This is a genomic window from Kitasatospora sp. NPDC088391 (genome assembly GCF_044753345.1).
Classification (GTDB): Bacteria; Actinomycetota; Actinomycetes; order Streptomycetales; family Streptomycetaceae; genus Kitasatospora.
In genome coordinates this window covers 1-56,767 of the sequence record NZ_JBIVNB010000009.1, presented here as the reverse complement: position 1 = coordinate 56,767, position 56,767 = coordinate 1, and the positions used below count along the sequence as shown (strand labels likewise).

At 73.3% G+C, this 56,767-nt stretch carries 45 protein-coding genes and 5 pseudogenes; 33 read left to right on the top strand and 17 right to left on the bottom strand.

All coding sequences use genetic code 11. The features are described from left to right. Positions 1–254 precede the first annotated feature (254 nt). The 3 genes and pseudogenes from ACIQBJ_RS25100 to ACIQBJ_RS25090 form a co-directional block, all read right to left on the bottom strand. Complete coding sequence (locus tag ACIQBJ_RS25100; RefSeq protein WP_400714745.1) at positions 255–926, bottom strand: DUF3800 domain-containing protein; 672 nt, start codon at positions 924–926, stop codon at positions 255–257. A gap of 982 nt (positions 927–1,908) precedes the next feature. Then, positions 1,909–2,454, bottom strand: a pseudogene (locus ACIQBJ_RS25095) (DUF6192 family protein); the annotation flags it as partial. Between the two features lie 12 nt (positions 2,455–2,466). After that, complete coding sequence (locus ACIQBJ_RS25090) at positions 2,467–2,835, bottom strand: hypothetical protein (RefSeq protein ID WP_400714742.1); 369 nt, start codon at positions 2,833–2,835, stop codon at positions 2,467–2,469. Positions 2,836–3,204: 369 nt separating this feature from the next. Between ACIQBJ_RS25090 and ACIQBJ_RS25085 the strand changes: the two genes are divergently transcribed. Then, a complete protein-coding gene (locus ACIQBJ_RS25085; protein WP_400714739.1) occupies positions 3,205–4,287 on the top strand; it encodes a hypothetical protein in 1,083 nt (360 codons plus the stop codon). 118 nt (positions 4,288–4,405) lie between these two features. Continuing rightward, entirely contained in the window at positions 4,406–8,059 is a 3,654-nt protein-coding gene (locus ACIQBJ_RS25080; RefSeq protein ID WP_400714736.1) for an NACHT domain-containing protein, read from the top strand. A gap of 19 nt (positions 8,060–8,078) precedes the next feature. Here the strand turns inward: ACIQBJ_RS25080 and ACIQBJ_RS25075 are convergent, their stop codons facing one another. Further along, the gene (locus tag ACIQBJ_RS25075; protein ID WP_400714733.1) at positions 8,079–9,524 is read right to left on the bottom strand and encodes a DUF2690 domain-containing protein; all 1,446 of its coding nucleotides are present in this window, start codon (positions 9,522–9,524) and stop codon (positions 8,079–8,081) included. A gap of 414 nt (positions 9,525–9,938) precedes the next feature. Between ACIQBJ_RS25075 and ACIQBJ_RS25070 the strand changes: the two genes are divergently transcribed. From ACIQBJ_RS25070 to ACIQBJ_RS25060, 3 genes are all read left to right on the top strand, one after another. Next, the gene (locus tag ACIQBJ_RS25070; protein WP_400714730.1) at positions 9,939–10,349 is read left to right on the top strand and encodes a hypothetical protein; all 411 of its coding nucleotides are present in this window, start codon (positions 9,939–9,941) and stop codon (positions 10,347–10,349) included. A 50-nt stretch (positions 10,350–10,399) separates the two neighbouring features. Next, complete coding sequence (locus ACIQBJ_RS25065; protein ID WP_400714726.1) at positions 10,400–11,341, top strand: peptidoglycan-binding protein; 942 nt, start codon at positions 10,400–10,402, stop codon at positions 11,339–11,341. 214 nt (positions 11,342–11,555) lie between these two features. Then, the gene (locus ACIQBJ_RS25060) at positions 11,556–11,867 is read left to right on the top strand and encodes a hypothetical protein (protein ID WP_400714723.1); all 312 of its coding nucleotides are present in this window, start codon (positions 11,556–11,558) and stop codon (positions 11,865–11,867) included. Between the two features lie 465 nt (positions 11,868–12,332). On the opposite strand, the gene ACIQBJ_RS25055 is transcribed toward ACIQBJ_RS25060, so the two are convergent. Continuing rightward, the gene (locus ACIQBJ_RS25055; protein WP_400714720.1) at positions 12,333–12,938 is read right to left on the bottom strand and encodes a hypothetical protein; all 606 of its coding nucleotides are present in this window, start codon (positions 12,936–12,938) and stop codon (positions 12,333–12,335) included. Between the two features lie 130 nt (positions 12,939–13,068). Between ACIQBJ_RS25055 and ACIQBJ_RS25050 the strand changes: the two genes are divergently transcribed. From ACIQBJ_RS25050 to ACIQBJ_RS25030, 5 genes and pseudogenes are all read left to right on the top strand, one after another. Beyond that, a complete protein-coding gene (locus tag ACIQBJ_RS25050; RefSeq protein ID WP_400714717.1) occupies positions 13,069–13,341 on the top strand; it encodes a hypothetical protein in 273 nt (90 codons plus the stop codon). Positions 13,342–13,434: 93 nt separating this feature from the next. Beyond that, on the top strand, positions 13,435–13,752 hold the full coding sequence (locus ACIQBJ_RS25045) for a histidine kinase dimerization/phosphoacceptor domain-containing protein (protein WP_400715306.1): 318 nt from the start codon (positions 13,435–13,437) through the stop codon (positions 13,750–13,752). A 42-nt stretch (positions 13,753–13,794) separates the two neighbouring features. Continuing rightward, the gene (locus tag ACIQBJ_RS25040) at positions 13,795–14,115 is read left to right on the top strand and encodes an ATP-binding protein (protein ID WP_400714714.1); all 321 of its coding nucleotides are present in this window, start codon (positions 13,795–13,797) and stop codon (positions 14,113–14,115) included. Beyond that, positions 14,112–14,647: pseudogene (locus ACIQBJ_RS25035) on the top strand (response regulator). Before ACIQBJ_RS25040 ends, ACIQBJ_RS25035 begins: the two are co-directional and overlap by 4 nt. 144 nt (positions 14,648–14,791) lie before the next feature. Next, complete coding sequence (locus tag ACIQBJ_RS25030) at positions 14,792–16,921, top strand: tetratricopeptide repeat protein (protein WP_400714711.1); 2,130 nt, start codon at positions 14,792–14,794, stop codon at positions 16,919–16,921. Here the strand turns inward: ACIQBJ_RS25030 and ACIQBJ_RS25025 are convergent. Continuing rightward, the gene (locus ACIQBJ_RS25025) at positions 16,905–18,662 is read right to left on the bottom strand and encodes a hypothetical protein (RefSeq protein WP_400714708.1); all 1,758 of its coding nucleotides are present in this window, start codon (positions 18,660–18,662) and stop codon (positions 16,905–16,907) included. The genes ACIQBJ_RS25030 and ACIQBJ_RS25025 overlap by 17 nt on opposite strands. A gap of 170 nt (positions 18,663–18,832) precedes the next feature. On the opposite strand from ACIQBJ_RS25025, the pseudogene ACIQBJ_RS25020 reads away from it, so the two are divergent. Beyond that, positions 18,833–19,285 (top strand): annotated as a pseudogene (locus tag ACIQBJ_RS25020) (transposase); the annotation flags it as partial. 2 nt (positions 19,286–19,287) lie between these two features. Then, positions 19,288–19,917, top strand: a complete 630-nt coding sequence (locus ACIQBJ_RS25015) for a transposase (RefSeq protein ID WP_400714705.1) — start codon at positions 19,288–19,290, stop codon at positions 19,915–19,917. A 59-nt stretch (positions 19,918–19,976) separates the two neighbouring features. Here ACIQBJ_RS25015 and ACIQBJ_RS25010 read toward each other — a convergent pair whose 3' ends face one another. From ACIQBJ_RS25010 to ACIQBJ_RS25000, 3 genes and pseudogenes are all read right to left on the bottom strand, one after another. Then, the gene (locus tag ACIQBJ_RS25010) at positions 19,977–21,038 is read right to left on the bottom strand and encodes a serine hydrolase domain-containing protein (RefSeq protein ID WP_400714702.1); all 1,062 of its coding nucleotides are present in this window, start codon (positions 21,036–21,038) and stop codon (positions 19,977–19,979) included. 85 nt (positions 21,039–21,123) lie between these two features. After that, positions 21,124–21,465 (bottom strand): annotated as a pseudogene (locus ACIQBJ_RS25005) (glycosyltransferase); the annotation flags it as partial. Between the two features lie 69 nt (positions 21,466–21,534). Beyond that, positions 21,535–21,843 (bottom strand): hypothetical protein, encoded by a 309-nt coding sequence (locus ACIQBJ_RS25000; protein WP_400714699.1) that lies wholly within the window; start codon positions 21,841–21,843, stop codon positions 21,535–21,537. A gap of 17 nt (positions 21,844–21,860) precedes the next feature. On the opposite strand from ACIQBJ_RS25000, the gene ACIQBJ_RS24995 reads away from it, so the two are divergent. The 8 genes from ACIQBJ_RS24995 (at position 21,861) to ACIQBJ_RS24960 (ending at position 33,574) form a co-directional block, all read left to right on the top strand. Next, a complete protein-coding gene (locus tag ACIQBJ_RS24995) occupies positions 21,861–22,403 on the top strand; it encodes a hypothetical protein (RefSeq protein WP_400714696.1) in 543 nt (180 codons plus the stop codon). A gap of 183 nt (positions 22,404–22,586) precedes the next feature. Continuing rightward, positions 22,587–25,820, top strand: coding sequence for a DEAD/DEAH box helicase (locus ACIQBJ_RS24990; protein ID WP_400714693.1), 3,234 nt, complete (start codon positions 22,587–22,589; stop codon positions 25,818–25,820). 99 nt (positions 25,821–25,919) lie between these two features. Further along, positions 25,920–28,670, top strand: coding sequence for a hypothetical protein (locus ACIQBJ_RS24985; protein ID WP_400714690.1), 2,751 nt, complete (start codon positions 25,920–25,922; stop codon positions 28,668–28,670). Between the two features lie 456 nt (positions 28,671–29,126). Then, positions 29,127–29,318, top strand: coding sequence for a response regulator transcription factor (locus tag ACIQBJ_RS24980; protein WP_400715304.1), 192 nt, complete (start codon positions 29,127–29,129; stop codon positions 29,316–29,318). Positions 29,319–29,469: 151 nt separating this feature from the next. Next, positions 29,470–30,501, top strand: a complete 1,032-nt coding sequence (locus ACIQBJ_RS24975) for a D-alanyl-D-alanine carboxypeptidase family protein (protein WP_400714687.1) — start codon at positions 29,470–29,472, stop codon at positions 30,499–30,501. Continuing rightward, positions 30,498–31,484 (top strand): endonuclease/exonuclease/phosphatase family protein, encoded by a 987-nt coding sequence (locus ACIQBJ_RS24970; protein WP_400714684.1) that lies wholly within the window; start codon positions 30,498–30,500, stop codon positions 31,482–31,484. Before ACIQBJ_RS24975 ends, ACIQBJ_RS24970 begins: the two co-directional genes overlap by 4 nt. 110 nt (positions 31,485–31,594) lie before the next feature. Next, complete coding sequence (gene cseB / locus ACIQBJ_RS24965; RefSeq protein WP_400714680.1) at positions 31,595–32,326, top strand: two-component system response regulator CseB; 732 nt, start codon at positions 31,595–31,597, stop codon at positions 32,324–32,326. Between the two features lie 3 nt (positions 32,327–32,329). Further along, complete coding sequence (locus ACIQBJ_RS24960) at positions 32,330–33,574, top strand: sensor histidine kinase (RefSeq protein WP_400714677.1); 1,245 nt, start codon at positions 32,330–32,332, stop codon at positions 33,572–33,574. Positions 33,575–33,648: 74 nt separating this feature from the next. Here the strand turns inward: ACIQBJ_RS24960 and ACIQBJ_RS24955 are convergent, their stop codons facing one another. From ACIQBJ_RS24955 to ACIQBJ_RS24945, 3 genes are all read right to left on the bottom strand, one after another. Next, positions 33,649–35,037: an alpha/beta hydrolase gene (locus tag ACIQBJ_RS24955; RefSeq protein ID WP_400714674.1), complete on the bottom strand. Its 1,389-nt coding sequence runs from the start codon at positions 35,035–35,037 to the stop codon at positions 33,649–33,651. A gap of 377 nt (positions 35,038–35,414) precedes the next feature. Continuing rightward, positions 35,415–37,037, bottom strand: coding sequence for an MFS transporter (locus ACIQBJ_RS24950; protein WP_400714672.1), 1,623 nt, complete (start codon positions 37,035–37,037; stop codon positions 35,415–35,417). Between the two features lie 328 nt (positions 37,038–37,365). Further along, complete coding sequence (locus tag ACIQBJ_RS24945) at positions 37,366–37,821, bottom strand: carboxymuconolactone decarboxylase family protein (RefSeq protein WP_400714669.1); 456 nt, start codon at positions 37,819–37,821, stop codon at positions 37,366–37,368. 212 nt (positions 37,822–38,033) lie between these two features. Here ACIQBJ_RS24945 and ACIQBJ_RS24940 point away from each other — a divergent pair, with 212 nt between their 5' ends. The 3 genes from ACIQBJ_RS24940 (at position 38,034) to ACIQBJ_RS24930 (ending at position 42,526) form a co-directional block, all read left to right on the top strand. Then, positions 38,034–38,888, top strand: coding sequence for a helix-turn-helix transcriptional regulator (locus ACIQBJ_RS24940; RefSeq protein ID WP_400714666.1), 855 nt, complete (start codon positions 38,034–38,036; stop codon positions 38,886–38,888). Positions 38,889–38,958: 70 nt separating this feature from the next. Continuing rightward, positions 38,959–41,523 (top strand): beta-ketoacyl synthase N-terminal-like domain-containing protein, encoded by a 2,565-nt coding sequence (locus ACIQBJ_RS24935; protein ID WP_400714663.1) that lies wholly within the window; start codon positions 38,959–38,961, stop codon positions 41,521–41,523. Between the two features lie 37 nt (positions 41,524–41,560). Next, entirely contained in the window at positions 41,561–42,526 is a 966-nt protein-coding gene (locus tag ACIQBJ_RS24930; protein WP_400714660.1) for an ACP S-malonyltransferase, read from the top strand. 188 nt (positions 42,527–42,714) lie between these two features. On the opposite strand, the gene ACIQBJ_RS24925 is transcribed toward ACIQBJ_RS24930, so the two are convergent. Both ACIQBJ_RS24925 and fabG read right to left on the bottom strand, forming a co-directional pair. Further along, positions 42,715–43,410 (bottom strand): HAD family hydrolase, encoded by a 696-nt coding sequence (locus tag ACIQBJ_RS24925; RefSeq protein WP_400714657.1) that lies wholly within the window; start codon positions 43,408–43,410, stop codon positions 42,715–42,717. Positions 43,411–43,453: 43 nt separating this feature from the next. Continuing rightward, positions 43,454–44,158 carry a 3-oxoacyl-ACP reductase FabG gene (gene fabG, locus ACIQBJ_RS24920; RefSeq protein ID WP_400714654.1) on the bottom strand — a complete coding sequence of 235 codons (705 nt, stop codon included), beginning with the start codon at positions 44,156–44,158 and terminating at the stop codon, positions 43,454–43,456. 126 nt (positions 44,159–44,284) lie between these two features. On the opposite strand from fabG, the gene ACIQBJ_RS24915 reads away from it, so the two are divergent. The 6 genes from ACIQBJ_RS24915 (at position 44,285) to ACIQBJ_RS24890 (ending at position 50,095) form a co-directional block, all read left to right on the top strand. Continuing rightward, positions 44,285–45,277 carry a ScbA/BarX family gamma-butyrolactone biosynthesis protein gene (locus ACIQBJ_RS24915; protein ID WP_400714651.1) on the top strand — a complete coding sequence of 331 codons (993 nt, stop codon included), beginning with the start codon at positions 44,285–44,287 and terminating at the stop codon, positions 45,275–45,277. Positions 45,278–45,304: 27 nt separating this feature from the next. Beyond that, the gene (locus tag ACIQBJ_RS24910) at positions 45,305–46,339 is read left to right on the top strand and encodes a ketoacyl-ACP synthase III family protein (RefSeq protein ID WP_400714648.1); all 1,035 of its coding nucleotides are present in this window, start codon (positions 45,305–45,307) and stop codon (positions 46,337–46,339) included. Positions 46,340–46,458: 119 nt separating this feature from the next. Continuing rightward, positions 46,459–47,463, top strand: a complete 1,005-nt coding sequence (locus ACIQBJ_RS24905; RefSeq protein ID WP_400714645.1) for a beta-ketoacyl-ACP synthase III — start codon at positions 46,459–46,461, stop codon at positions 47,461–47,463. Positions 47,464–47,544: 81 nt separating this feature from the next. Beyond that, entirely contained in the window at positions 47,545–47,784 is a 240-nt protein-coding gene (locus tag ACIQBJ_RS24900) for an acyl carrier protein (RefSeq protein ID WP_400714642.1), read from the top strand. Further along, positions 47,784–49,019 carry a beta-ketoacyl-[acyl-carrier-protein] synthase family protein gene (locus tag ACIQBJ_RS24895; RefSeq protein ID WP_400714639.1) on the top strand — a complete coding sequence of 412 codons (1,236 nt, stop codon included), beginning with the start codon at positions 47,784–47,786 and terminating at the stop codon, positions 49,017–49,019. The genes ACIQBJ_RS24900 and ACIQBJ_RS24895 overlap by 1 nt, the downstream gene beginning before the upstream one ends. Before the next feature lie 125 nt (positions 49,020–49,144). Beyond that, positions 49,145–50,095 carry an aldo/keto reductase gene (locus ACIQBJ_RS24890; RefSeq protein ID WP_400714636.1) on the top strand — a complete coding sequence of 317 codons (951 nt, stop codon included), beginning with the start codon at positions 49,145–49,147 and terminating at the stop codon, positions 50,093–50,095. Between the two features lie 76 nt (positions 50,096–50,171). Here ACIQBJ_RS24890 and ACIQBJ_RS24885 read toward each other — a convergent pair whose 3' ends face one another. Together ACIQBJ_RS24885 and ACIQBJ_RS24880 are read right to left on the bottom strand one after the other, a co-directional pair. Continuing rightward, positions 50,172–51,773, bottom strand: a complete 1,602-nt coding sequence (locus tag ACIQBJ_RS24885; protein ID WP_400714633.1) for an FAD-dependent monooxygenase — start codon at positions 51,771–51,773, stop codon at positions 50,172–50,174. 23 nt (positions 51,774–51,796) lie between these two features. Further along, positions 51,797–53,449: an MFS transporter gene (locus ACIQBJ_RS24880; RefSeq protein WP_400714630.1), complete on the bottom strand. Its 1,653-nt coding sequence runs from the start codon at positions 53,447–53,449 to the stop codon at positions 51,797–51,799. Positions 53,450–53,685: 236 nt separating this feature from the next. Here ACIQBJ_RS24880 and ACIQBJ_RS24875 point away from each other — a divergent pair, with 236 nt between their 5' ends. After that, positions 53,686–54,987, top strand: a complete 1,302-nt coding sequence (locus ACIQBJ_RS24875) for an acetyl-CoA carboxylase biotin carboxylase subunit family protein (RefSeq protein WP_400714627.1) — start codon at positions 53,686–53,688, stop codon at positions 54,985–54,987. Positions 54,988–55,056: 69 nt separating this feature from the next. After that, positions 55,057–55,302 carry a hypothetical protein gene (locus ACIQBJ_RS24870; RefSeq protein ID WP_400714624.1) on the top strand — a complete coding sequence of 82 codons (246 nt, stop codon included), beginning with the start codon at positions 55,057–55,059 and terminating at the stop codon, positions 55,300–55,302. A gap of 125 nt (positions 55,303–55,427) precedes the next feature. On the opposite strand, the gene ACIQBJ_RS24865 is transcribed toward ACIQBJ_RS24870, so the two are convergent. Continuing rightward, positions 55,428–55,874: a MarR family winged helix-turn-helix transcriptional regulator gene (locus ACIQBJ_RS24865; RefSeq protein WP_400714621.1), complete on the bottom strand. Its 447-nt coding sequence runs from the start codon at positions 55,872–55,874 to the stop codon at positions 55,428–55,430. Between the two features lie 318 nt (positions 55,875–56,192). On the opposite strand from ACIQBJ_RS24865, the gene ACIQBJ_RS24860 reads away from it, so the two are divergent. Next, positions 56,193–56,462 carry a hypothetical protein gene (locus ACIQBJ_RS24860; protein WP_400714618.1) on the top strand — a complete coding sequence of 90 codons (270 nt, stop codon included), beginning with the start codon at positions 56,193–56,195 and terminating at the stop codon, positions 56,460–56,462. A 61-nt stretch (positions 56,463–56,523) separates the two neighbouring features. Next, positions 56,524–56,767 (top strand): annotated as a pseudogene (locus tag ACIQBJ_RS24855) (hypothetical protein); the annotation flags it as partial.

Here is a 56,767-nt window from a genome sequence, read left to right as displayed (position 1 = left end):
AAGGAGAGGAAGCCTCCAAATCAGCCTCAAGAAGCAACCATCTGGCTCACGGAGAAGGGACAGCACCTATCCTGACCTGCTGTTTTTCTGTTGAACTTGATAGCAGGAGACCTTGCTGTACGCATGTTGCTCTGTTACTCTGACTGAGCCGGACCGCTCCCTGTGTTCACAGGAACAGTGGTTAGGCTGATCGACAACAGGCCCGCGGCTAACGCCGGGGCCTGTTTTGTTTGACTCGACGCCGCCCCGATCATCTACGGGCAGCGACACTCCAACTCCATCTCATGGAGGTAGTCGCGGTACCAGTCCCACATGAACTCCCGGTTCGGCTTCCTGCGAGTGCTCTGATAGGCAACATGGGCTACCAGGTCAGCCATCTGCACCAGCTGGCTGGCGTGCGCGGGCTGAAGCCACCCATCCTCGACGACTCGCCGTGAGTGAAGCTTCAGGTCGCGGTGAGCGGCCCGCACGTTGGGATCTGGCACCCCATGATCACCGCCATCAACGATGATCACTCCGTGGGCATCCCGCTTCTCCAGGACAGAGTCCAGGGCAAAGACGGTCGCAGCATAAGCGTCAGCCTTGACCGGGCCGCTCGTCTCACAGGTAAGCAAGCCAACGCCCTGCTGGGCGCCGATAGCCCTGATCGCCTTCAGTGCCTTCTCGCAGACCTCGCGCCGCAAGTGCACGCTCGTATTGATCAAATTGTCTGGTTTGTCCGAGTCGGGTCGGCCAGCACCCTTCAGCCACTCATAGGTGTGCCACTCGTAGTCGGCCGGGACCTGGTGCTGCGTGTACATCCACTTCCGGAACTTCAGCCACTGACGAAGAGTCACAGACCATTTCTCCATCGGGATCAGCAGGGCCGTGAAGAAGCTGGACTCCTCATCGCCAGAGTCATCCGTGTAGATCAAGTACGAGGACACGAGGCCACTCTAGGTCTCCCCGGTTGGCCTTGGACACGGAAGCGTCGGGAAGTGACCTGAGAGAGACCCGTTCCTCCCCTGGTCGCCACAGAATTGCGTGATCTCGATCACCGACCGCTGCGGCCAGGGCCTCCAGGATACGAAGCCAAGCGCAGGCGCCGCCCCTGTGACGCCTCCACGCCGCGTGCAGCAGCCTTTTCATCTGCAGGGCCGCTGCCCCAATCCCAGATAACCGTTGCGTCGAAGCCCAGTCCGAAGCTGACTGGTACGCGCTGCCCATGACTCTCGAGCTGCAGAGCAACACGCTGCGCCTCCGGCCCGGCAGACAATCCCGGGGCCGACGAAGTCGGCCGGGGCTGTGGCAACTCGGCGAGCTGTCCGGCGACCCCAGCGGCCGGCGTCGCAGTTGCTTCTCCGCTCCTCCGGCGCACCGGGCCCGTCGGCAGCGCCCGGCACTGTACGAGGGAGGCGCGGTTCGGCCGCCCGGCCGCTGTGCAGTTGCGACGTCCGGCCGACGGCGCCTTTCGGCCCCGGGGCGCTGCTGCCGGTTTCTTCGTCTGCTCGGCATCCTCGGCGGCGCTCTGGGGGCGGCACGATCCATGATCTGCATCGCGTCGAAGACGTCGTTGCCGGCCTTGATCAGGAGCATGACCGAAAGGTCGTTCTGTGCCTCGGGCGGCAGCACCGCCAGCGAGCACTCGAAGATCCGCACGGCCTACTGGTTCAGGGCGCGCAGGCGCGTAGAGCTTGCACTTGTCGGCGTCATTGGTGGCCGTGTAGCGGCCATGGACCAGGACGAACCCGGTCTTCTTGTTCCTGCATTGGTGGTCGCGGATCCAGGCCTTGCCCCGCTCGAACTGGGCCGGGGCGTTGTGCCCGATCGCCTCCTCGCGGGACAGGCCGTCCTCGCCCGCGCGGGCGACCCTGCGCCAGATGCCCTCCCCGCTGTCGTGCGCCGCTTGGCGGCGCCGAGTGACCATGGCTACTCGCCTTCTTCCTCCAGCAGGTCCGCCAACGCCGCGTCCATGTCGGTGCTCCCGGTGGTGACGGCGCTATCGCACCAGTCCAGCAGCATCCTGGCCTTGTGGACGTCGTCGAGCACCGCGCTCTTGGTCTCCTCGGTGCAGTCCTGGGCGTGGACCTCCGGGATGATCCGCTGCAGCGAGACGAAGAACGACGCGAACGCCCCGATCAGGCGCAGGATCTCCATCCGGGACTCCCGGTAGTCGACCGCGGTCACCGTCCCCTGCACGCTCTCCTCGACGGCCTCGGCATCCTCGACGGGCGCGAGTTCGACTTGCTGGTCGAGTTCGTGGTCGACCTGCTGCCAGTGCTCGGCCTTGGCCTGCCGCAGCAGGTGCCGCGCACGCTGGTCGGCGACCACGCGGCTGCGGACCTCGGGCCGGGTGATCATCTTCTTGACGACCTCGGCGGCGTCCTCGTCGCTGCGCAGCAGGCGCCGCGTGCGGTCCAGCCGCTCCTCGCGGTTGGTGGGAGTGTCGAACGCACGGTTCGCTGCCTTCTGCGCCTCGTTCTCCGTTCACCGCCGTTCCCCGGAGACCGGGTCGAACGGGTCCTTGCGGATCAGGACAAACCTGCTGCGGACGTAGGCCAGCGTGCTGTGGACGGAGAAGCACACGTCCTCCCGCCGCTTGCCGACCGGCCACTGGACCGCGGTCTCGTAATAGGTCCGCAGGGTGCCTGGATTGGCGCCGATCTGGCGCGCCAGCAGGACGATGACCTCGGCCACTTCGCCGTGGCCCCGAGGGTGCCCGGCCAGAGCGTCGATGACGAGGTCGCCCAGCGCGAACTGGATGCTGCTCTTCTGCTTGATCAGCTTGCGGCCCTTGCGGACGATCCGTTCCCACTCGGTCTTCGTGCAACTGGCGGGAAGTGTCATGGTTGCCACGAGGAGCCTCCTTCCTCGTGCACGGATACGCGATGCAGCCACGGCCGGGAGGGCGGTGGCGCTGCTCCGCATCCGAATGTTTATCACCTGCGAACCAGTCTGCGTTGGTGTGGGGAAAGCGGACAGGCCGGTGGCAGTCTCCTTGCCCCCGGGTCGGCCGCTCCATGCCGGGGGAGCCATCGGCGCGCCCATCTCCACAGTCGGCGCGGGCGGGTGCCTCGCGGAAGCGGGGGTGGACGGATTCTCCCTCGCCCCGCCCTGCAGACCGTTCGGCCGACAGGACCCCTGTCGCAATCGACTTCCGTCCGCATACGATCATTGACGCTCCGCGCCGACACCAGGTCGGAGCGGACAGAAAGGGGCTGGAGTATGGGCGACGAGAGCGTGCTTCTGCTGAAGGACGGCAAAGCGGTCCCGGTGGGTGCCGCCAGGATGAAAGACCTCGGCTACAAGGAACGCACCGACCTGCAGCAGTGGATCATCGAAGACCCCTCGCTCGTCGAGGACGGGCTGCTGATCGTCACCGAGGAGTTCGACGGCTGGCGCACCGGCTCGGGCCGGTCCGTGGGCAAGCGGCTGGACCTGCTGGCGCTGGACCGGGAAGGCAGGCTGGTGGTGATCGAGATCAAGCGTGAGGACGCACCCGGCGACACCCACCTGCAGGCCGTGACCTACGCCGCGCTGGCGTCCCGCTTCACCGAGGAGGATTTGGCCCGCCAGCACGCGGTGTTCCTCGGCAAGCGGGGGAAGAAAGCGGATGCGGGCAGTGCGTTGGACCTGCTGCGGGCGCATTGCGGAGGGGAACTGGACCCGCTCGTCCTCAAGCGTCCCCGCCTCATCCTGACCGCGGCGAACTTCGCGGCACCGGTGACAGCGTCTGCGGTCTGGCTCAACGAGATGGGCGTCGACGTCAAGCTGGTCCAGGTCCGGCTGTGGACAGCCGAGGCGGCAGCCCCGCCAGCGGATGTCCCGGACGTGCTGACGATCTCCACGCTCTATCCCGCGCCGGGGACCGAGGAGATCATCATTGCTGGTGCTCGCGCCGAGCGGTCCACTACGGCCGGCACCCGCCCGGTGTCGCCCCCTGCGGTCGAGACCATCTGCGAGCACCAGTTGATAGCCGAGGGCACGAAGATCACCTTGTACATGGCCGGCTACTCGGCCTTCCACGGCGACAAGGAGCAGTTCGACCCGTGGCTGAAGGCAGACTCCAGGCGCAGCCACGCCACGTGGACGGGTGACCCCGCAGGGCCGCTTCTGTGGGCAGCGGACGGCAACCGATACAAGCCGGGCCCACTGCTCGATACGATCGCTCAACAGGCCACCGGCCGCATGCGCAAGCCCAAGCGCACGGTCCAGGCAACGCTCTACTGGCGTGTCGCCGACGGTCGGGACCTGTACGAGATTGCGCAACCGTTCTTCCCCAAGGCCGCTGAACCACAGAACGGCTGAGAGCCGGGCGCGGCGGTCGCAGGGGATACGGCGCGCCAGAGCGGCGGTCACCGGATGTGGGTCCGGTCCGATACCGTCGTCGGTTTGAAGAGTGTCCGATTGATGTTCGAGGAGAGCGGTGTCGGAGCTGACAGGGCGTTACCACTACGAGCGGCTCATGGAGAAGCCGTTCCAGCAACTGTGCAACGCCCTGCTGGCGCAATCCTTCCCCGACATCCAGTGCTTCCCGGTCGGCCACCGGGACGGCGGCCGCGACGCTGTCCTGCCCGTGGAAGGCAGGCAGGCGGTGATTTTCCAGGTGAAGTGGACCAGCAAGCCGTCCAAGGATCCGGTGGCATGGCTGACCCAGACCGTCAAGGACGAGGCGGACAACATCCAGCGCCTGGTGGCCCAAGGCGCCAAGGAGTACTTCCTGCTGACTTCGCTGGCTGGCACCGCTGTGCCCAAGAGCGGGTCGATGGACCGCATGGAGATTGAACTCGCCAAGTATTCGCGGGAGTTCGGAATCCCGATGAAGGTCTGGTGGCGGGCGGACATCGACGCGCGTGTGGACGCAGCACCGGATGCGCTGAAGTGGGCCTACTCCGACATGCTGGTGGGCCACGATCTTGTGCGTTACCTCATCGACGGTGCCAGTGCTGCTGCTCGCGACCACGAGTTGCGCAATCTCGTGGTGAAGGTGATCGCAACCCAGTGGGAGGAGGACGCGAAGGTCAAGTTCAAGCAGGCCGAGCTGACCTCCCACGATTTGACGGATCTTTTCATCGACGTCGAGGCGGTGCGCACCTCGCAGGCGCTGTCGACACGTGGTCTGCAGATGGCGGAGCTGGGGCAGGAGAACCTCGGCGGCGCGGCCCGGTACCTGCTGTCGGCCAAGCAGCCGTTCACCCTGGTCAAGGGCGAACCCGGGCAGGGCAAATCGACACTGGGCCAGTACTTGTGCCAGATCCACCGTGCCGCGTTCTTGAAGGAGCGGGTGAGGGACGCGGCCGGCCTTCCTGCCGCGCAAGCACCGCGCGTACCGCTGCGGGTGGACCTGCGGGACTACGCCGCTTGGATGGACGGCGGCGACCCGCTCGAGGAACACCTGAGCAGCACCCGCAAAACCCCGCGTCGCAAGGCATCCTTGGAGGACTTCCTCGCCTATGTGCTGCGCTCCCGCAGCGGCGGCCTGCCCGCAGACGTCGCCACCGTAGACGGCATCACCCAACGCCTACCCGTGCTCATCGTCCTCGACGGCTTGGACGAGGTGGCACGCCCCGACATGCGGGCCCTGGTGGTCAAGCACATCGACGAGTTCACCGCCCGTCTGCAACACAGCCTTCTCGCTCCGCAGGTCATCGTGACCACTCGTCCGAACGCTGCCACGCTCGCCGAGCCGTCACACCGGATGTACGAGACCATCGCCCTGTCCCACCTCAAGCCCGCACTTCGCACCGCATACCTGCGCAAGTGGGCGGCAGCCCGCTCGGTCACCGGCCGGGACCGACGCGAACTCCAGCGGGTTTTCGACCAGCGCTCCGCCGAGCCGCACATCGCCCAGCTCGCGAACAATCCGATGCAGCTGACGATCCTGCTGTACCTCATGCACAAGCGCGGCAACTCGGTACCCACAGGGCGCACGGAGCTCTACACCTCCTACATGGAGACTTTCCTTGACCGGGAGGCGGAGAAGAGCCCGCAGGTGGAGGAGCACCGCCGGGATCTGGAGGAGGTCACCGCCTATCTCGGATGGCTGCTGCAGGCCGAGGCGGAAGGGAGCAGTGGGAGCGGCCGGATCGGCCTGAAGGATCTGGAGCGGTCGATTCTGACCTACCTGTTCGAGGCTGACAAGAACACGCACCTGGTGGCTGCCCTGTTCACTGCGGTCACCGACCGGGTGTGGGCACTGACCAGCAAAATCCAGGGGACCTTCGAGTTCGACGTCCAGCCTCTGCGGGAGTACTTCGCCGCCCGTTACCTGTACGAGTACGCGGGCGCGGAGCGGGGCGACTTCGACACCTCGCGCGTCCTGCAGCACCTCGTACGGCGCCCGTACTGGATGAACGTCGCCCGCTTCTACGCGGGATTCGCACGGGCCAACGAACTCGCCGGCCTGGTGGAGGCGCTGGAGGAGGAGCAGGAGAGCCGCCAGCAGCCTTTGGAGATGCTGACAGCGGCGTGGATGCTGCTCGCGGACGGCGTGTTCAGCAAGCGGCCGAGAGCGCAGCAGCGGGCTGCCGAGTTGTTCCTCGACGACCTCAGCGTGTGCCTGCTCGCCTACCAGATTCGCTACCACCATGACCTGCCCGACCTTCCTCTCCACCATGGCGGGCGCGAGCTGGCTGCGGCGCTGCTCGCCGCGGTGGAGCACTCCCCGTCCTCGGCGACAGCCCACGACCGCGTCCGGGTGTCCGCCAGACTCCTCCGGGAACCGGGAGAGTTCGGTGCATGGTGGAACGCCCGCCTGCATACGGCTGCGAACACCCCGGACGAGCGGATCTGGCTGGCGCTGGGTGCCGGAGTCGGCGCCGGGGAGCATGTCCGGCCCGAGGATGTTGCGCCGATGGCCCTGACCGATGCCGCGTCCGCAGCAGATGCCGTCCGAGCCGGCCTGACACCTCCGCACGGATCTGCCATGGAAGAGCGGATGGTGCGTGCAGTGCTGGACGGCCACTGCTTCGATGCCTCTCCCCTCGGCAAGGGCTACCCGGCAGATCTCCTCCGGGTCCTGGCCCCGCAGGAATTCCTGAACAAGGTACTCGCCACGGACAAATTCATGTTCCGCCTGCCGGGCATCCACGCGGACACCCGGATCTCGGGCTCCCAACGTCAGGCAGCGTGGAAGCGACTGGTCCGCCGGGACCCGCGCCTCGGCACCCTGCAACAGGCCGTCAAGGCGGGTCTGGGCGAACGCCGGACGACCGCCGTGTGGAGCAACACCGCGCAGGCCATCAGTGCCATATTCGGGCCGTGCTGGGCCGCTGCCGTGACAACTGTCATCGGCGCGGCCTCCCCCGCTGACACCTTCGTCACCGGCGGAGCCATGACCAGCGGCTCCCAACCGTTGGGACCTGCCGCCGACTACGGCAGGCTGCTGCAGGAGATCCGCCGCTATCGCCTTGAGGCCGCCTGGTGGAACCGGCAGTACGAGGAGCACACTGACCCACTGTCACGCGCCACCTGGGCACTCGCCCTGACCACCGCCGCCGCCCCTTCTGTGATCGCCTCACTGCTCGACCACCTCAATACGGCGGTCAGCGCCCTACCCGACGACACGCTCCACGCCCTGCTGACCAGCGCCAGCCGCCTGAGCCTCAGCGAAGCCGTGGGCAGGGCACTTCCGTTCAAGCACCTGCGCCTGGACGAGAACATGAGCGCGCCCACGGCGCTGCTCCTGTCCTGCCACAGCAGCAACGCGGCAGCAACCGCTCTGGAAAAGCTGACAGATGAGGAACTGGGAGCGACGGGCCGATATGGCACGGCTGCGTGGCCGGCTGCCACCGTGCTGACCAATCGGATACTCCACGCCTCTTCGGCGTCGGCCCTGGAGGCGCTCCGGGCCCACCCCACTCACTCTCTCGCCCAAGTCCCGCTCCACGACCTGCCGGTCGGCCAAACGGCCAGCAACCTCTTTCATCAAATCGTCAATCGGCCCGCCGACTACCCACGAGGATGGGTGTGGGCTGCCCAAGAGGCCCTGGCCCACCCATGGACCGAAGGCATGGGCGGCGCATCCCACCCGTACCTGTCCGACGTAGCAGACCAGGAAAGATGGTTCGGCGCCGACTGACACACCGGCACAGCGCGGTTCACTCGCCTTCGCGCCGCTCGCCGCGGCCGACCCGCACCCGCAACTCGGCATCGACTCGCTGAAACTGCTCGAACTCGCCACCTGGGGCGAACAGCAGACCGGCCACCGTGTGCCGGACGCGACCGTGTTCGCCGCCGCCGGCGACCTGGAGACGTGCCTGGCGTTGGCGGTGTCCCTGCACAACCTGGGCCTGGTGGCGGCCTGGGCCGGACGCCGCGACGAGGCGCTGCTCGCCGCCGCCGAGGCCGTCGACCTGTTCCGCGGCTGCCTGCACCGACAGGTTCTGGCCCTGTCGGAACAGGGTGGGTTCCGGACCTCGTCGCGACGCAGGACCTCGAAGGCGTCCCGGCGCTGCCGGGCGCCGGTCCTGTTCGACCGGCCGCTGAGGCGGCGGGCACGGGACAGTTGCAGTCCGGTTTGAACGGGTGCATCGCCGGTCGGCGGCCACGGTGTGTCGGCCGTGGCCGGAGGGCGATGGAGTACGACGGCCGAGGCGTACCGGCTGGCCGTTTACCGCGAGTGCGCTTGTCCGGTTGCTGCGGAGCGCATGCTGTTTCAGCGACCCTGGACGGTTGTCCTGGGCTGGGGAGAGGAGGTGCCCGGGAGGGGCGTCGAGCAGACGGTGCCTCTGGATTGGACGACTGCACAAGGCCCGGTCGCCGGCGGGTACGGGCGCCTGCACCATCTTGGTGTGGGTGGTGTGCCCGGACTGCTGGCGGTACTCCTCCAGCTCGGGCGGGCTGCCCTCCGTCCCGAACACCTGGATCCTGTCCCCGGGCGATCCGCCGTCCATTCGAGCCCAGCCCGCCCGGCAGGACGGGCTGTAGCGCAGTTCGACGAACACGCCGAAATCCCGCCCGTCGGCGGTGGTGACGGCGTCGTACTGGCAGACCGTGTTCGAGGGATCCGTGTGCAGGCAGGTGATGCCGGAACAGGAGGCTGTCTCCTTCGCGGACGACGCTGCGGACGAGTTGGCAGGCGGGGCCGCCTGGTTCTTGTGCCCCGCCGGGTCGGAGCGGCCCCACACCGCGTAGGCGCCGCCGCCGACAGCGACGAGTACAAGGACGCCCCCGAGCCACAGAAGCCGCTGTCGGCGGGCAGTCGGGTGGGAGGTGCCGGTGGGCGGCTCGGGGGCGGGCTGCTCGGCCTTCTCGCCGCCGCGGTTCTCCTGCTCGGCCCTCGCGCAGATGCCGAGCGCGTGTTCGAGGTCAGTGGCAGGGCGTCCGTAGTGTTCGACGAGGAGGCGAACGACCTCCCGTGACGGGACATGGACGCCGGCCTCGTACTTGGACACCATCGGCTGGGTCAGAGCAACTCTGCTTGCCACCGATGCCTGGGAGGGCTTACCCGGGGCGTCGTAGCGCCACCGGTTCAGCAGTTTCCCCAACTCCACGCGTGCGGTGGTGGGCGGCTCGGACTTGTCGGCATCTCGGCTGTGCGGCATTGCGGTGTACCACTTTTCGCCTCGATCTGCGCATAGTCGTAGGTCATGGCCCATGCATAGGCTCGAATTCTTCCGCATTGGCCAACGGGGGCCACAGCGTAGAGACCTGATGCTCCGTCATGCAACATTGGTGGTCAGCCGGTGAAGACAGCCCGGCGCCTCCTGTCCAACGCCTGCCGGGCCTGCTGTGCCATGCCCGAGTGCAGACGCGTACCCGAAGGAATGACAGTGCAGAACGGAACGCAGAACCACCCCCGCATCGGCCTCGCCCACGCCCCGTCCGCACCCGTGCCGCCCAGGCCCGTGTTCGCCCCATCTGTCCCGCTCGGCCAACCCCTGCCCCTCGGCGCCCCGGCCGGGGCGCTGCCTCGGTCGGTGTTCCGGACACGGGGCGCGCTGATCGTTTCGACCGCCATGAACCTCCTCCTCGCCATGGGGGCGCTCCTCCAGGCCCAGGCGCTGCGCGACTCCTTCGCCCAGTACGAGGATGCCTGGTACGCGGGCGCCGTCCACGGCCAAGGCCAGGCCGCGCAGGCTGGGGTGCAGTTCGCGCAGCTCGCCCTGGTGTGGGCCGCCCTGCACGCCGTCGCCGCCGTCGTCCTTGCCGCCCGGGCCTCGACCGGCCGCAGCACGTTGCGCTCCGCCACCGTCGCCTTCGGCATGTGGCAGTGCCTGATCGGCGTGCTCACCCTCGCTGTCGCCGGAGCGGGGACCGGCGCCGGAGCCGTCGTACGGGCGCTGGGCGCCCTTGCCAGCGGCGCCCTGATCGCTTACCTCGCCACCCGCCCCGACGCCGTCGCCTGGTTCAACCGCCCCCGCTGCTGATTCTCTCCCTGCCTTCCGCCGGAACGCCATGCCAAGAAGAAGGAATGATCATGACCAAGGACAGCACCCGCAGCCTCGCCTCGATCCTGCGCCGCTCCGAGAAGACCACCACTGACACCACCGGAACCGACACCATCGGGTCCAGTGTCCGCAGCCGCCGCAGGAAGGCCGTCACCACCGCGGCCGGCCTGCTGCTGCTCGCCGCCACCGCGACCGCCAACGCCGCTGGTCCCTCCTCCCTGTTCGACCGGGCCGGCACCGGCAGCGACCGGTCCATCGCGGCTTCCAACACCATGGTGCTGCGCAGCGGTTCGAAGGGCCAGGCCGTCAAGGATCTCCAGCGCGACCTGAACCGCAACGGCCACCACCTGACGGTCGACGGCATCTTCGGCCCCGAGACCGAGGTCGCCGTCACCGCTTTCCAGCGCGCCCACCGCCTGACCGCCGACGGCGTGGTCGGTCCCGAGACCCGCGCCGCCCTCGTCGCTGCTGACTACAACAACCGGTCCTCGACCGGGTACTTCCTGGAGTTCGACAAGAACTGGGAGAACCCCCAGGACTCCAGGCTCTCCCTCGTCCACGACGGCAAGGGGGTCAAGAGCTACCGGGCCGGTTCGGGTGTCGGCGTCACCGACGAGTGCGCCAGTAACCGGGGCTGGCTGCCCGACGGCACCTACAGGGTCGAGGGCCACGAGACCCACCATGACAGCTCCAAGATCAAGGGCCACGCCATTCGGCTGCAGGACAAGACCTGCCGGCCGAAGGCCGGGCATCAAGCCGTCACCCGCGGCGCCCTCTACATCCACAGCGAGATGCGAAGCGACGGCACCCAGGCCCCCGACACCCCGCACCACGACGACCCCTGGCGCTGGGACGGCGACACCGACTACAAGTCCGCCGGCTGCATCAAGCTCTCGCCCGAGAACATCAAGGATCTCTTCAACCGCCTCGACCAGGCCAAGTGGCCCGCGCTGACCCTCCACGTCCGCTGATCCGTACGACCGAGGGCCCCGGCAGCTCGCTGCCGGGGCCCGTGCACGGATGCTCTCCCCAGTCCTGCCCATCCCCGGTACGGATGTCTCCGACACGCTGTCGCCGTGGGTGCGGGGCAGTCCGTTTCCGGCCGACCTGGCCGGTTCCACCGCCGGGGAGCCACTGTCCGGGCGATACTCCGCCCAACGATTCCTCGGAGACAGGGGAGAACCAGTGGCGTACGACCCGGTGAACATGCTGAAGGACACCGTGAAGCGGGTGGCAGAAGCGGCCGACGACCTGGGGAGGGGAGAAATCGTGTGGAGCAGGGCCTCGGACGCGGCGAACACCCTGGAGCAGTTGGAGGAGCTCGCGGCCGGGCTGGCTGGGCTCCTGGCACAGACGGACGCCCTGGTGCGGCTCGCCCCCGGGCGCGGGGCGGAGGAGGCGTCCGGTCTGGTGCGTGAGGCCGTGGCCGCGGCCGCACTGCTCCAAGAGCGGGTCGGCAGGGCACGCGAAGCGGTCGGCGCCGTCCGCTTCGGGTAGGCCCATCCGGGGGACAGGTGCGCCGGGAGGAGGTATCACAGCCGGCGGTTCTGGCACCCGGGGCACCGTTTGTCTGCAGGACGGACGCCGCAGGAGGGGACGGCAGTTTGCGGCCGGGACCCCGTTGCGAGGTTTTAGGGCCAGTACCGGACAGGAAGCCCTCCGGCCGAGCCGCGGCCTTCCGGATCGCCGAGCAATACGGGGCGATCGAGAGACAGCCCGATGCCGATACCACGCCGCTGGCGTGACCGGGCAGGTCCGAGGTCACGGGCGATGCCGAAGGGGGTGATACGCCTCCAGCCAAGCCGGCCCCGGGGGCATGCCAAAATGGGAAGCGATCTTCCTGTTGGTGGGAAGTGGTGCGGCAATGGTGGTCAACGCCCCAGGTCAGAGCGATCCGTGAACGGCTCACCAACGAAATCCCACCCGGGAAACCGGGTGGGATTTCTGTTTTCCACCGGACCGTCAGGCCTGTTCCGGGCGGGCCGGGCCGGTGCGGCGGCGGTAGTAGGCATGGGTGACGGCGCCGACCAGGGCGGGCCAGGCCAGCAGCGGCAGGTAGCAGGCCAGGAAGAGCATCTGCGACCAGCCGCCGACCTCCAGGTGCGAAGCGTGAGTTCCCGCGGGGCCGACCAGTGGGGTGAAGTGGACGTGGAACAGGACCGGGTTCAGGAAGAAGTAGGCGCCCAGCAGCACCAGCAGGGCCGCGCCGACGGTCGCCGGGACCACCGCGGCCCCGACCGGGACGCGGCGTCCGCCCAGCAGGGGCAGCCGGCGCGGGAGGACCTCGCCCCAGGGTTTGACCAGACCCGTCGTCAGCAGCGCGAACCCCTCGGACACCGCGGACAGGAGGAGGGCGTAGAGGTACTCGGAGAGGTGGGCGTGGCGGCCCGGGTGCTCGGAGTGGCCGACCCCGGCCAGTCCGGCGGTCATCAGCAGCCGCCAGACGCCGGAGGGCAGCACCACCAGCGGAACCGCGTGCGCCGCGAGCACGGCCCAACGGGGGGTGCCGGGAACGTACTTCGGCTGCGCGGGGCCGGCGGTCGGTCGGGCCGACTGGTTCACTGTCATGCCCCGAAGCCTGGCCCGGCGGCTGACGCCGGGACAGATGCCTTCGGGCACCGGGAGTCCGGCCGGACGGCCGCCGGCCGTGCCGAAAGACACATGTGCGGCCGGTGTCCGCCCGCGTACCGTCGAAGCCGTGTCGATCACCATGCTGACGGCCGTCCTGTCCGGCGCGGCCGCGCTGCTCGTCCACGCGGGCCGGTCGCGTCCGCTGGTCGCCCGGGTCGGCGGGGCCGCCGCGGTGTCGCTCCTCGTGACGGTCGTCCACCCTGGGGGCACGGCCAGCCTCGGGCCGGGCACGGCGGGCACCCTGGAGGCGCTGGCGCTGCTGGCCTGCTGGTGCCGACCGCGCGCCACGCCACGCCGCCGCAGGCGATCGTCGCGGGCACGCTGCTCCACCTCGCGGTGACCCTGTGGGTGCTGCGGGCCTGGACCACCGACTCGGTCCGCGGCGTCGTCGGCGCCTGCGTGTTCTGGTCGCTGCTGGCGACCGGCGCGGCGGCTGAACCTGGCCCGGGACCTGCACGACTTCGTTGCCCACGACGTGAGCGAGATGGTCGCGCAGGCGCAGACCGGCCGGTTCCTCGGGGAGGCCGATCCGGGCGTCGCGCTCGACGCGCTGCGGCGGATCGAGGAGGCCGGTCTGCGGGCGCTGGCCGCGATGGACCGCACCGTGCACATGCTCCACGGGCCGGACAGGCCGGACAGGCCGGACAGGCCGGACAGGCCGGACGCCGATCCCCGGCACGCGCCCAGCGGCCTGGACGAGCTGCCCGAACTGGTTCGCCGTTTCCGCGAGTTGAGCACAGGCCGGACCTAACTCGCCCTCGCCCCGGGCCTGTTCGACCGGGTGAGCCGCGAAGTGTCCAGCACGGCGTACCGGGTCGTGGTGGAGGCGCTGACCAATGTGCGCCGCCACGCGCCCGGCACCGACGTGACCGTGACGCTGGACCGATCGGCGGCCGCCCTCACCGTCGAGGTCGGCAACGGCGCCCCGGCCGGAAGGCCGCAGCAGCGCGGCGAACGCGCCGGCGGGCTGGGGCTGCCCGGCCTGGCCGAGCGGGTGGCCGCCCTCGGCGGAGCGCTGACCGCCGGGCCCCGCCCGGGTGGCGGCTGGCGGCCGAACTGCCGCTCACCGGTGGCCCAGCCACCCTCCCGCGCCGGAAAGGCCGAGCCCCGATGAGCGACGCCCGGACGAGCACCGGTCCGATCCGGGTCCTGCTCGCCGACGGCCAGGAGAGCATCCGCAGCGCCTTCCGGATGGTCCTCGACGCCTAGCCCGACATCCAGGTCGTCGGCGAGGCCGCGGACGGCGGCGCCGCGGTCGAACTGGCCCGGCGGCTGCGGCCGGACGTGGTCCTCGCCGACATCCGGATGCCGCGCGTCGACGGGCTCGAACTCACCCGCCTGCTGGCGGGCCCCGGCGCGGCCGACCCGCTCCGGGTGGTCGTGGTGACCACCTTCGACCTGGATGAGTACGTGCACGCCGCGCTCCGCAACGGCACCTGCGGCTTCCTGCTCAAGCGCTCGGGGCCCACCCTGTTGATCGAGGCGGTCCGCGCGGCGGCGGCACCGACGCCGAGATCTCGGCGCACCTCTTCCTCGCCACCGGCACGGTGGAGAACCACGTCGCGAGCGTCCAGCGCAAACTGGGCGTCCGCAACCGCGTCGGCATCGCCGCCTGGGTCTGGCAGCACGGCGTCTGCCGCCCCTGACCGGCCGGGCCGGGACGGCCCGGTGGGCCTGCGCTGCCGGAAAGGCGTGCTGACGGAGGGTGGCGTGCAGGCTACGGTGGGGACCGTCAGGTGGTGCGTGCGGGCGGCGGGGCCGGCCGGGCGCGGTTCTGGGGGGTGCGGGGCATGATCGATCCGCTGTCGGTCACGGCGGTCACGGGGGTGCTGGGCGCGGTCGGTTCGGCGATGGCGGGCGAGGCCGGGAAGTGGGCCTGGGAGTCGATCGGCAACCTCGCCCAGCGGGTGACCGGCCGTCAGGTGCCCGCCCCCGACGGGGCCGAGGAGCGCGAGGAACTGGCCCGGCTGCTGGTCGAGGGCGCCCGCAGCGACCCTGCCCGGGCCAGGGCGCTGGCCGCCTGGGTGAACGGCCTGGCGGACGCGGGCCCGGCCCCGGCCGTCGCGGTGCCGCGCCTGTTGCCCGCCTCCACCCGTTACTTCACCGACCGCAAGGGCCCGCTCGCCGAGCTCGACCGGGAAGCCGGGCGCAAGGCCGACGGCCGTCCCCGGCAGGCGCTGCTGCACGGCCCCGACGGCATCGGCACCAGTGCGGTGGCGATCCACTGGGGCGCCCGCGAGGCGCACCGCTTCCCCAGCGGCCAGCTGTACGCCGACCTGCGCGCCGCCGGGCCGCAGGGCGCCGTCGACCCGGCGACCGTGCTGCGCCGCTTCCTGCGCAAGCTCGGTGTTCCCGCCGACCAGGTCCCGCCCACCGTCGAGGGGCGCGCCGAACGCTTCGCCGAACTGCTCGCCGGTCGGCGGCTGCTGGTCGTCCTCGACCACGCCCGCTCCGCCGCCCAGGTCCGGCCGCTGCTCACCGCCGCCCCCGGCGTGCTCACTGTTGTCACCGCCCGCCGCCCGCTGGCGGGCCTGGACGCGCTGAACGTCGCGGTCGGCCCGCTCGCCGACAAGGACGCCCGGCGCCTGCTCACCGACCTGGCCGGAAAGCACGCCGTCGGCGCCGCCAAGGCTGCCCTGCCCGGCGTCCTGGAACGCTGCGCCGGCTCGCCGTACGCACTGCGCGCCGCCGCCCCCGTGCTCGGCGAGGCCGCGCCGTCGGCCCTCGCCGGCCGGGCCTTCACCGACCCGGTGGAGGCCGCGGCCGCCGACCGCTACGCCCGGCTCACTCCGAATGCCGCTCTGGTGCACCGCAGTTGCGCGCTCCGCCCATGGCCCGCGCTGGACGCCCGGGCCGCCGCGGCCGCCGCCGGACTGACCGCGGCGGAGGCCGCCGAGGCGCTCGACGAACTCGCCGCCGCCGGACTGCTGGAGACCGCCCTCGACGGCCGCCACCGCCAGCGCCCCGCCGTCCGCCGACAGGCCGAGGAGTTCGCGGTGCGGGAGGACGGACTCGCGGCCTGCGCCGCCGCACTGCACCGCACCGTCGACCACTACCTGCGGCTGGCCGTAGGTGCCGATCACGCGGCGCTCCCGCAGCGCTGGCACCTCGGGCCGCTGTACGCCGAGATCGGCCCCGACGGCCACCCGGACGAGGCCGCGGCGCTGGCCGTGCTCGGCGCCGAACTGCCCAACCTGGTCGAGGCGGTGGCCGCCGCCGAGGAGTCGGCCGCCCCCGGGACGGTCTGCCAGCTGGTCGAGGCCCTGTGGGCCGTCCAGCTGAAGGCCGGGCGGCACGACGAACTGCTGCCCGCGCTCCGGGCCGGCGCCCGGGCCGCCGGGACACCCGGCACCGAACCGCGGACGGCCGCCCGGATGCACGTCCAACTCGCCCTCGCGCTCATCGAACTGCAGGAGAACGACGAGGCCGAGCGGCAACTGCTCCGAGCCGCCGCGGCGGAGGAGGCGGGCGGCCACCTGCGCGGGCGGGCCACCGCGGTGGAGACGCTCGGCCTGCTGAGGCTCCGTCAGTGGCGTTGGGACGAGGCGCTGGACTGCTTCGAGCGGGCGGCCGGTCTGCTCGACGGCATCGGCGCGGGCGACCCCGGGCAGGCCGACCTGCCCCGGGCCCGCGCCCTGCTGCACCGGCACCGGGGCCGGGCACTGCGCGGGCTGGGCCGGTTCGAGTCGGCCGCGACCTCGATCGAGGAGGCGGTGGCGTTCTTCCGGGGCACCGGCGAGGACTACAACCTCGCCCGGGCGCTGACCGACCTGGCGCAGACCCTGATCGACCAGCGGCGCGGGCCGGACGCGCTGCCGCTGCTGGACGAGGCCGCCGCCCTGCTGGAGCGGGGCGGCGCGACCTTCCAGCAGGTGCCGCTCCGGGTGCTGCGTGAACTGTCCGTCAACGAGCCGGAGTGACCGTCACCCGGTGATCGGTGCCGCCGGAGCGCACCGTCAGCACGCCGGGTCGCAGGTCCGCGGCGAGCAGGGCGGAGGCCGCCGCAGCCGGGTCGATCCCGTCGGGGGTGCCGGTCAACTCCACTACCGCGCCCGAGCGGTGGCGCACGGTACAGGTGGCGGGGCCGGTCACCTGCACCGCCAGCGTGCACGACCGGTACCGGGACAGCGTCTGCCCGGCCCACAGCGGCGGCGGGCCGAGCCGAGGGTCGTCGGCGCTCCCGTGCCGGACGATCACGTCGGCGAGGGCCAACGAGCCCGGGTCGAGGGTGTCCTCGTGCACGACGAGGTGGGCCTCGCCCGGCCCCGCCGGTTCGTAGCGGGCCGCCGCGAAACGCCGCACCTCGACCGCGCCGTCCGCCCCCGCGCCGGTCAGTACCCGGACCGGGGTCGTCACCTCGGGCGGCTGGTGCGCGGGCAGCGGCAGCGGGTCCAGCAGCGCCGGTCCGTTCGGTTCGGGCAGGTCGAGGGTCCGGTAGAACAGTGAGCGCAGCAGGGCCGCCGATCCGCCCGGAGCAGAAGTCGTCAACCCGGCCGGACCGGAGGGCACTTCGCCCTTGGCGATCAGTTCCTCCAGTTGCGGGCCGAGTGCGGCGTACGGGTCCAGCTTCGGCGCCGCCCGGACGAACGCCGCGACCTGCGACCCGTCGTCGATCACGGATGCCCCGGTCGCGGCCAGCAGCACCGGGGTGCCCAGCGCCGCCGCGTAGTAGCTCACCGACCCGAAGTCGCCCACCACGGCATCCGCCGCGACCAGCGCCTGCCGCCAGTCCGCCACCGGATCCACCAGTGTCACCCCCGCCCGGTGCGCCCCGTCCAGCCACAACCGGACCTGCCCCGGGCCGTGCCCGTGCCACACGTTCGGGTGCAGCACCACCGCCACCCGGTACTCGTCCAGCGGGAGTTCCGGCAGCCGGGCCAGCAGCAGTGGCAGCACGTCGTCCGGGCCGCCGTCCCCGAACAGCGAGGTCGGGTTCCAGGTCGAGTTCAGGACCAGCAGTCGCTGGCCGGACCGCACCCCGAGCGCCCGCCGGAACGCGTCACGGCGGGGGAGAGCAGCGAGGATCCGGTCGAAGCACGGGTCACCGCCCAGCACTGCCGTGTGCGCGGCCTCCGGGCACGCCGCAGCGAGCCGGTCGAGCTGATCGGGGTGGGAGAGCACCAGTGCATCGGCGATCGGTTCTCCCCGCTCGTCGAGCAGCCATTCCGGCGACATCCCGAACGTGGGCACCCTCCCGGCTCCCGGCTCCCGGCTCCCGGCTCCCGGCTCCCGGCTCCCGGCTCCCGGCTCCCGGCTCCCGGCTCCCGGCTCCCGGCTCCCGGCTCCCGGCGTTGCTAGCTTCTTATTGTAGCCGACACCGTGCGAGAGGACAGTCAACTTGCCTTTAATGTCCTGGAGTTGGCCGCCGAAGCTGGCGGATATCGCCAGGTCGGGCGCGAGGGCGAGGGCCTGGTCCCACGGCAGGACCGGGACGCCGAGCGAGGCGAGGAGCTCCGGGAGGCCGGAGCGGAAGGCCGAGGTGCCCGGGCAGGTGGCCGTCAGTTGGACGCGCAGGTCGTCGCGGAACAGGTGGACGACGTCGAGCAGCCGGGTCGCCGAGGTGACGTTGTGCACCACCAGCAGCACTTGGCGGCAGCCGCTGCGGGTGGTCCACCGCGCGGAGTCCGCGCCGACCGGCACTGTGATCCACTCGCCCAGCAAACCGTTCCTCCGCGATCATCCCGCTGCCGCCCTGACAGCTTAACGACCGGAGGGCACTGGGTGAGCATGGTCCGGCTTGGAGGATTGACGAGATACTGACTTCGGCGCGTCAGGGTGAACTGTGTGGAAGTCCCTGATGGGCGTGGTGTGCTGACGGTATCTGGTGGTGTGTGAGATACGCGGATGGTGGCGGGCTGACCGTCACGGGACGGCTGCGCCGGGAGTCTGTTCGGATGCAGGCCGCCGAGCTGTTCGAGCAGAGGGTCAAGCCGGCAGAGGTGGCTCGGCGTCTGCGGGTGAGCGTGAAGTCGGCTTATCAGTGGCACCAGTTGTGGCGCGAAGGCGGCGTCGAGGCGCTGAACTCCCGCGGCCCCGGCGGGTCACGGTGCCGCCTGTCTCCGCGCTGCCTGGAGAAACTGTCCGCGTATCTGGAGCAGGGGCCGACGGCGCAGGGCTGGGTGGAGGACCAGGTGTGGACCGCTTCGCGGGTGGTCACGCTGATCGGGCGGAAGTTCCACGTCACGTACAGCGTCTCGGGCGCCACACGGCTGATGCACCGGCTCGGCTTCAGCCCGCAGGTCCCCGCCCGCCGGGTGGCCGAGCGGGACGAGCAGGCTGTCGCCGCGTGGAAGGAGGTGACCTGGGCGGAGGTAAAAGAGCGCGGGCGGCCTGCGGGGGCTACGTCTGCTTCGAGGACGAGGCAGGCTTCACCCGCCGACCGCCCAGGGGACGCACCTGGGGCCGGCGCGGCATCACCCCGGTCGTGACGGTCAGCGGCCGCCGGGCGGGACGCCTGTCGGTGGCGGGGCTGGTCGCGATGCGGCCCGGCTCCCGCACCCGGCTGTGCCACCGGCTGGTCACCCATCCCGCGGGCAAGGGCGGGCGCCGCAGCATGAGCGAACGGGACTTCATCGCTCTGGTCGACGGCGTCCACCAGCTCGTCAAGGCGCCGATCGTGCTGGTCTGGGACCGCCTGAACACCCATGTCTCCCGCGCCATGCGCGAGTTGGTCGCCCAGCGCGCGTGGCTGACGGTGTTCCTCCTGCCGGCCTACGCGCCCGACCTCAACCCCGTCGAGTGGGTCTGGGCCCACGTCAAGCACAGCCTGGCCAACCTCGCCGTCATGGCCCTCGACCGACTCGAAGCACTCGTCCGCAACCGGCTCAAACGCCTCCAGTACCGACCCGACACCCTCGACGGCTTCATAGCCGGCACCGGCCTGACCCTCGACACCCCAACCTCAACCTCACCCTGACAAGCCGAAGTCAGTAACTGATTGTCGCGTGCTGGTACCGGGCCGGACAGCCGTTCTGCTCACACGAGTTCTGCGTTGCTGGAGAAGGCGAGTTCGCGGAAGCGGTTGCGGATGGTGGTGAGCGGTTCGCGGTCGCGGGTGAAGTAGAGCTTGTTGGTCAGCAGGACGGCCCAGGTGCCCAGTCGGGGGGAGACCCACAGGCCGGTGCCGGTGAAGCCGTAGTGCACCCAGACGTCCTCGGCCGGGTCGGTGCCGGGGGAGGGGTGCCAGAACAGGCCGCGGGCGGGTTGCAGGGTGCCGGTTCGGACTGTCATGGATTCCTTGGTCCAGGTGGGGCCGAAGCCGGGCTTTTCCGGGGCGGTGGTGGGGTCGAGCAGGTACTGGAGGAAGCGGGCGAGGTCGGCGCCGGTGGAGAAGGCGCCGGCGATGCCGCACACGCCGTTCAGGAGGCGGGCGGAGAAGTCGTGGGCGGTGCCCTTGAGGTGGGTGCCGGTGTCCTGGTCGAGTTCGGTGGGGGCGGCGAGGGCAGCCCGGTCGGTGGGCAGCGGGCCGAAGCGGGTGGTGTGCATGCCGAGGGGCTGCCAGATCCGGGCCGCGGCGAGGCGGTCGAGGGGCTGGCCGGAGAGGTGTTCGGCGAGGTAGCCGAGGACGAGGGCAGCCCGGTCGGTGTACTCGACGGCCTCGCCCGGCGGCCGGTGCAGAGCCTCGTGCAGGACGCCCGCCCGGATCTCGGCGGGGTCGGTGCCGTAGAGGTTCTTCAGCTGGGCCCGCAGCGGCAGCCCGGCGGTGTGGGTGAGCAGGTGGCGCGCGGTGGCCCGGTCGAGCGGGTGATCGGTCACCTCGGGCCAGAAGTTACCGAGTGGCTCGTCCAGCGGCAGCAGGCCGTCCTGCCACAGTGCGCCGACGGTGGACCAGACGGCGAGGATCTTGGTGAGGCTGGCGACGTCGAACAGGGTGTCCGGTCGCATGGCCTCGCCGGGGCGCGCCGGGTCTAGGACGCCCACGGCACCGCTGGCCAGGGTGCCGGCCGCGTCGCCGACGGCCCACACCGCCCCGGGGTAGGCGCGGTCGCGGACGCCTTCGGCCAGGAGCCGGTGGATGCGGTCGGTGCTGGGTGTCATGGTCTCCCCGAATCACGGTGGACGTCCGCCCCGGTCAGCCTAGTGAGCCGACCGGGGCGGAGTGGGCTTCGGCGCGGAGCCGGGTTCAGCGGAGTTGTGCGCCGAGGTCGGCCAGTGCGGCGGCGGTTGCGCTGAGCGGGTGGCGGGCCGCGTTCGTCCGCCCGGCCTCCCGCAGGGCGGGCAGCAGTGTGGGCGAGGTCCGCAACCGCTCCAGGTCGCGGGCGAGCGTCGCGGCGTCGGTGAAGTCGGTGGCCAGGGCGGAGCCGCCGAGGGCCTCGCGCAGGCCGGGGACGGGCTGGTAGAGGACGGGCAGGCCGCACGCCTGGGCCTCCAGGGCGACCAGGCCCATCGCCTCCAGGGTGGTGGAGGGCATGACGAGCGCGTCGTGCTCGGCGAACGCCTTCCACAGTTGGGGGGCGGTGGAGCCAGCCGAGGTAGCGGACTTGGCAGAGTGCGGGTCGGAGCGCGTCGAACTCCGCGCGCGGGGCGGCGATGCTCAGTTCGACGTTCTCCGCCGTGGCCAGAGCTTCGGCGAGGACGCTGCCGCCCTTTTCCGGGGTGAGCCGCCCGGCGTACAGCAGCCGCAGGTGGGGGCCGGAGCGAGCGGGGTGGTGAGCAGGTGGTCGGGGACGCCCCACGGGATGTGGTGGATCTTGCCGGTGTCGGTCCGGGGCGCGAGGCGGGTCAGGTGGTCGGCCATGGCGGCGGTGGGGACCACGATCGCGTCGGCGAGGCGGGCTCTCTCGCGCAGGACGCGCAGTTGGTCGCGGTGCTGCTCGGCGAAGAGCAGGTCGGTGCCGTGCACCAGGGCGCTCCGCGGACATGGCCGACGAGGCCGAATGGTTCATGGACTACCGCAACCCCGACGGCCATCCCACCGTGGCCATGGGACGTCCCGCGTTCCCCGGACCCGACGGCATCGAGGTCACCGCCAACGGCCGCACCTGGCCCGCCCACCACGTCGACGTCGGCAACCCCCACACCGTCGTCCACGTCGACGACCTCACCGACCCCGGAGACCTGCGCACCCCGCCCACCATCGAACCGGCCGGGGCCTACCCCGAAGGCGTCACCGTCGACTTCATCACCACCCGGGGCCCGGCCCACCTGGCCCTGCGCGTCCATGAACGCGGCGCCGGCGAGACCCGTTCCTGCGGCACCGGAGCCGTCGCGGCCGTTGCCGCGATGCTCCACCGGGAGCCCGGGCTGCCCGCGGGCAGGTACACCGTCGACGTGGCCGGAGGCAGCCTGGTGGTCGACGTCGCCCCGGACGGCGACCTGCACCTCTCCGGCCCCGCCGTCCTCGTCGCCACCGGCACCGGGTACCCCGGCCGGATGGGCCACCGGGAGGCCCCGCAGTCCTGACCGCTCCTCCGCCGGAGGGGCCGACGCGGCGCGCGACGTTCCGGAGCGGCACTGCGGCGGCCCCTGACGCTCCCCGCGAGGGGAGCGTGCCCTGATGGGCGCTGTGCCCTGCACCGGTCAGGAGGTTCCCTCTCCGCATCGGCGCGGTTCGCCTACGGTGGTAGCGACGATTCGGGAGGCGGAATGGCAGCCGGGGGCGAGCAGTCGGCGGCGGTGGTGGAGTTCTGGCGTGCGGTGGAGCTGTTCAGCGCCCAGACCGTGCCCGCGGCGAACGACCGGGAGCGAATTTACGGTCTCGGCGCCGAGGGGCGGCTTCCGTGGGAAGAGGGGCACCGGCTCCGGCAGGTTCCGCTGCCGGCGGGGTTCGTCTGGCAGCACGTGGTCTACGGCGGGCTCTTCCCGCTGGCGAAGGTCCGCGACAGCTTGATGAACGTGTTCGGCCGGGACGAGGAGAGCCACGACGGCAGGCTGGACAGCCAGGGTGCGCTGTTCGCTCTCACGGTGGACGACCGGGGGACAGTGGTGCCGGACTCGCCGGTCATCTCGACCTGCGGCTGGGCGGTGGGCCGTGCTCTGACCCGGAACGTGCACCACTTCGGCTGGCTGGTCGGCTTCGGGACGGACGAGGCATCCTGGCGGGCCCGCGCCGCCGCGCTGGGACACCCGCCCGAGGACGGGGAACCGCTGGAGCCCGACGCCGGCCCGGAGGAGGAACCGGAGGGCAACGACCGCAAGGTCGTCGACGCGGCCGACCTGCTGGCGTTCGTCGCCGACCTCTCCCGGGCCTGGGGCGTCGACCGCGGCCTCGAACCCGCCGGGCTGAGGGTGCGCAGCGTGCAGGTCCGCAGGGACCGCGCCCAGGACGCCGACCAGCAGGACTTCCTCAACAGTTTCATCGCCGCGGATCTCGCGCGGGTCGCGGCCTCCCTCGAAGCCGTCGACCCGGGGCGGGCCCTGGCCGAGTACCTGACCCCGCTGGGCGAGCGCAACCGTGCTTTGCGGATCGATCTCCGCGAGCGCCCGCAGTTCGTCCTGGAGAGGGTAGAACCCGGACGCTCCCCGGCGGGCCGCTGGCCGGCCGCCGCCCAGCACCCGCTGGCCCTCAGCCAGCAGTTCGCGGTCAACACGATCCACACCGAACTGGCCCGCGACGGCGGTGTGTTCTCGGTGAACGGCCCGCCCGGGACCGGCAAGACCACCATGCTGCGCGACGCGATCGCCGACCGGATCGTCGAGCGAGCGCGGGCCCTCGCCGACCTGCGCATGCCGTCCGACGCCTTCCTGAAGACCCCGCTGAGGTGGAAGAGCGGCGAGCACACCCGCACGGTGTACCTGTTGCGGCCCGAACTGACGGGTTTCGAGATGGTGGTGGCCTCGGCCAACAACGGTGCGGTGGAGAACATCTCCAAGGAGATCCCCGCGCGCGCCGCGCTGGCACCGAAGTGGCGCGACGAGGTGGACTACTTCGCCGAGCAGGGCACCCGGCTGCTCAAGGGCACACCGGCCTGGGGCACGGTGGCCGCCCACCTGGGCAACAAGACCAACCGGATCGCCTTCGTCAACCGCCTGTGGCACGGCAAGTACCTGCCCGACGACCAGACCCTGCCCCAAGGGCCGGACCTGCCACCGGTGAAGGGCAAGGGCTGGCAGGAGACCGGCCACGGGCTGTCCCACCTCCTCTCCTCCTACCGGAACGAGTCGCAGACGGGGGTCTGGAGGAACGCGAAGGAGCGCTTCGTCCGGGCACTGGCCGAGGTGGACCGCCTCGTCGCGGAGCGCGCTGCCTGCGCCGCCGCGTTCGACGGCGCACCGGCCGCCTTCGACCGGGTCGAACAGGCGGAGCAACAGACCGCGGCCGCGGCCGGGCTCCTCGACCAGTGGCGGCAGGAACAGCGCGCCGCTGACAGCGAAGCGCGCGGCGCCCAGGAGCATCTCGGCGAGGTGGCCGGGCTCCGGCAGGCCCACCACGCGCGGCGCCCGGGACTGGTGGACACCGTGCTCACCCTGGGGCGCGCGGTGCGCGACTGGCAGGCCCTCGACCGGCAGCACGGCGAACGCGAACAGCGGGCCCTGGAACAGGCCGACGCCGCGCGCGCACGACAGCAGCGGGCCACGACCGAAGCGGCCCGGGCGGAGAGAGCGTACGGGCAGTCGGCGCGAGCCCTGGAAACGGCTCGGGTGCACGAGGCCGGGCTGCGGGAGGCGGTCGACCGGGGCCGCGCACGCTGGGGTGCGCACGTGCCCGACCCGGCGGGCACGAGCGAGGAGGCCCGCGAGCTGTCCTCGCCATGGGCCGACGAGGAGATCTCCGAAGCCCGTACCGAGGTCTTCCTGGCCGCGCTCGACCTGCACAAGGCGCTCGTGCGGTGCACGGCCCGGACGATGCGGGGCAACCTGCACGCCGCGATGGACGTCGTGACGGGATCGGCCCCCGCGTCCGTCCCCGAACGGGCCCGCCTTGCAGCCTGGCAGAACCTGTTCCTGGTGGTGCCGGTGCTGTCCACCACCTTCGCCTCCCTCGACCGGGTGTTCACCGGCCTCGGACAGGACTCCCTCGGCTGGCTGTTCATCGACGAAGCCGGCCAGGCCAGCCCGCAGATGGCGGTCGGCGGCCTGTGGCGCGCCCGCCGGGCCGTCGTGGTCGGCGACCCGCTGCAACTGGAGCCCGTCGTCACCGTCCCGTTCACCGCGCAACAGGCACTACGCCAGCAGTACGGCGTCGGCGAGGAGTGGATCCCGGGCTGGACCTCCGTCCAGCAGGTGGCCGACCGGGTCACCCGCTACGGCACCACGCTGCCCGCCGAACTCCCCGACGGATCGACGGAGGTGTGGGTCGGCGCCCCACTGCGGGTGCACCGCCGCTGCGAGAACCCGATGTTCACAGTCAGCAACGCCATCGCGTACGACGGCCTGATGGTCAACGGCACCCATTACCCCGACCCGTACGCCTACCCGCCGCTCAGCTCCTGGGTGCACGTCGGCTCCGCGCACTCCGAGGGACACTGGGTCCCGGACGAGGGACTCGCGCTGCACAGGATGCTCGAGAAGCTCCGGGACCGCGGGATCGACCTGGACCAGGAGGCGTACGTCATCAGCCCGTTCCGGGCCGTCGTCGCCGGGGCCCGCCGGACGAGCCGGCGGTTCATGAGGACCGACCGGGTCGGCACCGTCCACACCACCCAGGGCAAGGAGGCGAACGTCGTCATCCTCGTCCTGGGCACCGATCCCCGGGCGCCCGGCGCCCGGACGTGGGCGGCCAAGCGGCCCAACCTCCTGAACGTGGCGGTCAGCCGGGCCAAGCGGAGACTGTTCGTCATCGGCAACCACGAACTCTGGACCCAGGAAAGGTTCTTCACCGACCTCGGCGACCGCCTGCCCCGGTACGACTGGAGTACCAAGCCGGGCGACACCTCCTGAAGCTGAGCTCCACCGAACCGCTTTCGACTCGGCTCTCGCGACCGCCGCGGTCGTCGAGGACGATGCGCTGCTGTCGGACTGGTGGGCCACACTGAGTGGATGCGTCTGGAAGCCGAACCGCCGGACCCCGAGCGGATCCACCACCGACCTCCGACCCCGAGTACCGAGAAGACCCTCTACGGCACCGCACTCACCTGCGGAGTCCCTTCGTGCGGTGAGCCGTTGTACCGACGCACTCCGGACACGGGGAAGTTCCTGCTCAACAGCCGCGTGGCCCACATCAATGCGCGGAGCGAGGGCGGCCCGCGATGGGACGGGGCCATGAGCGAGGAGGCCAACCGCAGCTACGAGAACCTGATCCTGATGTGCGAGCGGCACGCTTCCGAGATCGACATCACGCCGGACCGCTATCCGCGGGAGCAACTGCTCGAATGGAAACAGCGTCAGAGCGAGGAGTCCGAGCGGGCAGTGTCGGCCCTCTCGGCAACGAACGGGGCTGAGCCGGAAGGGAGTCCGGCGTTCCTGTCACTCGGCGAACTCATCGAGCGCTTGCAGAAGATGGTGCCTTCCTCGGGAAACTCGCGTTCCCGGGCCGAGGCATTGGAGATCGCGGGCCGGGAGTCGCGCGGCCGGAGCCTGGTGCGACTGCGCAGTACACCCGCTGAACGCAAGAACGCCGTCCTGGGGTGGAAGGCGGGTCGGACCGACCCGGTGGTGGAGGTCCCCGACGGCACGTTGCGGGTGTTGGTGGCCCCCATGGGGGCGGGCAAGAGCGAGACGGCGGAACGTTGGTGGGACCAAGGGCTGACCCAGGCTTGGACGGACGACAAGGTGGCGATTCCGCTCTGGTGGCAGGCCCGGGAGATCGGGTCGTCGCTGTTCGTGAAAGTGCAGGAGGCATTGGGGGGCGATCCGGTGGGGCCGTGCCGGATCGTGCTCGACGACCTGGACACCCTGGGCTTCCAGGAAGCCGATCGGCTCCTGGACGAAGCCCGGCGACTGGTGCTGAATTGGCCACAGGTCAGCGTGTTGGCGACCACGCGTCCGGGAGCGGGCACGGTGTCGGAGGAGGAACGCCTCGCAGTCGAGCCGTGGCCGGTTCAACGGGGACTGGACCTGCTGAGGGTGGTCATCGACGACGGACACATCGGATTCGGCGGGTCCGAGACGAGGCAACTCCTCACCAGCCCTCTCCAGGTCCACGCTCTGGCCAGCAGGCTCCGGGCAGGCGGCGACGCGCAGGTTTCCACCAGTGAACTCCTGGCCGGCCTGGCGGACAGCATCCTCGAACGCGAACGCCCGGACACGTCCGCCGAGACATGGGACGGTCTGGCCAGGCTCGCGGTGCGCATCCTCGACTCCCGGAAACCGGTACGGGCAGCCTCCTTCGCAGCACACCAGCTGTTGTGGAAACTCGAGGACACCGGACTGGTCGTCCGAGAGAACGGATTCCTGCGCTTCGCGCTGCCGCTGTTCGAACAGCACTTCGGCGCTCAGGCGCTGAAGAACGGCGACGTGCGGTTCGACGCCGTGGCGGGGGCAGGGCGTTTCCCACGTTGGCGGTACGCCATCTCCTTCGCGATGGAGACCTCGACCCCGGAAGCGGCGGACAGGCACATGGCCGCACTTGCCCAGGCCAACCCCGCCGCAGCGTCATGGGTGCTGGGGCAGCTCATGGAGGAGGAAACGGAGGAGTCCTTCTTCGCCGAGGGGCCGACAACGGACGGGCCGGAGCGGTCGAAGTGGGTGGCCGGCCACTTGCGCGCAGCGGTCGAGAGTTGGCTCGCCGGTCTGGGAGACCTGGGGCCCCAGCTCGAACTGCACCACGGCGGACGGATCGCGCCGTGGGCCGTGGCTGTCTCGGGTGACTGGATGAACCTCGGCCAGCCGTACGAAGACGCCCTCCAGGACGACATCGTGGCCTTGGACGATCCGGATTTCTGGACCACGGGCCGCCCGAAATTCCGCACCAGAAGCGGATTCCTCCTCCCGGGAGGACGGCTGGGCCGCTGGCACTGGGCCAGGGACCGCCTGCGCCGCCCCCTTACGGAACTCGTGCAGCGGCGGATCCTGCCGGTGGCGCACAGCTCCCCACTCGCAGCGGAGCGCGCGTGGTACCTCGGCCAGATGGTCATGGCGATGACCGACCGGAAAAGCCCCACCGAGGGGATACCGCTCGGCAGTCTACGACCCGTGGTCAACGACCTGGCGCGATACGTGGCCCGGACCGCTTGGTCCCGCTGGAACGGCCCGGGAGGGGAATTCGATTCCGGTGATGTCTGTTGGCTCTACGACCACCTCGAACACCTCGAACGCGAGCAGGCGGAGTCGGTTCGGAACCCCCGGCCGGCCCCCGATCGCCGCCACGCGGCCCGTAACTTCATGTGGCAGTGCTACTCGCCTGAACTGACCAAGGAGATCACCACTGACGCGCTCCGCGACGCACTGATCGGGTATCGCGAACTCGTCGAAGCCAACTTCCCGGGCTACGCCGACTCCTTCGAACTCTACCGGGCGTTGCCGATCCGCATCCAGGGGACGGTCATCATGCCCCACCCCGAGGACACCGAGGCTTGGTGCGCGACGGTCGAGTACCACCTGATCCAGGATCCGTCCGGCAAGCGGGCGACTCCTGACGTGCAGATCGTCTTGGCGGAGGAGCCCTACGATCGCCGACTGCCCTGGGCATCCGACAGCAGGGAGGATCCGGACCGTCTGCCCCTTCGCAGCACCGAGCAGGTCCTTTCGACCAATCTTGTCCGCCAGGCGACGAACTGGTCGTACGGGTGGCTCGCCGCAGATCTGAAAGCCTTCGGCTGGTTGACCAGCGACATGCTGTACATCGACTGATGGACGGGCGGGTGCGCCGGACCTGGCTCGGCGGCGGGTTTTCACCTGCTCGAAGCCCAACTTGTCGGACCGGGTAGCGCCGGTGAGAGCGACCGGGCGCGGGAGGCTGTGGAGCAGCTAAGACGCGGAGAGAGGTCTTGGGAACCGTGTTTTGGGAAGCGATCTTCTGTGCGGTGGGAAGCACTGTCTGCCGCAGCCACGTCGTTGCAGGTCAAGGCGGCTCGTGAACGGCCCACCAACGAAATCCCACCCGGGAAACCGGGTGGGATTTCTGTTTTCCACCGGACCGTCAGGCCCGTTCCGGGCGGACCGGACGCGGGGCCGGCGGTCGGTCGGGCCGACCGGTTCACTGTCATGCCCCGAGCCCGGCCCGGCGGCTGACGCCGGGACAGATGCCTTCGGGTACCGGCCGTCCGGTCGGCCGACGCGACCGGCACCGCCCCGACACCGGAGCCGCTGGCCGACCGCGAGCGGGAGACCGTCACGCTGCCGGCCGGCGGCGGCACCGACGCCGAGATCGCGGCGCACCTCTTCCTCGCCACCGGCACGGTGGAGAACCACGTCGCGAGCGTCCAGCGCAAACTGGGCGTCCGCAGCCGCGTCGGCATCGCCGCCCGGGCCTGGCAGCACGGTGCCTGCCGCCCCTGACCGGCCGGGCCGGTACACGGCCGATACACGGCCGACTGGTGGTGGAAGCCCCGTCCCGACCGGACGGAAGCGCCGGTTGCGGAGGCTGTGGGAACACCCGGCGGCCGTGGGCGCCGGGGACCTCGTTCCTCTGCTCCGGGAGGCAGTCGCCGTGTTCGTCCGCACGAAATCCGAAGAAGGCCGGGCCGGGCTGTCCCGGCGCGGGGCGCTGGGGGCGCTGGCCGGACTGCTGGTGCTGGGGGCCGGGGGCGCGCTGGCGGCCCTGCCGGGGGACGGGCCGGGCGCGGGCGCGGGGGTCCGGGCCGGGGCGACGCCGACGCTCCGGCTGTCCGACGCGGCCGCCGGTCTCGACCTGCCGTGGCCGGCCGAGGGCCAGACGGCCGTGGCGGTGGCCAAGGGGGGCGTGCTGGGCCTGCGGGGGCCGCAGCAGCCGGTGCCGATCGCGAGCGTCGCCAAGGTGATGACGGCGCACGTGGTGCTCCGTGACCACCCGCTGAAGGAGGGTGAGGACGGGCCGCTGATCACGGTGGACGAGCAGGCCGCCGCCGAGGCGGCCTCGCCGAGCGAGTCCACGGCCCCGGTCACCGCCGGGCAGAAGCTCTCCCAGCGCAAGCTGCTGGAGGTGATGCTGCTGCCGTCCGCCAACAACGTGGCCAGGCTGCTGGCCCGCTGGGACGCCGGCAGCCAGGAGGCGTTCGCGGCCCGGATGAACGCGGAGGCGGCCCGGCTGGGGATGACCGGCACCACCTACACCGGGGCCAGCGGCGTCGAGGCCAGCACCGTCTCCACCGCCTTCGACCAGCTGAAGCTGGCCCGCGAGGCGATGAAGAACCCGGTGCTGCGGGCCACCGTGGCGCTGCGCAGCACCACGCTCCCGGGCCGGGCCGAGCCGCTGCGGAACACCAACTCGCTGCTCGACCGGCCCGGGGTGGTCGGCCTGAAGACCGGGTCGAGCACCCCGGCGGGCGGCAACCTGATGTGGGCCCTGGAGGTCCCGGACGGCCGGGGCGGCTCGGGACGCCGGCTGGTCTACGGCGTGGTGCTCGGCCAGCGTGCCAACACCACCCCCGCCGAGGGCCTGCGGGCCGCGCTGGAGAACAGCGGGCAGCTCGTCGACGCGCTGCGGCAGAAACTGCCGGGCGTCCTGGCCACCCTCGACAGCGAACAGCGGGAGTGGGCATGAGCGGCACCGGAACCATCGGGACCACAGGAACCACCGGAACCGCCGGGACCACCGCGCCCCGACCCCGGACCCGGGCGCGCGGGCGGGTGCTGGTGGCGGCCGCCGTGCTGCTGGCCGCCCTGATGGCCGGCAACTCCCTGGTGCCGAACGGGGTCGGCCGGCTCGGCAGCCTCTGGCAGACGGTGCTGCCCTGGTCGGGCGTCGGCGTCGTCCTGCTGCTGCTCCTCGGGGTGCTCCGGCGGTCCGTCCCGGCGGTGGTCGCCGTGCTGGCCCCCGCCCTGGTCTGGACGGTGCTCTTCGCGCCCGCCCTGGTCGACGGGCGCGCGGGCGGCGGGGACTTCACGGTGGTCAGCCACAACGTGAACGAGGAGAACCCCGACCCGGGCCGGACCGCCCGGGCACTGGCCGCCTCGGGCGCCGACGTCCTGGCGGTGGAGGAGCTGGCGAGCCGGGCGCAGGAGACCTACCGGCGCGAACTGGCCGCCCGCTACCCCTACTCGGAGGTGCGGGGCGGCGTCGGCCTGTGGAGCAGGTACCCGCTGGAGGAGGTGGAGCCGGTGGACATCATGCCCTGGACCCGGGCCCTGCGCGCCACCGTCCGGACCCCGCGGGGGCCGGTGGCCCTCTACGTGGCGCACCTCGCCTCGGTCCGGGTGCACCCGGCCGCCGGGTTCACCACGGCCCGCCGCGACGAGGCGGCCGACCGGCTGGCCGGGGCGGTCCGGGCCGAGCCGCTGCCGCGGGTCGTCGTGCTGGGGGACTTCAACGGCTCGGTCGACGACTCCGCGCTGCACGCCCTCACCGGGCCGCTGCGGTCGGCGCAGCGGGAGGCCGGGAACGGCTTCGGCTTCACCTGGCCCGCGGCGTTCCCCGTGGTCCGGATCGACCAGATCCTGGTGAAGGGCGTCGCGCCGCGCGCGGCGTGGACCCTGCCCGACACCGGCAGCGACCACCTGCCGGTCGCGGCGTCCCTGCGGCTGTGACGCCCGCCGACGCCCCCGGGGCGTCCCGGGCCGGTGCCCCGTCCGGTTACGATCGACCGGCGGTGAGCTCGAACGAGCCCGGGACCCCGGGCGGAGACACGGGAGAACTCTTGTCCGGAACCCGTGCGCCCGACCCGGTCGGCGTGCTGCTCGTCGAGGACGACGCGGTCATCCGCCGCTCGGTCCAACTGGCCCTGGAGCGCTACGGGTACCGGGTCGACGTCACCGGCGACGGGCTCGACGGCCTGGAGGCGTTCCGGGCCGGGGCGCACGACGTGCTGATCCTGGACGTGATGCTGCCCGGCCTCGACGGCATCGGCCTGTGCCGGCGGGTCCGCGAGGAGGCGCTGACCCCGATCCTGATGATGTCGGCCCGCGGCGACGCCCTCGACGTGGTGGCCGGGCTGGAGGCCGGCGCCGACGACTACGTGGTGAAGCCCGTGGACATCTCCGTCCTGGTCGCCCGGATCCGCTCGCTGCTGCGCCGCGCCACCTTCCACCGCGGGCCGGACGGACCGGCGGAGGCCCCGGAGCAGGCCGCCCCGGCCGGGCCCGACCTGCTGGTCTTCGGCGACCTGACGGTCGACCCGCGCGGCCTGGACGTCCGCCTCGCGGGCCGGACCGTCCCCCTGACGCCCACCGAACTGCGGCTGCTGCTGTTCTTCGCCGAGCACCCGGGCGCCGTCCTGAGCCGCTCCGTCCTGCTGCGGGAGGTCTGGGACTACGGCTGGGAGGGCGACACCCGGGTCGTCGACCTGTGCGTGGTGCGGCTGCGCAAGAAGATCGGCGCCGACCGGATCGAGACCGTCCGGGGCTTCGGCTACAAGCTGGTCCGGGGCTGACCGGTGGCCGTCCGCCCGCTCGACCCGCGCTCGCTGCGCTGGAAGATCGCCGCCCTGGTGGTGCTCGCCTGCTGCGCGGTCGCCGCCGTGATCGGCCTGCTCGTCCACCGGGCCGTCGCCGAACGCGGCGAGCGGACCGGGCGCGACCGGGCGATTTCCCAACTTGCCTCGGTCGAAAGGGAGTTCGCCCGCACCGGGGAGCGTCCCGACCCGGCCGACCTCGCGTCCCCCGCCGAGCTGCCCGAACCGCTGGCCCGGGCCGTCGCCGGGCTGCACACCCCCGGGGAGTACGCGCTCTGGTACGACGTCAAGGCGCCCAACTGGTACTGGATGTGGGCGGCCGTCCCGGTCGGCGACGGCCGGGTGCTGACCGTCCGCACCGACATGAGCGCCGAGGTGCGCAGCCTCCAGCTGCTGGACCGCAGCATGGTCACGGCCGCGCTCGCCGCGCTCGCCGCCGTGGTGCCCGTCACCGTGTTCGCCACCGAGCGGATGAACCGGCGGCTGCGCCACGGCTCCCGGACCGCCCGCCGGATCGCCGACGGCGACCTGGACGCCCGGATCGGCCGCCGCAGCCGGGCCCGCGACGAGATCGCCGAGATGTCCGCCGCGATGGACGAGATGGCGGCGACCCTGCAGGGGCGGCTGGCCGCCGAGAAGCGCTTCACCGCCGACGTCGCGCACGAGCTGCGCACCCCGCTGATGGGCCTGGTCACGGCCGCCGGGCTGCTGCCCGAGGACGACGAGGCGGCCGACCTGGTCCGCACCCAGGTCCGCACCCTGCGCGGCCTGGTCGAGGACCTGCTGGAGGTCTCCCGGCTGGACGCCGGCGTCGAACGGGCCGGGCTCGACGAGGTGCCCCTGGCGGAGCTGGTCGCCCACGTCGTCGGGCAGGCCGACGGCGGCACCCGGCTCCGGACGGTGGACCCCGCCGTGGTCCGCACCGATCCGCGCCGGGTGGAGCGCATCCTCACCAACCTGGTCGCCAACGCCCACCGGCACGGCGCGTCCCCCGTCGAGGTCGTCGTCGAGGGCGGCCGGGTCACCGTGCGCGACCACGGCCCGGGCTTCCCGGCGGACCTGCTCGCCGACGGGCCGCGGCGCTTCCGCACCGGTGCCGTCGAACGCGGCCGGGGCCACGGCCTGGGCCTCACCATCGCCGCGGGCCAGGCCGCCGTGCTCGGCGCCCGGCTGACCTTCGCCAACGCCCCGGACGGCGGGGCGCTGGCCACCCTCGACCTGCCCTAGCGCCGGGCGGACGGCACGCAGGCCCCGCCCGGGGAGTCGGGCGGGGCCTGCGTGGAACGGGGGCCGACGGGGCGTCAGCGGGGGAGGCGGGAGAGGAAGGCGGCGGCGGTGCGGACGAAGGTGTTGTGGGCGGGGTCCGCGAACAGGATGTCCAGGTGGGTCATCGACTCGTCGGTGGCGACGTCCACGGAGGGGATGCGGGTGCCGGCCGCGACGGCGCGGGCCGAGCTGCCGACGGTGCCGTGGGTGAGGTCGGACTGGAAGGCGTACAGCGGGATGTCGATGTCCCCGGTGTGGAACAGCCGCAGGCCCTGGGCGCGGGCCACCTCGTTGTCGGCGAAGGCCGAGGAGGCGAAGTAGTCGAGGGCGAGCCGGTTGGGGGAGTACCACTCCCAGGCGGCGGGCCGGCTGCCGGCCATGCCCTCGGCGACCCGGGCGATCGGGGTGGGGCCGCTGTCGACCCAGTCGCCGTTCGCGCCGAGGTGGCCGGAGTGCACCGAGTAGCCGGGCAGCGGGGCGTGCTGGTCGAGCATCCAGCCGAGCAGGCCGGCGTTGGTGACGCGCTGCGGCGGGCGGTGCGCGGCGGGCACCTGGTCCTGGACGACGGAGGGGCCGTGCGGGTCCTTCAGCGCCCAGTCGGCGGCGAGTTCGTACCAGACGGCGGCGGCCTCCGGACGGTCGCCGAAGCCGGTGTAGACGCTGGTGGCGTTGTCGAAGACCTGGCCGGCGGCGATCTGGGCGCGCCAGGCGGCGGCCTGGTCGGCGGTCAGGCCGAAGTCGATGCCGGCGCCGCTGAGGGCGTCGCGGACGCCGCCGTCGACGACCACCAGGCCGGCGAGGTCGCGGTAGCCGGGGGTGCCGTCGAAGTCCCAGGCGGCGTAGTCGAGGACGGCGGTCGCGCCGAGCGAGTGCCCGCCGAGGACGACCGAGCGGCGGCCGTGGTCGGCGGCCTCCAGGACGACCCGGCGGACGTCGTTCAGCTCGGTGGCCAGGCCCCAGTCGGCGAGGTAGCCGTCCTGGGCGGCGGACTGGGCGCGGTACTCGTCGCCCTCGTAGTAGGCGGTGGCCCGGGCCGCGCTGCCGCGGAAGCCGCTCAGGTCGGCGAGCGCCTGCTCGCGGCGGTCGACCGCCCAGACCTGGAGGCCCGGGGTGGCCCGGGCCAGCGACTCGGCGACCAGGCGCAGGCCGCCGGCGGCCTCGCCGCGGCCGGGGATCAGCACCAGCACGCGGTGGGCGTCGGCCGGGCCGACCTTCAGGACGTGGACGAAACCGGTCTCGGCCGGGCCGGGGGCGGGGGAGGCGCTCAGCGTGACGGTCTGTTCGATCCAGTCGTGGTCGGCGGCCAGGGCGGGGACCGCGGTGCTGCCGAGCAGCAGGGCGGTGGCGGCGGCCAGGGCGACGGCGCTGCCGGTGCGGCGGGCTCTGTGGCCCTTCCGGGTGCGGGAGTTCGAGGACTCGGACATGGTGGCGGGCTTCTCTCTGCGGATCGTACGGGGAGGGCCGGCGGTGGGACGCCGGCGGTCGATCGTCCGGCCGTGGGGACCGGTGGCGGAGCGGGTGCGGATGCCCGGCGGGGGTGTGGTTCCGGGCGGGTCCGGCCGTGGGGGGGCCGGGGCGGCGCGGGTCCGGCGGTGGGGCGCCGGGCGGGTGGAAGCGGCGGTGCGGGGCACGGTTCCGGCGGTGGGGTGTCCGGAACGCGGGCTCCCCCGGCGGGGAGGCCGGGGGAGTGGCGTGTGGGGCCCGGCAGGGCCCGGTCCCGGGGGAAGGCCGGGCCCTGCCGGGCGGGAGGGCGGGTGCGGGGGCGCACCCGGGGTGGGGCGGGGAGTGGATCAGGGGCGGGTCAGGCGGCGATCGGCTGGGCCTGGGCCTCGGCGGCCGCGGCGTTCTCGGCGTTCTCGGGGGTCCCGTCCAGGACCGGCAGGCTCTCGACCGCGGCGGGGCGGTCCTTGAGCAGCAGGGCGATGCCGACCGCGCCGACGGCGCAGATCGCGGCGAGCAGCCAGAGCGAGCTGTGCAGCGCGGTGGTGTAGCCGTCCGCCGCGAAGGCGGTGAAGGCGTCCCGGCTGCCGGCCGGCACGTTGCCGGTGGCGGCGCCCAGGTTGCCCTGGACCAGGTCGTTGGCGAGCGAGCCGGAGTCGCCGGCGTAGCTGCCGGTGAACGGGGCGATGCCGTCCGCCAGCCGGCTCCGGGTGAGCGAGACCAGCAGCGAGCCCATCGCGGCGATGGCGACGACCTCGCCGGCCAGGCGCATCGTGTTGAACATGCCCGCGGCCATGCCGGCCCGGCCGGGCTCGACGGTGGAGATCGCCGCGCCGTCCAGGATGCCCAGCGGGATGCCGAAGCCGACGCCGATGGTGATCAGCGGACCGGCCAGGGCGAGCACCGAGGAGCCGGGGCCGATGACGGTCAGCCAGGCCGCGCCGACCGCGGTGACCAGCAGCGAGGCGCTGAGCACCAGGCGGTTGGAGAGCTTCTGGGTGAGCGAGCCGCCGACCATCGGCAGGACCAGGGTCGGGACGGTGAGGAACATCAGGATCAGGCCGGCGTCGCTGGCGCTGGAGGCGTCCACCGACATGAAGTACGAGGGCAGGAACATCAGCACCGCGGTGAAGCCGAAGGCGAGCACCACCGGGACCAGCGAGATGGCGACGAAGCGCGGCTTGGTGAACAGCGTGACGTCGAACATCGGGCGTTCCTGGCGCTTCTCGACGACCGCGAAGGCGGCGAGTCCGGCGACGCAGCCGACCAGGGCGGCGATCACCAGCGGGTTGCCCCAGCCCCACTGCGGGCCCTGGATCAGCGCGAGGATGAACAGGAACAGGCTGCCGGTGAAGGTGAAGGTGCCGGCCCAGTCGACCCGGCCGCCCTCGGGCGAGCGGGACTCCTTGACGTGGCGGAGCAGGAAGGCCAGCACGAAGCCGCCGACCAGGGCGTGGCTGAGGAACATGCCGCGCCAGCCGATGGAGCTGACCTCCAGGCCGGAGAGCACCGGGCCGAACGCGATGCCGACGCCGAACGCGGTGCCGAGCATGGCGAACGCCCTGGCCCGGGCGGCGCCGTCGAAGGTCTGGGCGAGGATCGCCGATCCGGCGGTGAGCACGCCGGCCGCGCCGACCCCGGCCAGGGCCCGGAGCGCGTCCAGGACCAGGATGTTCGGGGCGAACGCGCCGAGCAGCGAGCAGAGCACGAAGACGGCCAGGCCGCCGCCGAACATCCGCTTGCGGCCGAACAGGTCGGCCAGCGAGCCGGCGGCGAGCATGATGCTGGCGAAGGTCAGGTCGTAGCCGTTGACCACCCACTGCACCGCGGCCAGGCCGCTGCCGAGGTCGGTGCCGATGCTGGGCAGGGCGACGGAGGCGCCGGTCAGCGATACCGGGAGCAGGACGCCGGCCAGGCAGACCGCCGCCAGCACCGCTCCGGTGCGGGTTCGGCCGCCCTCGGGCGGGAGAGTGCGTGTGGACATGGTGCGGCAACTCCTTTGGATTCCTCGGTGCGGGACTCGTCCGGCCGGTCGCGGCGGTGCGGGTCGGTCCGCTGGGTGGGAGTCGGCCCGGACAGGAAGGGCTGGCCGGTGCTCCGGGGCGGTGCCCCGTGCCGTCCGGCCAAGAGAATGCTGCCCCATATCAGCACTCTGATGCAAGCCCTGTTTGAAATCAGACCACTGATCGACAGTCGAATCCTGTCCGACCTGCGGTTCCGATCCGGTTCGGCGGCCCCCACGACCGCCGCCCGGCCGGCGGCCCCCACGACCGCCGGTCCCGCTGTCCGGGCCGACTCCGCGCCACGGCGGGTCAGGCGGCCTCGGTGGGAACGGGGTTGACCTCGAGGGTGTCGAAGACGGTCTTGGCGACGGCCAGCGCGGCGTTGGCCCGCGGGTGGCCGATGATCAGGCTCAGGTGGAACAGCGTCTCGACGATCTCGGTCGGGGTGGTGCCCAGGCCCAGCGCCGCCTCGATGTGCCGCTGCAGCTGGCCCTCCAGGCCGCCGAGCGCGGACATTGCGATGATGTTGATCACCTCGCGGCGGCGCTGGTCGATCGCCTCGCGGCCGTAGACGTCGGCGAAGCCGGCCTCCACCAGGTAGCGGGAGTAGTCGGGGCTCAGGGTGTCCAGGTAGCTGATGGTCTGGGCGGTCGCGTCCACGCCGTAGGCCGTCTCCAGCAGGGCGATGCCGCGCTCGTAGCGGCTGGCCGCCGGGGCGTCGGTGGTGGTGGCGGTGACGGTGGCGGTGGCGGTCTGGGTGGTCATGGCGGGTTCCTCCGGTCGGTGCGCGGCGGGTGGCGGGGAGTGGTGGCGGCCGGTGCTCCGTCCGCCGCCCCGTTCTGGCGACACCACAGATCCTGCTCCGGTCCCGCGGGGGCAGCCAGGGCCCTGATCGGCCGTGGGAACCGCCAACCTGGTTCCGGCAGGGCCAGGTTGCGGGGTGCCACCGCCGCCCGGGCGTGGTCATGATGGAGCGCATGGACCGACGCGAAGAACTCTCCGATTTCCTGCGCACCCGCCGTGCCCGGGTGCAGCCCGAGTCCGTCGGCCTGCGCCGCCAGTCGCGCGGCCGGGCCCCCGGGCTGCGCCGCGAGGACGTGGCCCAGCTGGCCGGCGTGAGCGTGGACTACTACACCCGGATCGAGCAGGGGCGCGGACGCAACCCCTCGCCCGAGATCCTCACCGCGATCGGGCGGGCGCTGAACCTGGCGGAGGACGAGCAGCGCCACCTGGAGGCGCTGGCGCTCTCCGAGTCCCGCCCGGCGCGGGCCCCGCAGCGCGGCGGCGAGCGGGTGCGCGCCGGGGTGCAGCGGCTGCTGGACGCGTTCTCGGCGACCACGCCCGCGTTCGTGCTGGGCCGCCGGATGGACGTGATCGCCTGGAACCCGCTGGCCGCCGCGCTGATCGCCGACTTCGGGGCGCTGCCCGCCGCCCGCCGCAACATGGTCTGGCTGGCCTTCATGGACCCGGCCGCCCGCGAGTTCTACCGTGACTGGGAGGAGGTCGCCCGGGAGTCCATCGCGCACCTGCGGCTGGCCTGCGGCCGCTACCCGGACGACGCCGGGCTGGCCGGGCTGGTCGGCGAACTCTCGGTCAAGAGCGAGGACTTCCGGCGGCTGTGGTCGAAGCACGACGTCAAGGAGAAGGGCTTCGGGCGCAAGCGGCTGTACCACCGCTCGGTGGGCGAACTGGAGCTGGACTACGAGGCGTTCGCGCTCTCCGACGGCGGCGGCAAGACCCTGGTCACCTACACCGCGGAGGCCGGCAGCAGCTCGGAGCAGGCCCTGCAGCTGCTCGGCGTGGTAGGGGTCACCGATGTAGTAGCTATCTGATTCGTATCAGAGTTCTGATACGGTGGTCCCGTTCGCCGCACACTCCCGTGCGCCGCCGAAGGAGACTGCCATGGCCGCACCGGTCGACACCCGCGCCATCGCCGTGGTCGGCATGACCGGCCGTTTCCCCACCGCACCGGACGTCGCCGCCCTGGCCGGGCTGCTGGCCGGCGGCGGCACGGCCGTCCGGGAGTTCACCCCCGCCGAACTCGCCGCCGCCCGGGTGCCCGCGGAGGTCCTCCCCGACCCCCGCTACGTGCCCAGCGGCGCACCGCTGGAGGGCGTCGAACTCTTCGACGCCGACTTCTTCGGCATGACCGACCGCGAGGCCGACCTCACCGACCCGCAGCAGCGCCTCTTCCTCGAAGGGGTGTGGACCGCGCTGGAGGAGGCCGGCCTCGGCGTCGCCGAACAGGACGGCCGGATCGGCGTGTTCGGCAGCGCCGGGCCCAGCACCTACCTGGTCAACAACCTGCTGCGGAACCCCGTCACCGGCGCGCAGGGCCTCAACCCCGCCCTGCTGCTCGGCAACGACGCCGACTTCGTCGCCACCCGCGCCGTCACCCGGCTCGGCCTCAGCGGACCCGGCACCTCGGTCGGCGAGGACGGCTCGCTGCTCGCCGTCCACCTCGCCTGCGAGGCCCTGCGGGCCGGCGAGTGCGACATCGCGGTGGCCGGCGGCGCGGCCGTCCGGGTCCCGCAGACCGCCGGACACTGGGCGGTCGACCCCGCCACCGGCCGGGCCTTCGTGCCCCGCGGCAACGCCTGCGCCCTGGTCGTGCTGCGCCGCCACGCCGAGGCAGTGGCCGCCGGCGACCGCATCCACGCGGTCATCCGCGGCACCGCGATCGTCGAGCACCCCGTCGGCCCCGGCCCCGCCGGGCTCACCCGGCTGCTCGCCCGGGCCGGACTCCCCGCGGGCGGCCTCGGCCACCTCGACGTGCACAGCGCCGACGGCGGACCCGTCGACGTCGCCCGGCTCACCGCTCTCGTCGAAGTCCCCGGCCCGGCCCGCTGGCGCCTCGGCGAGGGCACCGCCGCCCGCCTCGGCCACCTCGGCACCGCGGCCGGCGTCACCGGGCTGATCGCCTCCGCGCTCCTGCTGCGCAGCCACGAACAGACCGCGCCCGGTGGCGAGTTCGCGGACGGGGCGGTCGACGCCGCGCTCGACGCGGAGTTCGCCCGGGACAGCGGGGCGGCGGCGGACCCGGCGGACCCGACGGGCCGGACGGTGGCGGCCGGGACGGAGGCGGAGCGGGTGCCGCCGCCCCGGGGCGCCGGATCGGCGGGGCGCGGGGTCGACGCGGCGTGCGTGGCCACGCTGGGGGCCGGGAGCGCCGACGTGTACTGCCTGCTGGCGCCGCCGCCGGTGCGGGAGCGCGCCGGCGCGCCGGCCGGGTCGTACCTGGTGCCGCTGTCGGCGGTCGACCGGGCCGGGCTGCGCGAGTCCGCGCGGGACCTGCTGCGGCACCTCGACCGGCAGCCCGGCCTGCGGGTCGACGACCTGGTCCGGACGCTCGCCGAGGCCCGCCCCGAACTGCCGCACCGGGTCCTGCTGCGGGCCGCCGACACCGCCGGGGTGCGGACCGCGCTGCGCGACTACCTGGCCACCGGCCGCTCGGCCGAGCCCGGCCCGCCCGCCGGGGGCTGGCTGACGGGCGGCCAGGTCCGCGCCGAGAGCTTCGGCGACCTGCGCCACGCCCGGCGCACCGCCGTCCCGGCCCGGCCGCTGCGCCGCCGCCGGCACTGGATCGAACCCGCCCCCGAGGAGCGGGCCGCCCCGCCGCCCGCCGCGCCCCCCGTGCCCCGGCCCGGGCTGCTGCGCGAACGGACCCTGCGGCGGCTGCGGCCCGGCACCGGCGGACGCGACCTGTTCCTGATCCACCCCGCGGGCGGCAGCGTGTTCTGCTACCAGAACCTGCTGGCGCACAGCCACTACCCCGGAACGGTCTGGGCGCTGTCCTTCCCGGCCGCCCGGGTCGACGAGCTGACCGGCGTCCCCGCCCTGGCCCGGGCCCACCTCCAGGAGATCCGCCGGGTCCGCCCGCGCGGCCCCTACCTGCTCGGCGGCTACTCCTTCGGCGGCACCGTCGCCTACGAGGTCGCCCGCATCCTCCAGCAGGAGGGCGAGCAGGTCGAGCACCTGCTGCTGATGGACGCGCTCCCGCCGGAGGCCTACCCCAAGCCCGAACTGGCCGAATTCCTGTCCGCCGTCCCCGAGTTCGGCCGCTCCGTGCTCGGCCTGGGACAGCTGCCGGACGGGCCGGCGCCGACCGGCTTCGACGAGGCGGTGGAACTGCTGCGGCAGCCCGGCTGGAACGCCGAGACGGTCGCCGAGTACCGGGTCTTCCTGGAGGTGTTCTGGGCGAACTGCCGGGCCCTGGCCAAGTACCGGGCGGGCGGCAGCCGGCTGCGCGTCCCCGCGACACTGATCCGGGCCGCCTCGCCCGAGCCGCCGGAGGTGTTCACCCGCCTCGGCGTGCGCGCCGAGACCGCCGAACGCTGGCCGCAGCGCTTCGAGCACCCGCCGCGCACCGTCCTGGTGCCCGGCGACCACTACACGATGGTGCACCACCCGGCGCACCGCCGCGCCCTCGCCGCCGCCCTCGACGAGGCGCTGGCGGAAGCGAACTGACGAACCCTCGGACATGAACCCGTGGAAGGAGCACCCGATGGACCAGCGGGCCGACCGGATCGCCCTGATGTTCCCCGGCCAGGGCGCGCAGCGCCCCGGCATGGGCCTGCCCTGGCTGGACAGCCCGCACTGGCGGGTGGTGGACGCGGTCTCGCAGCGCGTCGGCCGCGACGTCGGCGCCCTGCTGGTCGACGCCGACGCCGAGACGCTGCGCCGCACCGACAACGCCCAACTCGCCACCTTCACCCTGGAGATGGTGATCCTGCAGGCCGTCCGCGCGGCCGTCCCCGGGCTGCCGGTGGTGGCCTGCGCGGGCCACAGCCTGGGCGAGTACGGGGCGCTGGTCGCGGCCGGCGTGCTCAAGATCGAGGACGCGGCGGTGGTGGTCGCGGCGCGCGGCGCGGCGATGGCCGACGCCGCCCGGGCCGTGCCGGGCACCATGGCGGTGCTGATCGGCGGCGACATCGAGAGTGCCGTCCGGCTCACCCACGGCCTCCGGGCGGAGGGTGCCCAGGTCTGGCCCGCGAACGTCAACGGCCCGGCCCAGACGGTGGTCTCGGGCACCGTGGAGGGTGTCGAACTGCTCGCCGAGCGGGCCGGACCGGCCGGCTTCCGGGTCACCCGGATACCGGTCGGGGGTGCCTTCCACTCCCCGCTGATGCTGCCCGCGCAGCAGCGGCTGGCCGCCGCACTGGAAGGGATCGCGCTGCGCAGCGCGCGCATCCCCGTGGTGGCGAACGTGGACGGGCAGGTGCACGGCGGCGATCCGGTGGAGTGGCCCCGGCTGATGATCCGCCAGCTGGTCGAACCGGTGCTCTGGGACCACGGCGTACGGACCCTGGCCGGGCCGGACTGCGGAGCGACCGAACTGGTCGAACTGGGCCCCGGCGCGATCCTCGGCGGCCTGGCCCGACGGATCGCGCCGGCCCTCCCGAGCACCGCCGTCGGCACCCCGGAGCAGGTCGCGGCGCTCGCCGAGAGGTTCGCCACCGCCATCGTCTGAGCCACCGCCCACGACCGGGCCCGCCACCCTCGAACTCCCGGGGGCGGCGGGCCCGTCGGCGTTCCCGGCCGGCGGCCTTCGGCCGGAAACGGGGTGGCGCGCAGCGGCCCGTCGGTCACCCGCCCCTCGGCTCCGCCGTTCCCCGGGCCCCTGGAGCTTCGCTCCCGGCGGGCCCGGGGGTGGCTCGGTCAGGGGAGGCGGGTCCAGCCTGCGCGGGTGGCGAGGTGGGTGAGGGTGGGGTCGTCGCCTATGACGACGGGGTGGCCGACCTGGTGGAGGAGGGGGAGGTCGGAGGGGTGGTCGCCGTAGGCGTGGCAGTCGGCGGGGTCGAGGTGATGGGTGGCCATCAGGGTGCGGGCGGCGGTGGCCTTGGTTTCGCCGATCATGGGGGTGGCGAGTTCGCCGGTGTAGCGGCCGTCGGCCTGTTCGGGGCGGGAGCAGAGGACGAGGTCGGCGCCGAGGGCGGCGGCGAGCGGGTCGAGGCAGGGGGGGAAGGAGCCGGAGACCAGGACGGTGAGGTGGCCGGCGGCCCGGTGGCGGCGGAAGGCGGTGAGGCCGGAGGGGTTCCAGAGGTCGCCGCGGGCGAGTGCGGCGGCGAACCACTCGGCGCCGTGCCGGGTCACCTCGGCGACCTCGTCGCCCGCGAACAGCCGGTAGAAGAGGCGGTTGGACTGTTCGCGGGTGACGCCCTCGGCGGGGAGGCGGGCGAACCGGTCCCAGGTGTCGAGGTAGTCCCGGTCGGGGCGGCCGACGGCGCGCCAGTAGTGCTCCAGGAAGCGGAACATGCTCTTGGCGCCGATCAGCGTCTCGTCCACGTCGAAGAACGCGGCGGCGGTCACGGCCCGGCGGGACGGGGCGTGGACCGGGTCGATGGTGAGGATCATCGGGTGAACTTCCTTCCGGGGGAGGGGCGGTGGGTCGGGCGGGTCAGTGGCCCATGCCGAGGCCGCCGTCGACGGGGAGGACCGCGCCGGTGACGTAGGCGGCGGCGTCGGAGGCGAGGAAGCGGACGGCGGCGGCGACCTCCTCGGCGGCGGCGAGCCGGCCGAGCGGGATCTGGGCGGTGATGCCGGCCAGGATCTGCTCGTCGATGGCGGCGGTCATGTCGGTGTGCGCGTAGCCGGGGGCGACCACGTTGGCGGTGACGCCGCGCGGGCCGAGCTCGCGGGCGAGCGAGCGGGCCAGGCCGATCAGGCCGGCCTTGGAGGCGGCGTAGTTGGCCTGCCCGGCGCTGCCGCGCAGCGCGTTGACGGAGGAGACGAAGACCAGGCGGCCGGAGCGGGCCCGCAGCATCGGCATGGCGGCCCGCCGGGCGACCCGGAACGCGGCGTGCAGGTTGGTCTGCAGCACCTCGTCGAAGGCGGCGTCGCTCATGGTCAGGGACATCCCGTCGCGGGTGATGCCCGCGTTGGCGACCAGGACCTGGACCGGGCCCTGCTCGGCCTCGACCTCCTTGAAGGCGCGTTCGACCGACTCCGGGTCGGTGACGTCGCAGTGGACGCCGAACAGCCCTTCGGGGGCGGGGCCGGTGCGGTGGGTGACGGCGACCCGGTCGCCGTCGGCGGCCAGGGCGCGGGCGACGGCCAGGCCGAGGCCGCGGTTTCCGCCGGTGACCAGGACGGAGCGGGACATGGGGACCTCCGGGTTGAGGGGGTGGGGCGGAAGGACCTTGCGGGGCCTCCCGTACGTATGTATGGTACTGACTCAAGACAGAGTTCTGATAGAGATTCGAAGGCTGAAAAGAAGAGGAGTTCGTCCATGACCGTCACCAGCGGCCCGCGGCACCGCCTCCCGGCCGCCACCGACCTGGACTACGTCCGCACCGTCGACCGCACCCTGCTGCACCGGCGGGCGCTCAGCGAGGTCTTCCTCACCTCCGCCGTCCGGGTCGACAAGCACCGCTTCTGGGCCGGGGCCCAACTCCCGCCCTCGCACCCGTACTTCACCGACCACCTGGTCGAGGGCCAGGTGATCGATCCGCTGCTGCTGCTGGAGTGCTGCCGGCAGGCCGAGACCTACGCCGCGCACGTCTTCCACGGCGTCCCGGCGGACGGCAAGTTCATCCTCCGGTCCTGGAGCTGGCGCCAGCTCGGCCGCGCCCCGCGGCTGGCCGGCGGGCCCGCCGAACTGGCCATCCAGGTCACCGCCGGCAACCCGCAGAGCCGGGACGGCGTGCTGCGCGGCCTGGACTACGACATGGACCTGTGGATCGGGGACGCCCCGGTCGGCAGCGTCCGGCTCTCCGCCAGCTACCTGCCCGGCGCGCTGTACGGCCCGGTCCGCGCGCACGGCCGCGGCGGCAGCCGCCCGCCGCTGTCCGACGCCGCCGCCCCGCTGCACCGCGGCGCGGCCGTCGCCCCGCACCTGGTCGGCCGGGTCCGCCCGGAGAACGTGGTGCTGGCCGGCGTGCGCGCCGACGGCGAGGAGACCGTCGCCGACCTGCGGGTGCTCGCCGGGCACCCCAGCATGTTCGACCACCCGCTGGACCACGTGCCCGGCATGGTCGCCGTCGAGGCCGCCCGGCAGCTCGCCCTGCTGGTCGCCAACGACCGCCGCGGCTCGGTCACCCGACAGGTCGTCACCTCGCTGCACGGCGACTTCACCCGCTACATCGAGCTGGACGCGCCGACCACCCTGCACGCCCGCCGGGACGCCGACGACCCGGACACCGTCCGGATCGCCGTCCGGCAGCCCGACGGCGACGCCGCCCTGATCGCCATCGGCCTGGGCGACGTCCGCCCGGCCGGCTGAGCCCGCCGACGGACGGGGGAGCACACCATGAACCCGCAACCGGGCATCGGCATCAGTGCGGTGGCCGCCTGGTACCCGGAAGGGCGGTCCACCGCCGAGGAGGCCCTCGCCGAGGGCCTGCTCGGCCCGGACGACCTCGCCAAGCTCGGCACCCGGCGGCTGCCGGTCGCCGAGATCCCGCCGCCGGACGCCGCGGTCGAGGCCGCCCGGACGGCACTGGCCCGGGCCGGGCTCGACCCGGCCGCCCTCGGACTCGTCCTGCACGCCTGGATCTACCACCAGGGGCACGACTTCTGGTCCCCGCCGCACTACCTGGCCCACCGGCTGGGCGCCGACCGGGCCTACCCGCTCGGCATCCAGCAGATGTGCAACGGCGGCCCCGCCGCCCTGCAGACCGCCGTGGCCTGGCTCACCGCCGAGCCCGGCCTCGGCCACGTCCTGGTCACCACCGCGGACAGCTTCTGCGGCCCCGGCTTCGACCGCTGGCGCGGCGACTACGGGGTCGCCTACGGCGACGCCGCGACCGCCCTGCTGCTGCACCCCGGCCAACGGGACGACGACGTGCTGCACCTGCTGGCCGTGGCCGGCGCCGCCGCCCCCGAACTGGAGTCGGTGCACCGCGGCGAGGACCCGTTCAGCCCCGCGCCGCGCTGGCACGGCCCGACCGTCGACGTCCGGCGGCCGAAGAAGGCCTTCCTGGCCGCGCACGGCCCGGACCGCCTGTTCGACGCCACCCGGGAGTGCGTCGACCGGGCGGTGCGCACCGCCCTCGACCGGGCCGGACTGGCCCCCGACGACCCGAGCGTCCGGCACGTGCTGCTGCCCCGGCTCGGCCGGCAGGCGCTGGAGGCCGGCTACCGCCCCGCGGTGGCCTTCCTGGCCGGGGCCGAGGTGCACGACCTCGGACCCGACACCGGCCACCTCGGCGCCGGCGACACCCCGGCCAACCTGGCCGACCTGACGGACCGCCGGCTGCTCGCCCCCGGCGAGGTGGCGGTGGCCGTCAGCGGCGGCGCCGGCTTCACCTGGTCGGCCGTCGTGGTCCGCGCCCCCGAGCACTGAACCACCGCGCGCACCGGCGCGCTTCGCCCAGCCCCACCGACCGCAGAGAGGACCGCCATGCCCAGCACCACCGTCCCACCGGGGCCCCGCGTCCCGGCCCGCCGGACCGAGGACGCGAGATGACCGGCCGCGCCGCCGTGATCGCCGGCATCGGCTCCTGGGTGCCGCCGCGGGTCGTCACCAACGAGGACCTGTCCCGGCAGTTCGACACCGACGACGAGTGGATCCGCACCCGCACCGGCATCGCCACCCGGCACTTCGTCGAACCCGGCACCGCCACCTCCGACCTGGCCGTCGAAGCCGGCGCCCGGGCACTGAAATCGGCCGGCGGCCCGCCGCCCGGCGCACTGGTCCTGGCCACCACCACCCCCGACCGGCCCTGCCCCGGCACCGCCCCCGAGGTCGCCACCCGGCTCGGCCTCGACCACATCGCCGCGTTCGACGTCTCCGCCGTCTGCACCGGCTTCCTGTACGGCCTCGCCACCGGCGCCGGCCTGATCGCCAGCGGCCAGGCCGACCGCGTCCTGGTGATCGCCGCCGAGGCGTTCAGCACCCTCCTCAGCCCCACCGACCGCACCACCAGCGTGATCTTCGGCGACGGCGCCGGGGCCGTGGTGCTGCGGGCCGGCGACCCCGACGAGCCCGGCGCGCTGAAGGCCGTCGACCTCGGCAGCGACGGCTCCGGCGTCGACCTGATCACGGTGAGGGCGGGCGGCTCCCGGCAGCGCTCCAGCGGCCTGCCCCCGGCCGTCGAGGACACCTACTTCAGCATGGACGGCCACCCGGTCTTCATGCAGGCCGTGCTGCGGATGGCCGCCTCCTCCCGGACCGTCCTGCAACGGGTCGGCTGGGGCGTCGAGGACGTCGACCGGCTGGTCGGCCACCAGGCCAACCTGCGCATCCTGCACGCCGTCGCCGACCAGCTCAAACTCCCGCGCGAGAAGGCCGTGGTGAACCTCGACAAGGTCGCCAACACGGCCGGCGCGTCCATCCCGCTGGCGCTCGCCGACGCCGCCGCCGAGGGCTTCCTGCGCCCCGGCCAGCGCGTCCTGATGACCGCCTTCGGCGGCGGTCTGACCTGGGGCTCCGCGGCCGTCGAATGGCCCGCGCTCGACCTGGTCTGACCGACCGTCACCACAGTTCTGCAGCAATGGCGCTGACGCACCACCACCACACACCGGCACCACCATCCGAGGGGAACCACCATGAACGCCATCCAGGACCGCGTCACCACCATCCTCACCGGCAAGTTCGGCGTGCGGCCGGAGGAGCTGAGCGAGGGCGTCGTCCTCAGCGACCTGCGCTTCGACTCGCTGGCGCTGCTGGAGCTCGCGCTGACCTTCAGCGAGGAGTTCGACATCTTCGTCGCCCACGACGAACTCTCCATCAACCACACCCTGTTCGACACCGTGGAACTGGTGGAGGCCAAGGGCGTGACGGTCTGATGACCCTCCACGACCCCCGATTCGACGTCGCCGTGACCGGGCTCGGCCTGGTCACGCCGGCCGGAATGGGCATCGAGGCGAACTGGGAGCGGATCACCTCCGGCCGCTCCACCGCCGCCCTCGACCCCGCGCTCGCCGACGCCGCCGTCAGGTTCGCCTGCCTGGTGCCCGGCTTCGACGCGGCGGAACTGCTCGGCCGGGAGCACTCCTGGCGACTGGACCGCTTCGTGCAACTCGCCATGGTCGCCGCCCGCCAGGCCGTCGAGGACGCCGGCCTGGACCCGCAGCACTGGGACGGCGCCAGAGTGGCCGTGGTGCTGGGCAACTCGCTCGGCGGCACCGGCACCTTCGAGCAGCAGCACCAGCGGCTGCGCGACCACGGACCCAAGCGGGTCTCCCCGCTGCTGATCCCGATGTCGATGATGAACATGGTCTCCGGCTACGTGGCGATCGACCTGAAGGCCAAGGGCCCCAACCTGGTCACCGCCACCGCCTGCGCCTCCGGCGCGACCGCGATCGGCATCGGCCGGGAACTGCTCCGGGCCGGCACCTGCGACGTGGTGATCGCCGGCGCCAGCGAGTCCGCGCTCTCCCCGGCCGTGCTGGCCGGACTGCACCAGATGGGCGCGCTGTCGGCCCGCGAGGACGACCCGACGGCGGCCTCCCGCCCGTTCGACGCCGACCGGGACGGCTTCGTCGCCGCCGAGGGCGCCGGGGTGCTGGTGCTGGAGCGGATGGCCGACGCCCGGGCCCGCAACGCCCGGGTCCGGGCCCGGATCAGCGGCTACGGGGCCTCCGCGGACGCCCACCACGCCACCGCCCCCGACCCGTCCGGCGCCGGGGTGGAACTCGCCGTGCAGGCCGCGCTCACCGACGCCCGGATCGGGCACTCGGACGTGCAGCACATCAACGCGCACGGCACCTCCACCCCGCTCAACGACTCCACCGAGGCCCGCGTGGTGCACCGGCTGTTCGGCGACACGCCGGCCGTCACCTCCACCAAGGGCGTCACCGGCCACACCCTGGGCGCGGCCGGCGCGATCGAGGCGGCCTACACCGTCCTCGCCGTGGAGCGCGGCCGGCTCCCGCCCACCGCCAACCTGCGGCGGCTCGACGACGGCGTCGAGATCGACGTGGTGCACGGCGCGGCCCGGGAGGCCAAGGTCGACGTCGCGATCAGCAACTCGTTCGGGTTCGGCGGCCACAACGCCGTCCTGGTGGTGACCGCCGCCTGATCCCGCGCCGACCGCGGCGCCGCCCCTCCGCGCGAGGGGCGGCGCCGCGGCGCGTCCGCGTTCCCCACCACCGCCACCACCAAGCACGCTTGACGAGACGTCAGCCACCGACGGAAGGACCCCGCATGACCACCCCCCGCACCCTCGCCGCGACCGGCCCGATCGGCCTCGGCTGCCAGGGCATGAGCTGGATCTACGACGAGGCGGGCCGCGACGACGCGCGGTCCGCCGAGGTGCTCCGCGAGGCCCTCGACCTCGGCGTCCGGCACTTCGACACCTCCGACATCTACGGCGACGGCCACAACGAGGAACTGCTCGGCAAGGCGCTGGCCGGCCGCCGCGACGACGCCTTCCTGGCCACCAAGGCCGGGCTGGTGGTCGACGACCTGGCCGCCCGCGCGCTGCACCGGGACGGCTCGCCCGCCCACCTGCGCCGCGCCGTCGAGGCCAGCCTGCGCCGGCTCGGCACCGACCGGATCGACCTGTACTACCTGCACCGGACCGACCCGGCGGTGCCGCTGGCGGAGAGCTGGGGCGCGCTCGCCGACCTGGTCGCCGAGGGCAAGGTCCGCGCCCTCGGCCTCTCCGAGGTCACCGCCGCCGAGGCCGCCGCCGCGCACCGGCAGCACCCCGTCGCCGCCGTCCAGTCCGAACTCTCGCTCTGGACCAGGGAACCGCTCGGCCCGGACGGCGTCCTCGACTGGTGCGCGGCCAACGGCGCGGCCTTCGTCGCCTTCGCCCCGCTCGGCCGCGGCTTCCTGACCGGCTCGATCACCGCCGCCGACTTCACCGACGAGGACTTCCGCGCCCACAACGGCCGGTTCACCGCCGAGGCCGTCGAGGCCAACCTGCGGATCGTCCGCGCCGTCGAACCCGTCGCCGCCCGGCACGGCGCCACCCTCGCGCAGACCGCCGTCGCCTGGACCCTCGCCCAGGGCCCGCACGTGATCGCCATCCCCGGCACCCGGAACTCCCGCCACCTGCGCGACAACGCCGCCGCCGGAACCCTCCGCCTCACCGACGCCGACCTGCGCCAGCTCGACGCGGTGCCCGCCCCCGTCGGCAACCGGTACTGACGACACGTCGACACGTCGACGAACAACGCCGAGGGGCCCGCCGGACGACGTCCGGCGGGCCCCTCGGCACACGGGCTCAGCGCGCGGCGGCCGGCTCCCCGGCCCGCACCCCCGCACCCAGCGCGGCCAGGTGCTCCAGCAGCGGCTCCGGCCGGTCGGCCGGCACCGCCAGCGCCACGTGCTGGTCCGGCCGGACCAGCACCAGCGCGGGCGTCCGGCCGCGCCGCCGGGCCTGCGCGGGCCGCAGCCGGCCCGGGCGGCCGTCGCGCAGCTCGGCCGCCGCGGTGTCCAGCACCCGCACCTCCAGCAGTTCGCCGTACCGCCCGGCCGCGGCCTCCGCCGCGCGCAGCGCCGCCGCGGGCAGCGCCCCGCCGTCGGCCACCACCAGCAGGGTGTGCCGCAGGTCGCCGAGCGCCTGCCGCAGCCCGCTCCGGCGCGAGGCCCGGACGTCCCACACCTCGCGGTCGCCGACCAGCGCGCCGGTGGTGAACCCGCCCGCGCGGCGCGGCCGCCCGCCCGCCGGGTCGCGGTAGACGGTGCGGAACCCGGCCAGCCACGGCACGTACCAGAGGTCGCCGAGCCGGACCGCCGAGGCGGCCCGCAGCAGCGCGTCCCGGACCGCCCGCTGCGCGGGCCGGGGCAGCATCCAGGCCCGGGTCTGCAGGTCGGCCTGCTTGACGATCGCCTCGGCGACCTGCCCGCGCTCCGCCTGCACGCTGTCCAGCACCTGCTCGCCGGCCAGGCCGCGGTGCGCCAGCGCCAGCTTCCAGGACAGGTTGTAGGCGTCGCCGACGCCGGTGTTCAGGCCCTGGCCGCCGGCCGGGCTGTGGATGTGCGCGGCGTCGCCGACCAGGAACACCCGGCCCTCGCGGGTCCGTTCGGCGTGCCGGGCGTGCACCGAGAAGGCGCTCACCCAGGTCGGGTTGCGCAGCGTCAGCCCGCCCGGGCCGCGCTCGTCCACCAGTTGCTGGACCTGCTCCAGCGTCACCCCGTCCCGGGGCAGGTCCGGGGGAGCGGAGGTGAACACCCGGAACCGGCCGTTCGGCAGGCCGCAGGTGACCAGCACGCCGCGCGGGGAGCAGAAGTAGTGGCTGTCGTCGTGCGCCAGGTCGCCCTCCATCTCGGCGTCCGCGACCACGAAGGTGTTCGGGTAGGTCAGTCCCTCGAAGGAGATGCCGAGCAGCTCGCGCACCGTGCTGCTCGCCCCGTCCGCGCCCACCAGGTAGGCGAAGTCGGCGGTGTACGGCTCGCCGTCCGGGCCGGCCAGGGTCGCGGTGACCCGGTCCCGGTGCTGCTCCAGCGCGAGCAGCCGGGTCGACCACTCGACGCCGCCGCCGGCCTGCCCGAAGGCGTCCAGCAGGGCCGCCTCGACGTCCGGCTGCGGCATGATCACCGGCTGGTCGACGGGGCGGAACTCCAGCGAGCCGACCGGCGCGCCGGAGGAGTAGTAGCGGAAGGCGCGCAGCGGCATGGCGCGTTCGGCGACGTGGTTCCCGCCGCCGAGGCGGCGCAGGATCTCCAGGGTGCGCGGCCAGACCAGCAGCGCCTTGGAGAGCGGGGACGGGGCGGCGGCCCGGTCGACGCAGCGCACCGACACGCCGCGGCGCAGCAGTTCGGTGGCGGCGGTCAGGCCGACCGGGCCCGCGCCGACGACCAGGACGGGGTAGGGGCTGGACACGCGGGGCTCCTTCGGGTGGGGGGTCACTTGGCACCCACCGGCTGCGGGGCCGCCTCGAACCCGGCCTCCGGCAGGGAGACCGACTCCACGGCGGCGGCGTCGTCGGTGGTGGCGGCGTCGGTGGCGAGGGCGTCGGCGGGAGCGGGGGTGGTGGCGGTGGCGGCGGCGCTCTTGCGGTCGCGCACCAGCAGCACCACCGGGACGGTGCTGAGCAGGCAGATCGCGGTGAGCAGCCACAGCGTCAGGCGGAGCGCGCCGGTGTAGCCGTCGGCGAGCTGGGCGGTGAGCGCGGCCGGGTCGGCGCCGGGGGCGAGGGCGAGCGCGCCGGACAGGTCGCCGCCGACCAGCTTGCCGGCCAGCGCGCCGCCGGCCGCCGGGGCGTCGGAGAGCCGGCCCGCGGTCAGGCTGACCAGGACCGCGCCCATCACCACGATGGCGACGGTCTCGCCCGCCAGCCGCATGGTGTTGAACATGCCGGCCGCCATGCCGGCCCGCTCGGGCTCGACCGAGCCGATCGCGGCGGCGTCCAGCAGGCCGGCCGCGACGCCCATGCCGGCGCCGGTCAGCAGCAGCGGGCCGACCAGGGCGAGGGTGGAGACGCCGGGCTCGACCACGGTCAGCCAGGCGGTGCCCGCGGCCATCAGCACCAAGGACGCGCCGAGCAGCAGGCCGGCCGGGACCCGGGCGGCCAGCTTGCCGGCCAGCGCGGGCAGCAGCAGCACGGGGGCGGTCAGCGCCATCATGGTGGCGCCGGCCGCGGCGGTGGACAGGCCGTCGGCGGCGACCAGCCAGCTCGGCAGCAGCACCAGCAGGCTGACGAACCCGAAGGCCAGCACCACCGGCATCAGGCAGACCGCGACGAAGCGCGGGTTGCGGAACAGCGACAGGTCGAACATCGGGTGCTTCAGGCGGCGTTCGGCGACCACGAAGGCGACCAGCAGGGCCAGGCTGCCGGCCACCAGGCCGGGCACCTGCCCGCCGCCGAACCAGCCGAGCTGCGGGCCCTCGACCATGGCCAGGGTGAACAGGAACAGCGCGCCGGTGAAGGTCAGGGTGCCGATCCAGTCGGCCCGGCCGCCGGAGCGTTCGGGGCGGTCGGCGGGCACCACCGGGACCAGCAGCAGCGCGAGCACGGCCACCGCCAGGTGCGAGAGGAACACCGCCCGCCAGCCGAAGGCGCTGACCAGCAGGCCCGCGGTGGACGGGCCGAGGGCGAGCCCGGCGCCGAACGAGGAGCCGAGGACGCCGAACGCCCTGCCCAGCGCCGGCCCCTCGAACAGGCCGGCCAGCAGGGCGCTGCCGGAGGTGAGCACGGCGGCCGCGCCGAGGCCGGCCAGCGCCCGCAGCGCGTCCAGCAGGTAGACGTTCCCGACCAGCGCGCTGAGCAGCGAGGCCAGCGCGAACAGCACGGTGCCGGCGGTGAACATCCGGCGGCGGCCGACCCGGTCGGCGAGCGAGCCGGCGGCCAGCATGAAGCTGCCGAAGGTCAGGTTGTAGGAGTTGACCACCCACTGCAGCGGGACCAGGCCCGCGTCCAGCTGGTGGCCGATCCCGGGCAGTGCGACGGACGAACCGGTCAGTGAGGCGGGCAGGATTCCGCCGGCGAGGCAGACCGCGGTGAGGGCGAGGCCCTTCCGCGGGCGCCGCCCACCGGGCGCGGGGACGGTGGTGCTCATGGGTGCGGACTCCAGTCGGTCGAAGGCGACAGCGTGTTCTGATGTATATCAGAATTCTGATGCGAAGCTAAGGGCTGATTTCGCTGGCCGGACGCCGTGGCAGCAAGTTGCCGTCCGCCGACAGCTTGGTGGCACCCGATCCGGCGCCACCCGCCCGCCCGGCGGCGCACATTGGACGAGTCACCCCGGCAGTCCGCCGGAACACCCCCCGCCCGACACCTCGAAAGGGAACCCCCATGGCCGTACGAACCGCGCGCACCGGGACGGCCCCGGTCGCCGCCGACGCAGCAGCGGGCCCGGCCGGTGTGCCCACCGTCCTGGTGCTGGGCACCGGTCGCCGCCAGTTCCGCGAGTACGCCCTGCTCGCGATGGCGGAGGAGGCGCTGCTGATCGGCCTCGACACCCAGCTGCCGTCCTGGCAGTCCCCGTACATGGAGGACTTCGCCACCGCCGCCCCCGACCGGGTCTCGCTGCTGGCCGCCGCCCGCGACCTGGCCCGCCGCCACCGGGTGGCCGGCGTGGTGGTGTGCGACGAGCGGCTGGCCGAGCCCGCCGCCGAACTCGCCGAGGAGCTGGGCCTGCCCGGCCCCGGCGCCGCCGTGGTCCGCACCGTCCAGGACCGCTGGGCCACCCGCGCCCTGCTCAACGACGCCGGGGTCGGCGTCCGCCGGGCCCGGCTGGTCACCGGCGTCGCCGAGGCCGAGCGGGCCGCCGCCGAACTCGGCCTCCCCGTAGTACTGACGGCCCGTCACCCGCAGCCCGGCACCGAGTCGGTCCGGGCCGAGGCGTTCGCGGACGTCGAGCGGGCCTTCCTCGCCGCGGCCGGCGGCGGCTTCGCCCCGCTGTCCGGCCGGGGCGGCGGCGTGCTGGTCGAACCCGCCCTGGACGGGCCGGAGTTCACCCTCTGCTGCACCGTCGAGGAGGGTCGGGTCCGGACCTGGTACACGGCCGGCCGGGAGCGCGGCCGCGGCCCGGAGGTCAGCCGGCAGTACCTGGTGGACGCCACCGCGGACGAACCCGCCCCCGGGCTCGCCGAGTTCGCCCGCCGCGCGCACGCCGCGCTCGGCATCCGGCACGGCGTCACCCACCTCGACGTGCAGCTCGCCGCCGACGGCCCGGTGGTGCTGCGGGCCGGCTGCTGGCTGGCCGGCGACCTGATCCCGCTGATGGGCTGCATGGCCACCGGCGTCGACCTGGCCGCCGCCGGACTGCGGCTCGCCCTCGGCCGCCCGGTCCGCGAGCGGGTCGAGTACCGGCGGGCCGCCGGCATCCGACTGGTGCTGCCCGCCGACCCGGCCGCCGCCGTCCCCGGGCTCGCCCGGGTGGTGGAGCGTCCGAACGGTACCGTGGTGGTCCGCACCGTTCCCTGCGGCGAGGTCGAAAGCCTGGTGCCCGCAGGGGAGTTGACGGGTGTCGCGCTGCTCGCGGCGAGCGCCGCCGACGGCCCCGGGTGCCGGGCCGCCCTGGACGCCGCGGAGGAGCAGGCCGCGGTGCGGCCCGCCGCTCCGGTCGCGGCCCCGGTCCCGGTCCTCGGCTGAGGACGGGGACGCCCCGGTCCCGGCCGCCGTGCCGGGGCCGGCCGTACCAGTGAGAAAGGATCAGAGAAGATGCCCTCCGGGCCCCCCTGCACGATCACCGTGGTGACCGACGACGCCGAGGCCGCCACCTCGGCCGGCTTCGGCATCGCCAGGCTGCTGGCGCAACTGCCCAGCGCGTGGGTCGGCGACTTCACGGTGGACGGCGGCCGCGCCGAACTCCGGCTGCACGCCCCCGACCCGGCCGCCGCCCGGCAGGCCGTCCGCGACGCCCTGGCCCAGCCGGCGCTCCGCGAATGGCGGCTCGCCGACCACTGACCGCCCCACCCGCCCCGTACCGCCCCGTACCGCCCGAACCCCCCTCCCGGGCCGGAACAACGGGGAGAGGCCCGGCCCCGCCGCACACCAGCGGCGGGGCCGGGCCCCTTTGCGTACCTGCAGGATCAGGGCTCCAGGCGGCCGATCGCGCGCTCCAGCAGGGTGTGCAGCTGCTCGCGCTCCCCGGCGTCGTAGGACTCCGCCAGGCGGTCCTCCACGGCCTGCACCCGGGCGTCGGCCTTCTTCATCAGCGCCTTGCCCTCCCGGGTCAGCGTGGTCACCAGGACCTTCGGGTGGATCGCCGAGGGGCTGCGCCCGATCAGGTTCTTGGACTCCAGGTTGCCCAGGATCACCGCCATGGTCTGCGGGGTCACCCCGGAGGCCCGGGCCAGCTGGGCGCCCGACATGCCGCCGGAGGCGGCCAGCGCGGCCAGCGCGGAGTGCTGCGGCACCGTCAGGTCGAACTGGCGCAGCGCCTCGCTCTTGTCGGCCGCCAGCAGCTGGTCGAGCCGCCGGACCAGCCGGCCGAGCCGCCAGTCGGCCCGCGCCGTCGAATCAGTGGCCGCACTCATCGCAGATCACCCACTACGTGTCAGAGCTTTGGGACAGTGCACCGATGATGCCACACCGTCCGTCCGCTGCCCATGGGGCCGACCGCGCGGCGCGGCGCGGGGTCGGATTCCCGGGCGCGGCCCGATCCGGGGTCGAGCGTTCCGCGAGGTGTCATCATGCTGCACCCGCGGTTGCAACTTGGTGGTGCCGAACGGCGTGGTCCGGGCCCGCCGGGACTGGCAGATTCTGTGGTGTCGGAGAACGCGCCGACCGGACGAGCGGAAGAAGCAACTCCGCCGCCGCACAAGCCACTTGAAAGCACCCCGGAGGTTCCTGAAATGACCGCCCAGCGCCGCACCCCGTTCGCCAAGGCCGCCGCTTCCGTCGCCCTCGCCGTCGCCGGTGCCACCCTGGTCGGCGGCCTGCTGGGTGCCGGTCAGGCCTACGCGGACGGCACCGCCACCACCCCCACCACCTCGCCGAGCCCGACCTCCACCGTCCAGCCGGGCAACGGCTGGGAGAGCACCGGCCAGAGCGCCTCCGGCGCGGTCGTCCCGGCGCCCGCCACCGCCTCCCCCTCCGCCTCCAACGGCAACGGCTGGGAGTGACCCCCGCCCGTCCCCGCCCATCCTGCGGGCCGCGCCGGCCCGCGACCGAGAAAGGCCGGAAATGACAGTCCTGTTCGACCCGCCGGCGGTGCTCGACCCGCTGCCCGCCGCGGCCCCGCAGCCGCCGGCGGAGCCCGCCCCGACCCCGCCCCCGGCCCCGCCCGCCACGATGACCGAGCGGACGGCCGAGCTGCGTGAACTGCGCGAGCGGGTCCGTCGCGGTCCGAGCGAGAAGGCCACCGAGGCGCAGCACGCGAAGGGGAAGCTGACCGCGCGGGAGCGGATCGACCTGCTGCTGGACGAGG

Excerpts from the sequence above, each read along its gene's own strand:
- ACIQBJ_RS24880 (WP_400714630.1), bottom strand. The coding sequence starts at position 53,449 with ATGAGCACCACCGTCCCCGCGCCCGGTGGGCGGCGCCCGCGGAAGGGC.
- ACIQBJ_RS24925 (WP_400714657.1), bottom strand. The coding sequence starts at position 43,410 with ATGATCCTCACCATCGACCCGGTCCACGCCCCGTCCCGCCGGGCCGTG.
- ACIQBJ_RS24950 (WP_400714672.1), bottom strand. The coding sequence starts at position 37,037 with ATGTCCACACGCACTCTCCCGCCCGAGGGCGGCCGAACCCGCACCGGA.
- ACIQBJ_RS24865 (WP_400714621.1), bottom strand. The coding sequence starts at position 55,874 with ATGAGTGCGGCCACTGATTCGACGGCGCGGGCCGACTGGCGGCTCGGC.
- ACIQBJ_RS24875 (WP_400714627.1), top strand. The coding sequence starts at position 53,686 with ATGGCCGTACGAACCGCGCGCACCGGGACGGCCCCGGTCGCCGCCGAC.
- fabG (WP_400714654.1), bottom strand. The coding sequence starts at position 44,158 with ATGTCCCGCTCCGTCCTGGTCACCGGCGGAAACCGCGGCCTCGGCCTG.
- ACIQBJ_RS24945 (WP_400714669.1), bottom strand. The coding sequence starts at position 37,821 with ATGACCACCCAGACCGCCACCGCCACCGTCACCGCCACCACCACCGAC.
- ACIQBJ_RS25065 (WP_400714726.1), top strand. The coding sequence starts at position 10,400 with ATGACCAAGGACAGCACCCGCAGCCTCGCCTCGATCCTGCGCCGCTCC.
- ACIQBJ_RS24915 (WP_400714651.1), top strand. The coding sequence starts at position 44,285 with ATGACCGTCACCAGCGGCCCGCGGCACCGCCTCCCGGCCGCCACCGAC.
- ACIQBJ_RS24905 (WP_400714645.1), top strand. The coding sequence starts at position 46,459 with ATGACCGGCCGCGCCGCCGTGATCGCCGGCATCGGCTCCTGGGTGCCG.
- ACIQBJ_RS24910 (WP_400714648.1), top strand. The coding sequence starts at position 45,305 with ATGAACCCGCAACCGGGCATCGGCATCAGTGCGGTGGCCGCCTGGTAC.
- ACIQBJ_RS25055 (WP_400714720.1), bottom strand. The coding sequence starts at position 12,938 with ATGACAGTGAACCAGTCGGCCCGACCGACCGCCGGCCCCGCGCAGCCG.
- ACIQBJ_RS24930 (WP_400714660.1), top strand. The coding sequence starts at position 41,561 with ATGGACCAGCGGGCCGACCGGATCGCCCTGATGTTCCCCGGCCAGGGC.
- ACIQBJ_RS25085 (WP_400714739.1), top strand. The coding sequence starts at position 3,205 with ATGGGCGACGAGAGCGTGCTTCTGCTGAAGGACGGCAAAGCGGTCCCG.
- ACIQBJ_RS24955 (WP_400714674.1), bottom strand. The coding sequence starts at position 35,037 with ATGTCCGAGTCCTCGAACTCCCGCACCCGGAAGGGCCACAGAGCCCGC.
- ACIQBJ_RS24935 (WP_400714663.1), top strand. The coding sequence starts at position 38,959 with ATGGCCGCACCGGTCGACACCCGCGCCATCGCCGTGGTCGGCATGACC.
- ACIQBJ_RS25070 (WP_400714730.1), top strand. The coding sequence starts at position 9,939 with ATGAACCTCCTCCTCGCCATGGGGGCGCTCCTCCAGGCCCAGGCGCTG.
- ACIQBJ_RS24860 (WP_400714618.1), top strand. The coding sequence starts at position 56,193 with ATGACCGCCCAGCGCCGCACCCCGTTCGCCAAGGCCGCCGCTTCCGTC.
- ACIQBJ_RS25010 (WP_400714702.1), bottom strand. The coding sequence starts at position 21,038 with ATGACACCCAGCACCGACCGCATCCACCGGCTCCTGGCCGAAGGCGTC.
- ACIQBJ_RS25075 (WP_400714733.1), bottom strand. The coding sequence starts at position 9,524 with ATGCCGCACAGCCGAGATGCCGACAAGTCCGAGCCGCCCACCACCGCA.
- ACIQBJ_RS24870 (WP_400714624.1), top strand. The coding sequence starts at position 55,057 with ATGCCCTCCGGGCCCCCCTGCACGATCACCGTGGTGACCGACGACGCC.
- ACIQBJ_RS24990 (WP_400714693.1), top strand. The coding sequence starts at position 22,587 with ATGGCAGCCGGGGGCGAGCAGTCGGCGGCGGTGGTGGAGTTCTGGCGT.
- ACIQBJ_RS24895 (WP_400714639.1), top strand. The coding sequence starts at position 47,784 with ATGACCCTCCACGACCCCCGATTCGACGTCGCCGTGACCGGGCTCGGC.
- ACIQBJ_RS24995 (WP_400714696.1), top strand. The coding sequence starts at position 21,861 with ATGGCCGACGAGGCCGAATGGTTCATGGACTACCGCAACCCCGACGGC.
- ACIQBJ_RS24890 (WP_400714636.1), top strand. The coding sequence starts at position 49,145 with ATGACCACCCCCCGCACCCTCGCCGCGACCGGCCCGATCGGCCTCGGC.
- ACIQBJ_RS24900 (WP_400714642.1), top strand. The coding sequence starts at position 47,545 with ATGAACGCCATCCAGGACCGCGTCACCACCATCCTCACCGGCAAGTTC.
- ACIQBJ_RS24940 (WP_400714666.1), top strand. The coding sequence starts at position 38,034 with ATGGACCGACGCGAAGAACTCTCCGATTTCCTGCGCACCCGCCGTGCC.
- ACIQBJ_RS25030 (WP_400714711.1), top strand. The coding sequence starts at position 14,792 with ATGATCGATCCGCTGTCGGTCACGGCGGTCACGGGGGTGCTGGGCGCG.
- ACIQBJ_RS24985 (WP_400714690.1), top strand. The coding sequence starts at position 25,920 with ATGCGTCTGGAAGCCGAACCGCCGGACCCCGAGCGGATCCACCACCGA.
- ACIQBJ_RS24970 (WP_400714684.1), top strand. The coding sequence starts at position 30,498 with ATGAGCGGCACCGGAACCATCGGGACCACAGGAACCACCGGAACCGCC.